The sequence below is a fragment of the Streptomyces sp. NPDC007872 genome (assembly GCF_042868165.1).
Classification (GTDB): Bacteria; Actinomycetota; Actinomycetes; order Streptomycetales; family Streptomycetaceae; genus Streptomyces.
The window spans coordinates 1-54,860 of sequence record NZ_JBIAEA010000014.1; the positions used below are offsets into that span (position 1 = coordinate 1).

Below are 54,860 nucleotides of genomic sequence, written 5' to 3' on the forward strand. Positions count from 1 at the left end.
GACCGGCAGAACCGGCACCATCGGAAGCATCCACCTTCGGACCCACCGGCCCCGAAGACGACGCCTCCCCCACCACACCATCGACAACAGACATGCTTTCCTCTTTCAGTTCTTCGTGGCGGCCGTGGCGTCGTGGCCGGGCCGGTTGCTTTCGACTTCCGCCGCCATCTCGTGCCAGATCTGGCGGCAGCGGGCGGCGGCGACGGCGACCGTCGCGATCTGGTGCGCGGGGACGGCGGCGGTGATCCGGGCGGCGCTCTGCTGCGCCACCAGGTGGAGATCGAGGAGCCGCAGAAGGAGCCGCCCGTCGGCGGAGTTCCGCAGTGACGGCTCGTGGCAGAGCCGCTTCACCAGGGCCGGGAAATCCGAGAGGTCCGTCCCCCTCGCGCTTTCCCTTCCTTTCGAAGGCTTCTCTTCCTCCTCTTTCCTCCGCGCCGCTCCCCTGCTTTCCCCGTCCCTTTCGGGAACGGGTTCCTGTCCGTTCTCGATGCGGCGCTTCACGTCCCGCACCGTGCTGGGCGAGATGCCGGCCCGGCGCCCGACCTCGCGGAGCGAGGAATCGGGTGCGCTGCGCAGGATCTCGGCCGCGCGCCGGCGCCGTTGATCGGCGTCGACCGGCCGCAGCCGTCCGTCCCGGCCGAGGCGGTGCATCGGGTCCGTCGCCTGCCGCGCGCCTTTGCGCAGCTCGGCGACGGACTTCGGAGACAGTCCGGCGGCCCGTGCGACGGAGCGGTCCGACCAGTGCGGATGCGTCCGCAGGATGCGGGCGGCGGCCGCCGTGCGGTCGGGGTGCGTCAGCGGGAGGCCGTGCCGGACGTTCTCCCGTACGGTGCGGACGAAGGCCTGCTCCAGCGGTTCGTCGCAGAACCGGACGGCGATGTCGGTGTCACCCCGCAGGTGCGCGGCGTGGAACCGGTGGACGCCGTCGAGAATCGCCATGGTGGGGCGATGGACCAGGATCGGCGGGAATTCGCCGGATGCGGCGAGTGCCCGCGTGTGCCTTTCGTCGGGACCGTCCTGCCTGACCCGGATGACGTTCTTCAATGCGGTCAGGGGGACGCGGTGGGGGGATTCGCTGTTTCCTTCCTGCGGTCGCGTCGGGCTCTGTATTCGCTCGTGGACCATACGGAGGTCTCCTGTCGTTATCCATCCGGTGGGGCCGGACCACGACGACCTCGCCAACTCGTGGAAGGTGTCGGCGGGGACGTCGGTGTCCAACCGGCGCTCCGGAGGCAGTTGGACGCGTCAGGCGGTGAGCGCCGCCGGCCGGAGCTCCACCGGCCGCTCGTCCACCGACCGGTGCTCCACCGGCTGGTGGTCCAGGAGGAACTCCCGCAGCCACTCGACGAAGTCGGGGCCGAGGTCGCTGCGGTCGGCGGCGATCCGGACGACGGCGCGCAGGTAGTCGCCGCGGTCGCCGGTGTCGTAACGCCGCCCGGAGAACACCACGCCGTGGACCGTGTGCCCGGTGGCCGCGAGCGTCCGGATGGCGTCGGTGAGCTGTATCTCGCCGCCGCGGCCGGGCGGGGTGCGGCGCAGGACGTCGAAGACGGCGGGTTCGAGGATGTAGCGCCCGATGACGGCCAGGTTGCTCGGGGCGGTGCCGGGCGCCGGCTTCTCGACGAGGTCGGTGACGCGGACGACGGGACTCGTACCGTCCCTCTCCGCGGCGGCGCAGCCGTAGAGGTGGCTGCGCTCGGGCTCGACCTCCATGAGCGCGATCACCGATCCGCCGTGCTCCCGGTGCACCTGCCGCATCTGGGCGAGGAGCGGGTCGCGGGGGTCGATGAGGTCGTCGCCGAGGAGGACGGCGAACGGCTCGTCGCCCACGTGCGGCGCGGCGCACAGGACGGCGTGCCCCAGGCCGCGCGGGTCGCCCTGCCGGGTGTAGTGGATGTCGGCCAGTTCGGTGGAGAGGTTGACGGAGGCGAGCCGTTCGGCGTCGCCCTTCTTCTCCAGGGCCAGTTCGAGCTCGCAGTTGCGGTCGAAGTGGTCCTCCAGGGCCCGTTTGTTGCGCCCCGTCACCATGAGGACATCGCGCATGCCGACGCTGACCGCTTCCTCGACGACGTACTGGATGGCCGGCTTGTCCACCACCGGCAACATCTCCTTAGGGGTCGCCTTGGTGGCGGGCAGGAAGCGGGTGCCCAGGCCGGCGACGGGGATGACGGCTTTCGTTATCTCGTTCATGTGGGATGTCCAAAGCATGGGGAGACGGGGAGGGACGCCGTTTCCCGGCCCGCGGGGAGCCGGGCGGCGGGGTGCGTGCGGTACGCGGGCCGCGGACGGTACGTGCGGTACGTGCGGTACGTGCGGTGCGACGCGGTACCTGCGGTGTGCCGCAGTGCGTGCGAGGTGCCGTAGTGCGTGTGCGGTGAGACGCGGTACGTGCGGTGCGACGCGGTGCCTGTGGTGCGGCGGCTGTGGTGCGGGGTCCGTGACGCGGGGTCCGTGACGCGGTGCCGCCTCGTCGCCGGTCGTCAGTGTGCGCAGGAACGGACCCGCCGTCGCGAGCCGCCGGAGGGGACCTGGCACTACTTCAGCTAGTCGGCGAAAAGCGGCCGGGAGCCGCCGAAGCCCTTCCTCACCCCTGCCGAGCGAGGCGCCTTGCCCCGTTTCAAGCCGTTCGCCCCCCAGGACTTGCCAAAGTCGCGCGCAATCCCGCGACGACCTGAGCAACATAAAGAACGCTATTTATGCTTGGGGGGTCAGCGAAACCGTACGGGAGGGGACCGACCGATGAGCGTGCTGTACGAGCGGAGCCCGAGGGCGCTGGCCGACCCCGGCGCGTACCGGAGGCCGGCCGAGGACGCGTACCGGCGGACGGACGACTCGTTCGCCGAGGCCGTGTTCGGGCGACTGCCGCGCGCCGACCAGCGCAGGTGGGCCGAGCTCTACGTCAAGGCCCTGCTCCAGACCCCCGGCAAGAAGTCCGTGCGCAGGCTCGCGGACTCCGTCAGCCACTCCCCCACGGCGTCGCAGTCGATGCACCAGTTCGTCAACGCCAGCCCCTGGGACTGGCACGCGGTCCGCCAGGACCTGCTGCGCCGGGTGGAGCGGACGACCGCCGCCACGGCGTGGACGCTGGCGCCCGCCTTCATCCCCAAGCGCGGCGAGCACTCGGTCGGCGTGCACCGGCGCTTCGACCCGTTCCTGGGCAAGGTCGTCACCTGCCAGTTGGGCATCGGCCTGTTCCTCTCGGGCGACGCGGGCCTCCTGCCCGTCGACTGGGCCCTGTACGTCCCCGAGGACTGGGGAGCGGACTCCGCCCGGCGCGCCCGGGCCCGGGTGCCCGACGACGTGGGCGGGGCCATGTGGTCACAGGCCGCGGAACTCGTGGACCGGGCCGCGTCGTGGACCACGGGCCCGCGCGTCCCCCTGACCGCGGACCTGTCGTGGATGCCGGACCACCACGCCCTGCTCGCGCACGCGGTGCGCGACGAGCAGCAGCCCTTCGTCGTGGAGGTCCCCGAGACGCTGAGCGTGCGCCCCGTCTCGGCGTCACCCGCCGAGTCCGGGTTCCTCACCGTCCGCCGGCTGCTCGCGGCCCGGGGCGGTGCCCCGTCCGGCGGCGAGCAGCACCACGGGCTCGACATCCTCTCCCTGCCGGTCGCCCTGCCCGGCCGGACGGCGCGGCAGCCGAGGCTCCGCATGCTGGTCCAGCGGCAGGCGGGCGGCGGCGCCCGGGTCTGGCTGACGAACCTGACCGACCGTCCGCTCCCGCAGTTGCTGCCGCTGATGCGCCAACCCCGCCTGGCCGCCGCCGTCGTGAACTCCCTGAGCGGCGACTTCGGTCTCCAGGACTTCGAGGGACGCTCGTTCCCCGGCTGGCACCACCACGCGACGCTGGTGTCCGCCGCCTTCGTCCAGTACCGGTTGCGCGACCGGGCCCCGGTGGCGGGGCACGTCTGACACTGCTGGCGTCACTGGCGCGCGCGGCGGCTCCGGCGCACTCGGCCCAGCGCTCCCGGCGTACTCGGCGCCGACGACCTCCTTCAGCGCCGGTGACCGGCGAGGCCGGTCAGGACCGCCTCCCAGATGTCGGTGAAGTCCGACGACGAGTCGGAGGAGGCGGAGGAGGAGGCGGCGGCGGAGAAGCCGGAGGAGGTGGAGGAGGCCGACGACGGCGAGGTCTCCGAGGGCAACGAGGTCTCCGAGGGCAACGGCGCCCCCGCACCCCGCCCACCCCCCACACCCGCACCCCGCCCCGCCCCGGCCCCCCGTCCCGCCCTGGCGAGCCGCGCCTCGGTCGCCACGCCCTCCACCAGGTGCAGGACGAGCTGGGTCGCGGCGCCCGGCCGCACCCCCTCGACGAGCTCCCCGGAGCGGTGGGCGCGTTCGAGCAGCTCGTGGACCCCGTCGCGCCACTCGGCCGGCCAGTCCGAGGCGACGTGGCCCTCCGTGATCAGCCGTACCGCGGAGCGGGCGTGGACGCCGTGGCGGAGCGTCGCCACCACGTCGAGCACCAGCGAGGAGAGGTCCTGCAACGCGCGCGCCCCGGCGGGACGGCCGGCGCGGACCCGGCGCAGCTCGCCGACCCCCTCGCCCGCCACCGCCTCCGCCAGGGCGGCCTTGCTGCGGAAGTGGAAGGTCAGTGCCCCCATGGTGGTGCCCGCCTCGGCGCAGACCGCGGCCAGGGACGTCCCGTCGTAACCGTGCCGGTCGAAGTTGTTCGCTGCGGCCAGGACCAGGACGGCGCGCGTCCGGGCAGCCTGTTCTTTCTTCTTCATGCGCGGGGCCTCTGTGATCGCGGGTGAGGGTCCCGGTGCCGGCGGGCACGCCGTGACCGGACGCGGGCGCGGGCACGGGCGTGCGCACGGCGGTCATACGCCTTGACGAGTCGGCTCGGCTCGGTTCGGTCATGTATGTCCCAGGTGTCGCTGCCGGTGGCCGCGGACTGCGAAGCGGACCCGTGAGCAGGGGCTCAACGGGTCCGTCCGACCATAGGGCGGCTTCCTGACGACCGGCCAGAAAACGGGAGGAGGCCGGGACGTTATCGCCAAGTCCGGTAAAAGTTCCCAGCTCAGGGACTACTTCGCGGTCCATCCCCCGTCGACGGGGACGGCGGCCCCGGTGGTGAACGACGAGCGGTCCGAGCACAGCCAGGCGGCCGTCTGGGCGACCTCCTCCGGTGCCGCGAGCCGCCGTTGGATGGCCCGCTGGGTGAACGGCTCGAAGAGGGAGGGGGTCTGGGCGAGCACCTCCCGCATGAGTTCGGTGCTGGTGCTGCCGACGACGAGCGCGTTCACCCTGATGCCCTGCTCGGCGTACTCGTCGGCGGCGGCCCTGCTGAGCCCGATGACGGCGTGCTTGGCGGCTATGTACGGGGCCGAGGCCCCGGTCGCGCGCATTCCGGCGACGCTGGAGGTGTTGACGATGGCGCCGCCGCCGTGCGCGAGCATCACGGTGATCTGGGCCCGCATGGCGTTCCACACGCCCCGGGCGTTGACGTCCATGATCCGGTCGTACTCGTCGTCGGCCATCAGGTGCATCGGGGTGCCGGTGGAGGTCCAGCCGGCGTTGTTGAAGGCGGCGTCGAGGCCGCCGTGGGCGTCGACGGCGGCCCGCGCGACGTCGCGCATCTCGTCGGCGCGGGTGACGTCGGCGACGACCGCCGTCGCCCGCCCGCCGGCCGCCTCGACCAGGTCGGCGACCTCCTGGAGGCGTTCCTTGCGCCGCGCGGCCAGGACCAGGCGGGCGCCCTCCCGGCCGAAGAGCCGCGCCGCGGCCGCACCGATTCCGCTGCTCGCCCCGGTGATGACCACGGACTTTCCGTGCAACAGACCTTGACCGGACATGGGTCTCCTTGAAAATGAGGGGGGTACGGGTCGGTTCTCCGCCGTCCGCACGGCGGGAGTCCCGGGGCTCCCGGGGCTCAGGTCCTTCGTACGGACGCGGGGACACGGCCCGGACCGGCGTCTCCGTACGCGCGCGCGTGCGTCGCCGCCTCCGTCCGGGCGGGGGCGAACCGGTGGAGGTGGGCGGCGGCCCACTGGGCGAACGTGGTGGGCGCCCGCCCCGTCAGGCGCTCGACCGTGTCGGTGGTGCCGCTCTTGGCACCGGCCGCCTGCCGGTCGGCGCTGGCCAGGAGGGCGTCGGCCATGGCCCGCGGGTACGTGAGCAGGTGGAGGGCGCGCGCCTCGTCCGGGGTCAGGGGCAGGCAGGTCAGCGGCCGCCCCAGGAGGGCCGCCAGGACCTCGGTCTGCTCGTGGGCGGAGAGCGCCCGCGGCCCCGTGAGCCGGTACGACCGGTGGTGGTGGTCGTCGTCGCCGAGGACCAGGGCCGCCACCTCGGCGATGTCCTCGGGCGCGATGCACGCGTTGCGGCTGTGCGGGTGGAGCGCCCGCGTGGTCGCGGCGTCCCGGACGCCCGGCGCCCAGGCCAGGGCGTGCGTCATGAAGGACCGCGGCTGGAGGAGGGTCCAGGGGATGCCGCTGTCCCGGACGAGCCGCTCGTTCTCCCGCTGCCAGGTGGTGACGAGGTCGTCGGCCGCCGGGTCGTGGACGGCGGCGGCGGACAGCTTCACGAGGTGCCCGGCCGACGCCTCGACGGCCGCCCGGACGATGTTCCGGTCGTGTGCGGGGCGCGTGGGGTCGTTGGTGACGACGAGGACGGCGTCGGCCCCGCGGAACGTCTCGGCGAGGAGCGCGGGGTTGTCGTAGTCGCAGGCCACGTGGCGGGCGCCGGGAGGGAGCCCGGTGGTCCGGGCGGTACGGCTGACGAGGGTGAGCCGGTGGCCGGCCGCCGCCAGGTGACGGGCCGTCAGCGAGGCGACCCTGCCGGTGGCGCCGGTCAGGACGATGTGCCGGGACGTACGCGCCCGCGGCGTCACGCGACCACACCCCGCCGCGGGTCGACGCTGATGTTGGCGACGACGGCGTCGTCGGCGAGGCTGGGGAGCAGCAGCGTCCACATGTCGCAGACGCGCTCGATCAGGTCGTCCCGCCCGCTGGCGAGCTGGGAGTAGGTCTGCATGCCGGTGCAGGCGGCGACCACGAACCGGGCGAGGCGGTCGGTGTCGACCGCCTCGCGGAGTTCGCCGTCGGCCCGCGCCGTCTCCAGGTGGTCGCGCATGAGCGAGCGCCAGTCCTCGAACGACGTCGCGTCGTTCATCCCGTGGCTCCCCTGCTCCACCGCGAGGCGCACGCCGGCCCGCAGGATCGGGTCGTGCTGCATGCGGTGGGCCCACACCAGGGTGATGTCGACGAGGCGTTGGAGACCGGTGGACTCCAAGTGCGGCTCGATGGTGGTGGCCTGGGCGTTCATCAGCGCTTCCGCGACGCCCTGCTTCGAGTTGAAGTGGAAGTACAGCGCTCCGAGGGTGAGCCCCGCGCGCTCGACGATCCGGGTGACGGCCGCCCCTTCGTACCCCGATTCGTCGAAGACCTCGGCGGCGGCCAGCAGCAGTTGCTGGCGGGTGCGCGCGGCTCGTTCCGCTTTGGCGGTCGTCATTGGCCCATCCCATCCTCGACAAACATAGAGAACGTATTTTATGTTACCGCAGTCACCGTAGCCAGGCAGTCACCCACGGGGAGAGGGCAAGACATGTCCCAAGCGCACGGCAGCGAACTCCACGGCACGCAGCTCACCACCGCGGTACCGCGTGAACTCGTCCACAAGCGGGCGCACACGGAGGTGCTGCTCACCGGCTGGACCACCCACGCGGAGAACCGGCACACGGTCCGCGCCCAGTGGCCCCGGTTCCACAGCTTCTACTGGCCCCGCGACCAGCGCTTCGACCCGATGCTGTTCGTGGAGACCTTCCGCCAGTCCCTTCCGCTCCTGTCGCACACCGCGTACGGGGTGCCCTTCGGCAACCACCTGATCTGGGACGACTTCGGCTACCGGGTCGACCCGCTCGCCATGGACGTCCCGCGGTCGCCCGGCGAGGTCGTGCTGGACGTCGTGTGCGAGGACGTACGGTCCAGGAACGGCCGCCTGGCGTCGATGCGCCTGCGGGCCACGGCGTACCTCGACGGCCGGCGGATGGGCACGGCCGCCGCCCGGTTCACCAACCACGCGCCTTCCGTCTACCGGCGCATACGCGGGGAGAAGCACGACCTGGAGGCCGTGCGCCGCACCGCGCTCCCGCTCCCGCCGTCCCTGCCGCCCGCGGCGGTGGGACACTGCCTGCCGCAGCACGTGGTCCTGTCGGACCCGGACCGCCACGACCGCTGGCAGTTGCGCGCGGACCTGGACCACCCGGTGCTCTTCGACCACCCGGTCGACCACGCCCCGGGCATGCTCCTCCTGGAGGCCGTCCGCCAGGCGGCCCACGCCACCGGAGCCGACGCGGCCGCCATGGTCACGAGCATGTCGGTCCGCTTCGAACGCTGGGTGGAACTGGACGCCCCCGGCTGGGTCACCGCGACCCCCCTGCCGGACGGCCGCCTCCGCGTCACGATCGACCAGTCGGGCGAAACCTGCCTGACGGCCGAAGCCACCACGTCCCACCCGACCCTGCTCCCGGCCATCCCCACCCCGAGGGTCCCGGCCCTGGCCTGACGCCCCACGACACCCCCTCCGACACCCCACCCGGGCACCGATCCGGTACCCTGTGCTTCGAACCCCGCCTTCGTAGCTCAGGGGATAGAGCACCGCTCTCCTAAAGCGGGTGTCGCAGGTTCGAATCCTGCCGGGGGCACCAGTCCAGAAGGGGCCCACCTCCGAAATTTCCGGAGGTGGGCCTCTCTGACGTCCACGTCCGCCACCAACAACGGTCAGATACGACCGGACCGCCTCTTGAGCAGCCGGTCCGTACGCCCGGTGGGCTCGCGCCCCGTGTCCTGAACGACGTGCGCGTACACGTCCATGGTGACATCGCTGCCACGACGGCTTTCAAGACCGTGTACGGATCGACGCTCCCGAAGCGTCGAGTGCGCCCACGGCCGCGTGGATGTGAGCCGGGCCGCGACGCGACCGTTCTCCCGCGCACCACCAGGACAGGCGCCCTTCCGCGTCCTCCCTTGGATGCATGCCCAGGCCGTGGTCGGGGCACAGGGGCCAGGCCTGCCACAGGAGCTCCGTGACGGTCTCCTGCGCGGCATCGGCGACGCTCGCCAGTGCGGAGGCAGGGCTGTCCTGTGAGTTCGGGTCCAAGTCGTTGCCGTGCCACTCGCCGTTGGCCATGGCGACGTGGACGTTCTCCGGCTCGTCCGCGTCGTAGGACGGAAGGGCCAGCAGCCGCAGGGGTTCCAGCCGGGGAAGCGTCACCGCCATGTCCCGGTTCAGAAGGGCGAGAGCCCGGTCCCACACCGGGTACTCGCCCGGTGAGACGCGGCGAGGCTCAGAGGGGTCGAAAAGAGCGCACATGAGCACCATCCTCCGCCACGCCAGGGACAGCCTCCGTCGCCCAACAGCGTCGCCCCCCGCCCCGCAAAGACCGCGTCCTGCCGGGGACGCCCCGTCCGGGCCTCGGGCCCGTTCGTCGAAGGCCCCCCGTCCACGAGGAACGAGGGGCCTTTCCGCGTACCGGGAGCCGGCGGCGTCAGGCCGACCCCGGCCCCGTCAACTGCTCCGCCAGTTCCCGCTCGCTCTCCTCCGGGAGGGAGGTCTTGAGGACGGTGCCGCCGAAGGGCTCCATGGCCGTCGCGAAGCGGTCCTCGGTGATCTTGGAGGCCATGACGACGACCGCCGCCGAGCCGGGGGCGAGGAGGTCGCTGACCTTCTGGCGGAAGCCGCGGTCGACGCCCATCTGGTTCAGCTTGCCGATGAGGCCGCCGAGGGCCGCGCCCACGACCCCGATGCCGGGGGTCAGGACGATCATGCCGAAGACCAGGCCCCAGAGCGCCCCGGCCGTGGCCGAGAGGGCGATCTGCTCCGTCTTCGCGGGGGTGTCCACATGGGTCTCGCCGTCCTCGTCGATCCGGACGACGGCCAGGCCGTTCAGCTCGACGACGTGGTCGTCGCGGAGCTTCTGGACCTCCTCGAAGGCCTTGCGGGCGACGGCGTGGTCGTCGTAGCCGATGACGATGAGTTCGGACATGGGGCTGGCTCTCCTCTGTACGGGGGTGCGGCTCAGTACCTCTGCGCCTTGGTGAGCCTCGGCGTCAGCACCGGCTCGGCCGGCTGCCGGCTGACGACCAGGGGCTGTTTCCGCTCGCCCGGCGCGAGGTCCTCGGCGCCGGCGAACTGCGTCTCGACGACCTTCCCCGACGGGTCGAGGAAGTCGACCTGGGCCGCGTACGAGGCCTTCTCGTCCGTCTTGTTGGTGATGCTGACGACCACGGCGAGCAGGCCGTTCGCCTCGGCCCTCGGCTTGCCCGTCACCGCGACCTCGCCCAGCGCGTTCCCCCGGCCCTCCACGCCCTTCAGGGCGTCCTCGGCCTGCTTGCGGGAACGTTCCGCCTCGGCGCCGATCGACGCCGCGCGCTCCGACTCCCGCGCGGAGGCCGAGGCCGCCGCGGACGACGCCGACTCGCGCGCGGCGGAGGCCGCCGAGGACGCCGCCGAGGCGAGGCCGGAGGGGGCCCCGCCGGAGAACGAGGCCGTGTCGGGCGCTGTCGGGGCGCCGCTGAACGTCGGGGCGCCGCCGTCGTCGCCCCCCGTGTCGCAGGACACGAGGCCGACCGCGCCGAGCGCGGTGACGACGACGGCGGCGGCGGCGCCCGCCGCCCGGGAGCGGAGCCGCTTCCCGGGGGTGGTGCGGGGCGGTGGTGTGGTGTTCATGAGGTCTCCGGTCTCCGGGAGTCAGTAGCGCAGTACGGCGGCGATGCGGGCGACGTCGGCCAGGGAGTCGTCCCGTACAAAACGGACCTCGGCCCCGGTCTCCAGGGCCTGTTCGACGATCTCGTCCACGATGTCGTCGCGGGCGTCCAGGTCGGAGGCCTCCGCCGGCTCCAGGTGGTCGCCGTAGTCCCGTACGACCGCCCGGTAGTGCTCCTCGACGGCGAGCAGGTGGATCCGGCCCTCCCGCGCCGCCTGCCACACCTCGTCCAGGCCGCCGGCGTACTCCCGCCGGCCCCGGGCCGCGTCCAGCTCGGCCAGGACCGTGGTCGTCAGGGCCGCCTCGTGGGCGGCGGTCAGCGGCTCCACCGCCTTCCGCACGGCCTCGGCGGGCCCGTGCCCCAGGCCACCCCGCTGGACCGGGGTCGTCCCCTGCGGCAGGGACCCGATCTCCTCCAGGAGGGAGACGGCGGGCGCCTCGCCGAGCACGTACAGCGGACGCGGCTCGGAGGCGAGGACGGTCCGCAGCGCCTGGTGCGCGTCCCGGAAGAAGGTGCGGGTGTCCTCGTCCCGGAACGTGCTCGGCACGTCCCCGACGCGCTCCTCGCGCTCCACGTCCTGGGGCTCCAGGCTCCGCGCGAACGGGAAGCCGTCTCCCGTGTGCTCGACGGTCCGCTCCGGGCCGCCGCTCCACAGCGAGACCCGGTCGGCGGCCACGGTCAGCGCCCAGTAGGGGCGTTCGGCGGCCTGCGCGGCGACGAGGTTGCGGGTGAGGAAGGTGTCCGCGAGGACCACCCGCTCCGGCACCTCCCGGGCCACCGTCCACACCTGGTGCTCGCCGGGCGCCACGAAGACCACCAGGCCGTCCTCCGCGTGCACGAGGTCGATCTCGGCGGCGGCCCGCTCCAGTTGGTCCAGGACGTCCGCGCGCCGCTCCCGCGTCACGCCCGGGTCCTCGTCCAGGGCCTTCCCGGCCCGCGCGAGGAGGTTGCGCAGCCGTACGGGGTCCTGGGCGCTGTCGGGCTCGCGGCGGTGGGTCGGCATCACGAGCGACACGGCGGGGTACGGGCGGGGCTGTCGCAGCTTGGCGAGCGCGTCGGCGCTGAGCGCGGGGTGCATGGGAGGCCTTTCGGGTCGTGGGGGAGGGGGAGGGGCGGGGGCCGTCGGCTGTACGGGGCGGGTCCCCGCGCGCGTACGGGAGGGGCACCCGTACGGGTCGGGCCCGGGTCCGCGGAGTCGTGGCGGCGGCGGGGCAGGAGCCGGCCCCGGTCTCGGAGGGGCAGGAGCCGGCCCCGGTCTAGGGGGTCGTGGCCGGGGCGTGGACCGGGCCCGGGGCGTCCGGCCGGCCCGTGAGCCGCTCGGACAGTTCCCGATCGTCCTCGTCGCTGAGCGAGGTCTTCAGGACCGTGCCGCCGTGCGGCCGCATCGCCGCCGTGAACTTGTCGTCCGTGATCTTCGACGCCATGATCACGACCGCCGCCGAACCCGGCTTCAGCAGGTCGCCCACCTGCTCGCGGAAGCGGTCGTCGACGCCCGACTTGGCGAGCCTGCCGACCAGGCCGCCCAGGGCCGCGCCCGTCACGAGGCCGACGCCGGGCAGCAGGAAGAGGATCCCGAAGATCGCTCCCCACAGGGCGCCCGTGGCGGCGGTCGAGGCGACGACGCGGCCGGAGGTGTCGACGTGGGTGCGCCCGTCGGCGTCGACCGAGACCGTCGCGAGCCCGTTCAGGCGCACGACGTGGTCCCGTTGCAGGTCCTGCACCGTGCCGAGGGCCCGCTCGGCCTCGGCGGGGTCGTCATAGCCGATGACGATGAGCTCGGACATCCCTGTCCACCTCCAGAAGGCGCCGTACGGGGCGCCACGGTCCACGCACCGACATCCTTGTCCGAGATGTCCGTTTCCGCGACTCGGTGGAGGCGCCCGGGGGCCCTGCGAAGGTACCTGCAGAGCTACGGGCGGCGGCTCAGCGCAGCTCCTCCGGGCAGGCCGTGCCCCGGGAGAGCTTGTACGGGGACCCCAGGCGGTAGACGCCCGCCTTCGGCGCGACGAGCTCCGTCCACTCGTCGCCGTCCGCGTCCGCCTCCGTCCGGAACAGACAGCCCTCCTTGTTGGCGAAGACCTTCGGGAGCTCGGTCTCCGACTCCTCGCGGGCCAGCTTGGACTCCTCGGTCTCCTGCGGCGGCTCGATCTTGCCGCCGTGCTCGTCCATGAGGGCGAGCCAGGGCGAGTACGGCACGCGGATGAGGACCCGGCCGGGGCTGTCGACCCGGATGACGACCTCGTTCGCCGCCACGCTCTCGACCCGGGCGGGCGGCTCCGCCAGCGGGGTCGGGTTCGCGACCTCGTACAGGCGCCAGTTCGCGTCCGACCAGACCTGCTTCAGGTACGGCAGGCCCTTGTCGACCAGCTCCGCCTCCCGCTCGGCGCCGGAGTCGGGGGCGCCGGTCGGCAGGACCACGAAGTGGACGGCCCAGCGGTCGAGCCAGACCTGGTAGTTCACGGCGTCGAGGGTGTCGTCGTAGAAGAGCGGGTTGCGCTCCATGTCGGCCTGCCGGTTCCAGCCCCGCGCCAGGTTGATGTACGGGCTGAGCGCGGAGGACTCGCGGTGGCTGGAGGCCGGCACGACCTCGACGCGCGCCTTGCCCGCGCCCCGCACCTGGAGCTGGTTGACCAGCGGCGCCAGCTCGCGCGCCCAGGAGGCGTCCGGGGCGGTGCGGATGACGTCGTCGACGCCCTTGAAACCGATCCAGAAGTTCAGGCCCGCGAAGGCGAGCAGCAGCGCGTACCAGCGGCGCGAGCGCGGCGCGGTGTACGGCAGGGCGGCGAGCAGCACGACCCCGGCGAAGAGCATCGGGAGCCGCGAGATGTTCGAGCCGATCTGGGAGTCGATCGCCCAGGTCAGGAAGGTGCCCACGGTGTACACGGCGGCGGCGGTGCGGACCGTCCGCCAGTCCTTCGGCACGAGGAGGAAGAGCAGGACCCCGAAGACCATCGGGAGCGCGGCCGAGCCGAAGGCCATCGGCTGCGTGCCCGAGAAGGGGAAGAGCCAGGAGGAGAGGGCGACCACGGCCACGGGGGCGAGCCCGAGGGCGTACGCGCCGGGACGCCGCTTGTTGAGGAAGAGCGCCGCGGCCGCCACGCCGAGGAAGAGGCCGGCGACCGGGCTGCACGCGGTCGCGAGCCCGGCGAGCGGGGCGGCGACGACCGCCTTGGCCCAGCGCTTGCGGCGCCAGCGGTGCGGCCAGCAGAAGACGGCGGCGACCGCGCCGAGCGCGAACAGCATGCCGAGGCCGAAGGTCACCCGGCCCGACAGGGCGTTGCAGAGGAACGCGAAGACGCCCGCGACCGCGCAGGCCATCGGATTGCGGACCGCCCGCACCCGCACCAGGATCAGCGCGGTCAGCGCGGCCGACAGGGTCCCGGTGATCATCATCGTGGTGCGGACGCCGAGCACCGACATCAGGTACGGCGAGACGACGCTGTACGAGACCGGGTGCATCCCGCCGTACCAGGCGAGGTTGTACGCGGAGTCCGGGTGCCGTCCGACGAACTCGGCCCACGCGTCCTGCGCGGCCAGGTCCCCGCCGCTGTTGGCGAAGAGGAAGAACCAGAGGACGTGGGTGAGGGCGGCGAGCCCCGTGGCCACCATGACGGTGTGACGGCGCTTGCGCCGCCGCACCGGGGCGATCTGCTCCGGGGCGGGCCGCTGCGCCGGAAGCGGTATTCGCGAGAGCGAAGGGACGGCGGGCGCGGGGACGGCTGCGACTCCGGCTCCGACTACGGGTGCGACTCCGGGTCCGGCCGCGGCTCCGGATCCGGCCGCGGCTCCGAGGACGGTGGTTCCCCCGGACGCGGCGACCGGATCGAGGGGGGTGTCGTCGGACGGACCGGCCGTGTCCGACGGACCGGAGAAGTCCGAGGGGCCGGAGAGGCCCAAGGTGCCCGAGGGGCCCGAGGGATCCGGGGGAAGGTCCGCGCGGTCGGCGCGTGTCGGCTCGGCGGTGGTCACTGCGGCCCTTTCCCGTACGTCCCGTCTCGCTCCGCGCGGAGGGTCCACGCGCGCTTCTCGTCCCCCGGAAACGCTAACAGCAGGACGCCCCGGAGAACCGGGGCGTCCTGCCGAGCGGGTGGCTCTTCGGCCACGCGGCCGTCCACGCGGTCGTCCACGTGCTCGTTCTACGCGGTCGTTCCGCACGGCCCCGCGGGCGACCCTCGCGCGGTCAGCCCACGCGGGTGAGCTTCTTGTCGAAGCCCGGCTCCGCCAGATCGCTCTGGAGGGCCACCGGAGAGCTGACCTTGCCCGCGCCCGTACCGATCGAGACCTGGCCGACGACGTCGCCCGCCCTGCCGGTGTGCGGGACGGCCTTGCCGCCGTCGGCGAGCTCCAGCTTCACCCGGAGGCCCGGCCAGCCGACCGCCTTGAGCTCCTTGGTGGCGACGACCGGGGTCTTGCCGCCGAGGCCGTCGTCGACGTACCCGACGACCTGGCCCTTGCGGACGACGGCGGCCGAGGTGACGTCCTTCTGCGCCCGCTTGATCAGCTCGTAGCTGTAGTCGATGGAGAGCTGGAGCTTGTCGTCGAGGATCTTGGCGTTCTTGGCCCCCATCACGATGCCGAGGATCCGGCGGTTCTGGCCGTCGACGATCGTGTTCGCCGACCAGAGCAGGTTGCCGCCGGCCGGGGTGGAGGAGCCGGTCTTGATGCCGCCCACGCCCGGCTTCAGGAGGATGTTGTTGTTGTTGTAGATCGTGCCGGGGATGCCGTCGACGGTGACCTCGGGCAGGTTCACGATCTCGCGGAACACGTCGTACTGCATGACCGCCTTGGCCAGCTTGAGCTGGTCCTTCGGGGTCGAGACCGTGCTGTCGAGCAGGCCGGACGGGTCCGTGTACGTGGACTGGGTCATGCCCAGCTCGTCGGCGGCGGCGTTCATCTTCTCGACGAACGCGGCCTCCGAGCCGGCGTCCCAGCGGGCGAGCAGCCGGGCGACGTTGTTGGCGGAGGGGATCATCAGGAGCTGGAGCAGCTCCTTCTGCGAGAAGGTCTGGCCCTCCTGGACGGGCGCCTTCGACTCGTGCGCCGCCTTCCCCTGGTCGGCGGCCTTCTTGTCGATCTTGATCTCGGGGCCGGTCTGCTTCCCCTTGAGGGGGTGGTCCCGGAGGATCACGTACGCCGTCATCGTCTTGGTGACGGACGCGATCGGGGCCGGCTTCTGGGGCCCGTACGCGCCCATGGAACCGACGCCCTCGACCTCGACGGCGCCCTGTCCCTCGCCGGGCCACGGCATCTTCAGCTCGCCGCCCTCGAAGGTGAAGGTCGGCGCGGCGGAGAGCTTCAGGGCGGGCGCGGGCAGCGGGCGGACCATCTGCGCGATCGCGAAGACGATCAGGAGGAGCAGGACCAGGGGGGTCCAGATCCGGATGCGGCGGAGGGTCGTCCGCAGCGGGGTCGGCGGCGGGGGCGGGGTGTTCGTCAGCTCCGCGAGCAGGTCGAGCGGGGGCAGCGGCGGCAGCGGCTGCTGCCGGGTCCGCTCCGGCTCGGCGAGGGCGGCGGGCACGGGGGCGGCGGGGGCCGCCGGGGCCGCCGTGTCGGGGGCTTTGGAGACCTTGGAGGTCTCGGGAGCCTTGGCGGCCTTGGGGGCGGCCTCGGCCGCCGGTGCCTTCCGCTCGGCCGGGATGTCGGGCCGCAGCGGCAGGAAGGTGCTGGTGCGCTCGCTGTCGGCGTCCGTACCGGCGCCCGCGCCCACGGAACCGGCCGGGAGCTTCAGGGCGGTCGTCGGCTGGTCCACGGCCGGACGGATCATCTTGAACATGGCCGTCGGCTGGTCGACGGGCTTCTCGTCGTCGGAGCCGGAGGAACCGTCGGGGTCCGCGACGTCATCGACGTCCTCGGAGCCTCCGGCGGCGTCTTCGTCCTCCCCGGCGGGCTCCGGGCCCTTCACGGCCCCGGACTCCGCGCCGGCGGCCGACTTCCGGGCGGCGAACCAGGAGTCGGCGGACGCCTTGCCCTCGGCGGGGGCCTCGTCCTCGGAGTCCTCGGAGCCGTCGGAGCCCTCGACGTCGTCGGCAGCGTCGACGGACCCGGCGGCCGCCTCGTCGTCGTCCTCGTGCACAGCTTCGGCTGCGGCTTCGGCTTCGGCTGCGGGCTCCGCGTCCGCGTCAGCCCCGTCCCGGGCCCCGGCAGGCTCCGGGGCCTCCTCCTCGGCCTCGACGGGCTCCGGGGCCTTCTCGGCGCCCTTCACCGGCTCCTCGGGTTCGTCCGACGCCGTGGCGACCCACGCCGCCACGGCGGCCTTGAGCCGCTCGCTCTCGGGCTCGGGCGCGGACGGCGAAGCCTCCGCCTCCGAATCCGACAGTTCCTCCTCCGGCCCGGCGTCCCCCGTCGGGTCGTCGTCCCCGGACGTACGCGGCGTCAGGGTCTTGAACACGGCGGTCGGCTGGTCGACCCGCACCGGCGCGTCCGAAGCCTCCACGGCCTCCTCGGAAGCCGACGGGTCCGACGAATCCGACGAAGGCTCCGACTCCCGGAGCGCGGAAAGCCGGGGATCCCGGCCGCCGCCGCCCGAGGCCGCCGCCGTCGTCTCCCGCGACGACCCCTGCTGCTCCGCCCTGTCGGGGGACTCGCCCGCCACCGTGCCTCCTCCATGCGTCATACGTACGTCCGAACCGTCTACCAGTGTCCTGTGTGAACCCCTTGGCCCCCGTGCTAGACGAGAACGACATACCTACCGGTTCCCGGATGAACCACCCGGGTGCTCTCGACAGATGAATGTGAGAGGGGTCACCCTGTCATTCATCCACGCGGGGAGGCATGGATGGGCAGGAGCCGCAGAACCATTCCGGAGGAGCTTCTGCTGCTCGCTCTGGACCCGACCACGGGTACCACAGCGCAGCCGCAGTCGCTCGACCTCGGCCTGGCCGGAGCACAGCTAGTGGAGCTGGCGCTGGCAGGCCGGATAGCCCCTGACGGGGATCGTATCGCCGTGGTGATGCCACGGCCGACCGGAGATCCGACACTGGACTCCGCACTGGAACTGCTGCGCAGGCGCGGCAGCCCGGTCCGGGCCGTCCACTGGATAGGCGGGCCCCGACTGGGGCTCCGTCAGACGTATCTCTCGCATCTGGAGCGATGCGGCATGGTGCATGCCGTGGAGGGCCAGATGTGCGGGGTGTTGCCGACGACTCGCTACCAGGCGACGGACACGGCGATCAGTCGGGAGATCCGTGCCCGGCTGGACAGTGCGATCCGCACCGGCGTACCGCCGGACCCGCGGACCGCGGCGCTTGCCGCGCTGGCCCATGCGGTCGGTCTCGGGAAGCACCTCTACCCCGGCAACGAAGGACGGTCGTCGCGGTCCCGGCTGCGCGACCTGATCCGGCACGACCCGATGGGCGGCCTCGTGGCACACGCCGTGATGGACGTCCAGAACGGCGCGGGGGCGCAACAGCGCCGAAGCGCCCCGGGCGTTCCGGCGCAGCCGCGCGACGGCATGGCCCGCGCGGCGGCGCACTGAGCACCACGGCGCACCGCAGCACCACCACGCACCACCGCACGTCGCGCACCACTACGCACCACCACGCACCACATACCCACCCGGGAGCCGCACAGCAGTGCGGGGCGGTCTGGACGACCGCCCCGCACTTGTGCGTTGTCCCCGTTTCCCAGCGCACGCACGACCTTTGGTGGCAGTCTGCCAAGCGGTAGATACTCACAGCTACGCAGCAGACAGCCGGAGGTGCAGTTTCCGTGGCGTCCAACGTCAACCCCACCGTCAGGCGACGCCGATTGGGCCAGGAGCTGCGCAAGCTCCGGGAGGCGAAGAACATGACGGCCGAGCAGGTCGCCGAGCGCCTGCTCGTCTCCCAGTCCAAGATCAGCCGTCTTGAGAACGGCCGTCGCTCCATCAGCCAGCGCGACGTCCGCGACCTGTGCGGCGTGTACGAGGTCGAGGACGAGCGCATGGTCGACTCCCTCATGCAGATGGCCAAGGACTCGCGCCAGCAGGGCTGGTGGCACGCCTTCGGCGACATCCCGTACAGCGTCTACATCGGTCTGGAGACGGACGCGGAGAGCCTGCGGATGTACGAGCCGCAGATCATCCCCGGACTGCTCCAGACCCACGAGTACGCCGAGGCCGTGATCGCCGGCGCGCTGCCGGAGTCGACGCCCGCGGACATCGAGAAGCGGGTCCAGGTCCGCACCCGCCGCCAGGAGCGGATCCGGGACGAGGAGCGCCCGCTGCGCCTCTGGGCCGTCATCGACGAGGGCGCGCTGCACCGGATCGTCGGCAGCAGGCAGTTGATGGTGCAGCAACTGGAGCACCTGCTCGAACAGTCGCAGCTCCCGCACGTCACCGTGCAGGTGATGCCGTTCGACATGGGCGCGCACCCGGGGATCAGCGGGCAGTACTCGATCCTGGAGTTCCCGGACACCTCGGACTCCAGCGTCGTCTACATCGAGGGCGTGACGAGCGACCTGTACCTGGAGAAGACCCAGGACGTCGGCAAGTACAGCGTCATGTACGAGCACCTCAGGGCGCAGGCGCTGAACGTCGACCAGACCAGGGAGTTCATCTCGAAGATGGCCAAGAAGCACGCCCAGGGCTGAGGCCCGGACCGGGCGGGGCAGGCACCGTACACCCGGTCATCGCTCCCACGGAAGCCCAGTTGGAATATGCCACTCGGACGTGTGAACGCCGGTCCCGTCGCCCGGGACCGGCGAGTAGCGTCGATCACGTCGTCGAGAACGTCGGCGCGACACACCCCACTGGCAAGAAACTGGCAGAACCGGAGCTGAGCAGCATGGCGATTATTCAGGGTGGTACGGACACCTGGACGAAGTCCTCCTACTCGGGTGGGAACGGGGCCTGCGTCGAGGTGAAGTCCCCCGTCGTGGCCGCGATCGCGGTGCGGGACTCGAAGGCCCCCGAGGGCCCGTCCCTCTCGTTCGGACCGGGTTCCTGGAACGCCTTCGTCGGCGAGGTGACCGCCGGGGCCCTCTAGCCCCCTCCCGGTGACCGCACGCGGTCACCGGCAGCACGCAGTACGCAGTACGCAAGAGCCCTCTCGTCCGGTCCGCCGTCCTGGCCGAGGGGGCTCGGCCCTTTTCCGGTCCCGGACGGCGCCCCGCGCCCCCTCAGCCCCTCGGATAGCGCGCCAGCCACCCCGGCGCGGACTCCGCGGGGGTGTGCAGGGCGGTGCCCTGGGTCATCTCCATCGAGAAGTCGTCCGCCAGTTCCAGGACCGTCCCGCGGCCCTCCAGGTCGGCCAGCCAGGCCGGGGGGAGGGCCGTCTCGCCGTGCAGGGCGCCGAGCAGGGCGCCGGTGAGGGCGCCGGTCACCGACGAGGGGCCGTCGTGGTTCACGGCGAGCCGCAGCCCGTGCCGCACGTCCTCGCCGACCAGGGCGCAGTAGACGGCTGCCGCGAGCTGCCCCTCGGCCCGGTCCCCGTCCGCCCCGAGGGCGGCCACCCGCTCCGCGTCCGGTACCCCTTCCCGTACGGCTCCGAGGGCGCGGCCGAGCGCCTCGGTGACCGGCTCGTGGCCGGGGCGCACCGCGAGCTGCTCCAGGGCCCCGGCCACCGCCGCCTCCAGGGGGCCGCCGCGGGCCAGGCCGTGGACGGTGACGGCGAGGGCGCCCGCCGCGAGCCGGGCGGCCGGGGCGCCGTGCGTCTGGGCGGCGCACTCCACGGCGAGCTGGCAGACGAGCTGCGGCTCCCAGCCGACGAGGAGTCCGAAGGGGGCCGAGCGGACGAGGGCGCCGGAGTCGCCGGCCTCCGGGTTCTTGGGCTTGTCGAGGGTGCCGAGGTGCTCGTCGCCGAGGCCGGTGAGGCAGGCGCGGGGCGGGTTGCGGCGGGCGTAGAGCCACTCCTCGTTGGCGAGCCAGCCGTTGTCCTTGCGGCGCTCGTCGGGGCCCCAGTCGCGCTGGGTGGCGGCCCAGCGCAGATGGGCCCGGTGGACGTCGGTGGGCGGGTGCCAGGCGCCGGTGTCGCGGCGGACCTGGGCGCGGATCAGGCCGTCGACGGTGAAGAGGGTCATCTGGGTGGCGGCGGTGACGGCGCCCCGGCGGCCGAAGGCGGGGACGGGGTCGGTGAGTCCGTCAGGTCCGTGGGCCTCGCGCAGCTCCTCGAGGGAGGAGCCGTCGGCGCCCGCCCCCAGCGCGTCGCCGAGCGCCCCGCCGAGCAGACAGCCCCGTACCCGGGCCCGGAAGTCCTGCTGCTCGGCACGGCCCCACACGGCTGCGGCTGTCGTGGCCACGACGTGCCCTCCCCCGGTCGGCGGTTCGCTGTCGGTTCCCTCGCCGCACTGTAATGGACCGGATACGGGCCTCCGGGGGGCCGGAACGTTATGTGTTCCGACGTCCTTCGGGCCCGTTCCGACCACAGTCCGGGGGATGCGTCCTCACTCCGCCGGGAGGACGGGGAGGAGTTCCGGAAGGTGCCCGTCGGAGGCTTCGGCCGTGCGCCGCCGCTCCTCCGGGACCTCGCCGTAGAGGGTCGTGCGGGGCTTCGCCGGGCGGCCGGCCGCCTTCGCGATGGCCTCCAGGTCCTTGATCGAGCGGTACGAGCCGTAGCTGGAGCCCGCCATGCGGGAGATGGTCTCCTCCATCAGGGTGCCGCCCAGGTCGTCGGCGCCCGAGCGGAGCATCTCGGCGGCGCCCTCCGCGCCCAGCTTCACCCAGCTCGTCTGGATGTGGGGGATGTGGGGGTGGAGGAGGAGCCGGGCCATGGCGGTGACCGCGCGGTTGTCGCGGACGGTGGGGCCGGGGCGGGCGATGCCGGCGAGGTAGACGGGGGCGTTGGTGTGGATGAAGGGGAGGGTGACGAACTCGGTGAAGCCGCCCGTCTCCTGCTGGATGCGAGCCAGGGTGCGCAGGTGGCCGAGCCAGTGCCGGGGCTGGTCCACGTGTCCGTACATCATCGTGGAGGAGGAGCGCAGGCCCAGTTCGTGGGCGGTGGTGATCACCTCGATCCAGGTGGCGGTGGGCAGCTTGCCCTTGGTGAGGATCCAGCGGACCTCGTCGTCGAGGATCTCGGCGGCCGTGCCGGGGATCGAGTCGAGTCCGGCCTCCTTCGCGGCCGTCAGCCACTCGCGGATCGACAGGCCGGTGCGGGAGGCGCCGTTGACGACCTCCATCGGGGAGAAGGCGTGCACGTGCATGCCGGGGACGCGCTCCTTCACCGCGCGGGCGATGTCGAAGTAGGCGGTGCCGGGCAGGTCGGGGTGGATGCCGCCCTGCATGCAGACCTCCACCGCGCCCACGTCCCACGCCTGCTGGGCGCGGTCGGCGACCTGGTCCAGGGAGAGGGTGTACGCGTCGGCGTCGGTGCGGCGCTGGGCGAAGGCGCAGAAGCGGCAGCCGGTGTAGCAGACGTTGGTGAAGTTGATGTTCCGCGTGACGACGTACGTGACGTCGTCGCCGGACACCGACTTCCGGAGGTCGTCGGCGATGCGGGTCAGGGCGTCCAGGGCGGGGCCGTCGGCGTGGAGGAGGGCCAGGGCCTGCGGGTCGGTGAGCCGGGTGGGGTCGTCGGCGGCGACGGCCAGCGCCTCGCGCACGTCGGTGTCGATGCGCTGCGGGACCATCCCGGGGACGGCGGCCTCGCGCAGCGCCTCCCAGTCCCCGTACACCTCGTCGAAGTCCTCGCGCCGGTCGCCGGTGCGGCCCTCGGTGTCGACGGTGCGGTGCAGGTCGGTGCGGCCGGTGGCGGTGAAGGCCTCGTCGGGCTCCTGCCAGGGCAGGCCGCGCACGGGCGCGTCGGGGTTCGCCAGGCCCGTCTCGGGGTCGGCGAGGGCGCGGACGTGCGGGAGGAGCCGGGGGTCGAGCCAGGGTTCTCCCCGGGTGACGAACTCGGGGTAGATGCAGAGGCGTTCGCGCAGCTCGAAACCGGCGGCGGCGGACCGCTCGGCCAGCTCCTCGATCCGGGGCCAGGGCCGCTCGGGGTTGACGTGGTCGATGGTGAGCGGCGAGACCCCGCCCCAGTCGTCGATGCCGGCCGCGATGAGCCGCTCGTACTCGGCGTCGACCAGGTTCGGCGGGGCCTGGAGGCAGGCGGAGGGGCCCATGATCAGGCGGGCGACGGCCACGGTGGCGACGAGGTCGTCCAGTTCGGCGTCCGGCATTCCGCGCATCGCCGTGTCCGGCTTGGCGCGGAAGTTCTGGATGATCAGCTCCTGGACCGAGTGGTACGCGCGGGCGACGCGGCGCAGCGCGAACAGCGACTCGGCCCGCTCCTCCAGGGTCTCCCCGATGCCGAGGAGCAGCCCGGAGGTGAAGGGCACGGAGGAGCGGCCGGCGTCCTCCAGGACCCTGAGCCGCACGGCCGGTTCCTTGTCGGGGGACCCGTAGTGGGGGCCGCCGGGCTCGGACCACAGGCGGGTCGCGGTCGTCTCCAGCATCATCCCCATGGAGGGCGCGACGGGCTTGAGGCGCTGGAAGTCGGTCCAGGACAGGACCCCGGGGTTGAGGTGCGGGAGGAGGCCGGTCTCCTCCAGGATCCGGATCGCCATGGCCCGCACGTACGCGATCGTGTCGTCGTAGCCGTGCGCGTCGAGCCACTCGCGCGCCTCCGGCCAGCGGTCCTCGGGCTTGTCCCCGAGCGTGATCAGGGCTTCCTTGCAGCCGAGTGCGGCGCCGCGCCGGGCGATGTCGAGGACCTCGTCGGGCGACATGAACATCCCGTGCCCGGCCCGGCGCAGCTTGCCGGGGACGGTGACGAAGGTGCAGTAGTGGCACTTGTCGCGGCAGAGGCGGGTGAGCGGGACGAACACGCTCTTGGAGTACGTGATGACCCCCGGCCGCCCGGCCGCCTCCAGGCCCGCGTCCCGCACGCGCCCGGCGGACGCCACCAGGTCCGCCAGGTCGTCCCCGCGCGCCCGCAGCAGCACGGCGGCCTCCGTGACGTCGAGCGCGACCCCGTCCCTGGCCCGCCTCAGGGCCCGGCGCATGGCGTTCTCGGTCGGACGTGCTGCCTGGTGATCCGTCATGCCCCGAGCATACGAGCGGGCCCGGGGAGGGAGCTTCGGGTCCCCGCACCCGGCCCCCCCGTCAGGCCGCGCTCAGGCCGCGCTCAGGCCGCGCTCATAGATACCGCCCGTACCCATCGAGCACCCCGAGCACCTCCCCCTCCTCCCCCGGCGGCAGTTGGAGGACCACCTCCTCGCAGCCGAGGTCCGCGTAGTACGCGAGCTTGTCCGGGTTCGGCAGGACCGCGTACGGGACGACCTGGAGCGCCTTCGGGTCGCGGCCCGCCTCCTCCCAGGCCGTCCGCAGGACCGGGAGGGCGTCCGCGAGGCCCCGGCCGCCGATCGGCAGCCAGCCGTCGGCCTGCGCGGCGATCTGCGCGAAGAGCCTCGGGCCCGCGGCCCCGCCGACGAGGACGCGGGGCGCGCCGCCGGCCGGCTTGGGCCAGGCCTCGGAGGCGCGCACGGACTCCCCCGACTCCCCGGCGTACGCGGTGGGTCCGGGGGCCCACAGGGCCTTCATCAGGTCGAGCCGGTCGCGGCCGAGCCCGCGGCGGGACGCCCAGTCGACGCCATGGTCGTCGGCCTCCTCCCGGTTCCAGCCGAAGCCGATCCCGAGGGTGAAGCGGCCGCCGGAGAGGTGGTCGAGGGTGGCGATCCGTTTGGCGAGCGAGATCGGGTCGTGCTGGGCGATCAGGGTGACGCCGGTGCCGAGCCCGAGGCGTTCGGTGACGGCGGCGGCCTGCCCGAGGGCGACGAAGGGGTCGAGGGTCCTGCCGTACTCGCGGGGCAGCTCGCCGCCCGCCGGGTAGGGCGTGGTCCGCTCGACGGGGATGTGGGTGTGCTCGGGCAGGTAGAGCCCGGCGAACCCGCGCTCCTCCAGCTCGCGCGCCAGGCGCACCGGGGCGATGGTCTCGTCGGTCAGGAAGATCGTGGTCGAGATCCGCATACCGGCACGGTAGGGGGTGCGGCAGGGCTTTTCCGAGGGGTACGACGGGGGTGGCGGGATCGCGGCGGCGCACGGGCGGCGGTCGGGGCCCACCGTACGGGCGGCGGGCCCCGGTCCCGTACGGATGGCGGGTCCCGGTCCCGTACGGGCGACCCGGTCCCGGGCTGCTCCCGGCGGGTCCCCGTCGCCGGAAATGCGCCTGCGCCCCGCCCGCCCCTCCCCCTACCGTGGCCCGGTGCTGAAGCGAATCGAGACGTACTGCGACACCGTTCCCCGGTCCTCCGCCCGCGCCGAGGAGTTCGGGCCGCTGACCCTGTTCGTACGGGAGGGGGAGGGCTGGCCCTTCTACGCGCGGCCCGCGGCCGGGCACGAGGGGGAGGTCCCGGTCGCGGCCGTGGAGCGGGTGCGGGCCCGGCAGCGGGAGCTGGGGGTGCCCGAGGCCTTCGAGTGGGTCGCGGAGACGACGCCGGGGCTGCGGGCGGCCGTGGAGGCGAGCGGGCTCACCGTGCACGAGCACCCGCTGATGGTCCTGGAGGGCCCGGGGCTCGCCGTGCCGGAGCCCGAGGGAGTCACCGTACGGATGGTGGACGCGGGCGACCCCGGTCTGGAGAGCGCCGTCGCCGCCCCGTACGCCGCCTTCGGCTTCCCGCCCGAGCCGGGCACCGCCGAGCGGACCGCCGGGCGGATCACGGCCGGCCTGACCCGGCTCGCGGCGGCCTTCGACGAGGAGGCGGACGGCGTCGCCCTCGCGGCCGGCCAGTACCAGCCCGTGGGGGACGTCTCCGAGGTCGTCGGCGTCGGCACCGTCCCGGCGGCCCGGCGCCGGGGACTCGGCCTCGCGGTCACGGCCGCCCTGGTCGCGGACGCCCGGGCCCGGGGCGCGGAGCTGGTGTTCCTGTCGGCCTCGGACGCGGACGTGGCCCGGCTCTACGGCCGGCTCGGCTTCCGCACGGTCGCGACCGCCCTCATCGCGGAGGCGTAGGGGGCGAGGCGGGGAGCGGGTGCCGAGGAAGGATCCCGGGAACGGGTTGCGGGGCGGGGCCGGGAAGACTTTCGGGGAAAGTCGCGCCGTCGTGTCACATCCCCGGCCCCCGCTCCGTCGTTGCGGTGAAGGCACACCCCGAACGAGACGCCGAGGAGCGACGATCACCATGACGCACACCCCCGAGGCCCGCATGACCAACCCCGCCTACGTCCTGCCCGACGCGGGCCCCGCGATCCAGGGCCTGGTGAAGGCCACCCGCCAGGGCGGGGTCTCCGAGGAGATCCTGGAGCTCGTGCACCTGCGGGCCAGCCAGATCAACGGCTGCGGCTTCTGCGTGGACTACGGCGTGAAGAACGCCCGGAAGGCGGGCGTGAGCGACGACAAGCTGTTCGCGGTCTCCGCGTGGCGCGAGTCCCCGCACTTCTCGGACGAGGAGCGGGCGGCCCTCGCGCTCGCCGAGCACGCGACCCGCATCGCCGACAGCACGGACGCCGTGCCGGACCCGGTGTGGGACGCGGCGGCCGACCACTTCGACGAGAAGCAGCTCGCCTCGATCGTGCTGATGGTCAGCCTGACGAACTTCTTCAACCGGCTGAACGTCACCGTCCGGCAGCCGGCGGGCGTGGCGCTCTGACCGCACGGGGCCCGGCCTCGCGGGGCCCGGACGCACGGGCTTCGCGCACCATCAGGACGTCGACCGGGTCCTCGGACTCGGCCGTGAACCCCTCCCGCTCGTAGAGGCGGCGGGCGGCGCTCCCCTGGAGGACCACGAGCCGGACGGGCACGCCCGCCGCGTCGGCCCGGTCGAGCAGGCCGCGCAGCACCGCCGTCCCGAGCCCCCGCCCCTGCGTCCCGGGGGCGAGGTAGAAGTGCTCCAGCCAGAGGCCCTCGCCGTCCTCGTACGGGCGCAGGGTGACGCTTCCCGCGAAGGCGCCGTCCACCTCGACGACGGAGGTGTGCGCGGGCGAGAAGCCGTCGCGCAGCCGCTGCCGCACCCGGTGCTCGTCGTAGCGGCCGAGCCGCTCCAGGTCGTCCCGCATCACCTCGGCCCGCAGTTCGGCGACGGACTCGACGTCCGCCGTCCGGCCGGGGCGCAGCGCCCAGTTCGTCGTCTCCCCCGCGGTTCGCATGGACCGCATCCTAGGCAGAGTCGGGACCGGTGCCCCGGGCGGACGGACGGAGGCGGCGGGACCCCCCACGGGCCCGCCGCCTCCGCGTCTCTCGCGACTCAGGAGCGTCCGGTCAGTCCGCCACCACCAGGGACGGGGTCTCCTTGGTGAGGACCTCGCCGCGGAAGAAGGCGGGGCTGCGGCGCTGCATGACCAGCATGATCACCACGCCGAGGAGCAGCAGGCCGACGCCGATCACGAAGACCGAGCCCATGCCGAGGACGGCGGAGCCGGAGCCGTACGCCGGGTTCCACATGTCATACAGGGTCTTGCCGAAGACGGCGGTGAGCATGAGGCCGCCGAGCAGCGGCATCAGGCCCTTGAAGGCGAAGTCGCGGAAGGAGCGGAACAGCTCCTTGCGGAAGTACCGGACGCAGGCGAAGGCCGTGAGCGCGTAGTAGAAGCAGATCATCAGGCCGAGGGCGTAGATGGTGTCGACCAGGACGTGCTCGCTGACCAGGGTCATCACGGTGTAGAAGGCCCCGGTGGCGACGCCCGCCACGACCGTGGCGCGGCCGGGGGTCTTGAAGACCGGGTGGACCTCGGTGAAGGACTTCGGCAGCGCCTCGTACGTGGCCATCGCGAGGACCGTGCGGGCGACCGGGATGAAGGTGGTCTGGAGGCTCGCGGCGGCGGAGGCCAGGACCGCGACGAAGAGCAGGATGCCGAGCGTGGGGCCCATGACGGGGCCGGCGAGGGCGGCGAAGACGTTGTCGGAGGTCTCCGGGTTGGCGAGGCCGAGGCCCTTCTCGCCGGAGCCGACGACCATCTGGGCGGCGATGCCGGTGGCCAGGTAGGAGCCGACCAGGACGACCATCGCGATGAGGGCGGCGCGGCCGGGGGTCTTCTCGCTGCCGGTGGTCTCCTCGTTGGTCGCCATGCAGGCGTCCCAGCCCCAGTACATGAAGATCGAGAGCGAGAGTCCGGCCGTGAAGGCGGCGAAGGACTGCACCGCGAAGGGGTTCATCCAGGACCAGGAGAAGTCGACCGAGGTCTCGAAGGAGCCGGCCTTGGTGAGGGCCATGCCGACGAAGACGGCGAGGACGACGAGCTGGAGGCCGACGAGGGTGTACTGGACGCCCTTGGTGGCGGTCATGCCGCGGTAGCTGATCGCGGTGGCGGCGGCGATGAGGGTGAGGCAGGTGAGGATGTGGACGGCCTTGTTGCCGTCGAGGGCGGCGACGGACTCGCTGCCGCTGATCTCGCCCGCGAGGAGCCAGAAGTAGGAGGTGGCGACGCCGGCCAGGTTGGAGAGCACGATGATCGTCGCGATGACGAGGCCCCAGCCGCACATCCAGCCGATCTTGGGCCCGAAGGCCTTCACGGTCCAGGTGAAGGAGGTGCCGCAGTCCGGCATGGCCTTGTTGAGCTCGCGGTACGCGAAGGCGACGAGGAGCATCGGGAGGAAGCCCGCGAGGAAGACGGCGGGCATCTGGAGCCCGACCTCGCCGGCGGTGGAGCCGAGCGTGGAGGTCAGGCAGTAGACGGGGGCGACGGTGGAGACGCCGATGACGGCGCTGCCGAGGAGGCCGACGGAGTTCCCGCCGAGTCCTTTGGTGCGCACGCCGTGGTTGTCGCCCGGGGCGTCGACGCCCCTTACCGTGTCTCCGGCCAGCGGCCGCGCTTCCACCTGAGTCATGAACAGGACGTTAAATGCTGCGGTTTCCATATCCGGAGGATCGGAATCCGCTCGCGCGATCGATCACCGCCTTGCATTGAGGGGGTCGAATCGGACGCTCGCCAATGATTGAAAGATCGACCAACCGGACCACCCGACCAACCGGTAGGTCCGTCGACCGGCGTCCGATATGCGGGAACCGCAGCCCGGCCCGAAATGTCCGTTTCGAAATTTTCCCGAGGAATTTTCCGGGCGGTCCCCGGGTGGTCCCCGGGCGCTCTCCGGGTGCTCCCCCAGCGGCTCCCCCGGTGATTCCCCGGGGCCACGGTCGGGAGCTCGGTCGAGACCTCGGCCGGGACCTCGGTCGGAGCCTTGGCCAGGCCCTCCGCCCCGGCCCCGTGCAACGGTCCGGCAACGGCTCCGCTCCGGTCGGCCCGATGCTGACGGACCCCCTCCGGACAAGGCAGACTGTCATGGGCGGAACCAGCGGTACGGCAGGGGGAGCTATGGACCGTGAGGACGGGCCGCGAGTCCCGGCGCAGCGGACTGCGGAAACGGGCGGGAACGCCCCGGAGGATCCGGCCGGACAGGAGGGCCTGGTGGCCCCGGCCGGACAGGAGGCCGCGGTCGCCGGTGCGAAGACGGGCGGGACGGCCGGCGCGGCGCTCCGCTTCGGGGTGCTCGGGCCCGTGCGGGCCTGGCGGGGCGACGAGGCCGTGCCCACCGGGTCGCCGCAGCAGCGGGCCCTGCTCGCCGCCCTCCTCCTGCGCGGCGGCCGCACCGCCACCGCCGCCGAGCTGATCGACGCGCTCTGGGGCGAGGATCCGCCCTCCCAGGCCCTCGCGGCGGTCCGCACCTACGCCTCCCGGCTCCGCAAGGCCCTCGGCCCCGAGGTCCTGGTCAGCGAGTCCGGCGGCTACGCCCTGCGCGCCTCCGCCGCCGTACTCGACCTCACCGCCGCCCAGGAGCTGGCCGCAGGGGCCGAGAAGCTGCGGGCCGGCGGGGACCGCGCGGCCGCCCGGGCGCGGCTCGCCGAGGCCCTGGACCTGTGGGACGGCGAGGTGCTCGCCTCCGTGCCGGGGCCGTACGCCGAGGCCCAGCGCACCCGCCTGGAGGAGTGGCGGCTCACCCTCCTGGAGACCCGGCTCGACATCGACCTGGAGGTCGGCGCGCACGCCGAGGCCGTCTCCGAGCTGACCGCGCTCACCGCCGCGCACCCGCTGCGCGAGCGCCTGCGCGAACTGCTCATGCTGGCGCTCTACCGCGGCGGACGGCAGGCCGAGGCGCTCGCCGTGTACGCCGACACGCGCCGGCTCCTCGCCGACGAGCTGGGCGTCGACCCGAACCCCGAGCTCTCCCGGCTCCAGCAGCGCATCCTGCGGGCCGACGCCGAGCTGGCCCGGCCCGTCGAGGAGCCCGCCCCGGCCGCCGCGCCCGCCGCGCGCCCGGCGCAGTTGCCGGCGACCGTGCCGGACTTCACGGGCCGCGACTCCTTCGTACGGGAGCTGGGCGCCCTGCTCGCCGGCGCCGAGGGGCACGTCATGGCGGTCTCGGCGCTCGCGGGCATCGGGGGCGTCGGCAAGACGACCCTCGCCGTGCACGTGGCCCACGAGGCCCGGCCGCACTTCCCGGACGGGCAGCTCTACGTCGACCTCCAGGGCGCGGGGTCCCGCGCCGCCGCGCCCGAGACCGTCCTCGGCTCCTTCCTGCGCGCGCTCGGCGTCCCGGACTCGGCCGTCCCCGACTCGCTCGACGACCGGGCCGCGCTCTACCGCTCCACGCTCGACGGACGCCGGGTCCTGGTCCTCCTGGACAACGCCCGCGACGCGGCCCAGATCCGCCCGCTGCTCCCCGGTACGGCGGGCTGCGCGGCGCTGGTCACCAGCCGGATCCGGATGGTCGACCTGGCGGGGGCGCACCTGGTCGACCTGGACGTGATGTCGCCGGAGGAGGCGCTGCGGCTCTTCACCCGGATCGTGGGCGAGGAGCGGGTGCGGGCCGAGCGGGAGGCCGCGCTGGACGTGGTCGCGGCCTGCGGCTTCCTGCCGCTGGCCATCCGCATCGCCGCCTCCCGGCTAGCGGCCCGCCGCACCTGGACGGTGTCGGTCCTGGCGGCCAAGCTGGCGGACGAGCGGCGGCGGCTCGACGAGCTCCAGGCGGGCGACCTGGCGGTCAAGGCGACGTTCGAGCTGGGCTACGGGCAGTTGGAGCCGGCCCAGGCGCGCGCCTTCCGCCTGCTCGGCCTGGCCGACGGCCCGGACGTCTCGCTCGCGGCGGCGGCGGCCGTCCTCGACCTGCCCCTCCGGGACACGGAGGACCTCCTGGAGGCCCTGGTCGACACGTCCCTGCTCGAATCGGCGGCCCCGGGCCGCTACCGGTACCACGACCTGGTCCGGCTCTACGCGCGTGCGTGCGCGGAGAGGGACGAGCAGCCCCCGTCGGAACGGGAGTCGGCGCTCTCCCGGCTCCTCGACTTCTACCTGTCGACCGCCGCGCGCGTGTACGCGATCGAACGCCCCGGCGACCGGCTGGTCGACCACCTGGAGCCCACCGACTACGACGGCCTGTCCTTCACCGACCGCCACGAGGCCCAGGACTGGCTCTACGCCGAGGCCAACTGCCTCCTGGCCACGGTCCGCCGGTCCGCCGCCTCGCCGGGGACGCTGCGGCGGGGGGTGGACCTGCTGTGGGCGTCGCTGGACCTCGGCGAGTCGGGGGCGAACTCCAAGGAGTTCGAGGCGACGGGCGTCGTCGTGCGCGACGCCGCCCGCGCGCACGCGGACGCCAGGGCCGAGGGCCGCGCCCTCATGGTCCTCGCGGGCGTCCACCACACGGCGGGCCGCTTCGAGGAGGCGGACCGCGACGCCGAACTCGCCCTGCCGCACGCGGAGCAGGCCGACGACCCGGTGCCGGCCTGCTGGTCCGCCAACGCGCGGGGGATCATCGCGCTCTACCAGAACCGCTTCGCGGAGGGCGAGCAGTACCTCACCCAGGCGATCGAGCGCTTCCGCGGCATCGGGGACGAACCGGGGGAGGCGAGCGCCCTCTGCAACCTGTCGCGCATCCACCTGGCCATGGGCCGTACGTCGAGCGCCATAGACCTCGCCGGGCAGGGCACCCGGATCTACGACGCGATGGGGCACGCCCTGCGGGGCGCCAACGGGCGGTACGCCCTCGGTCTCGCCCTCACCCAGGACAACCAGCTCGCCTCGGCGGCCGAGCACCTCCGCGAGGCGCTGGCGGTCTTCGCCGACAGCAGGCAGCGACTGTGGGAGGGCATGACCCTCTTCCGGCTGTCCGAGGTGGACCTCGCCGCGCGGCGGCACGCCCAGGCGGCGTCGAACGCCGAGATGGCCCTGACGGTGCTGCGGGGCATCGGGGGCGAGTGGCGCCGGGGCAACGTCCTCACCGTCCTGGGCCGGGCCCTCTTCGGCATCGGGCAGAGCGGCCGGGCGGTGGTCTGCTGGCAGGAGGCGCTCGGCATCTTCGAGTGCCTCGGCGCCCCGGAGGCCGACGGGGTCCGCGCGCTGCTCGCCCCCGCGAAGGCCGCGTGACCCCCCGCCGCCAGGGCGTTCATCGTTCGTTTATCGCCGCACGACATGCTCTTCCCATGACGGTCCGTCGCGTCGGGGGGCAGACGGACCGCCGGTGAGGGCCACCACCCCGCGGCACTAGGGTGATCGGCCCCGGGGATTCGCCCGGCTGTCCACGGGGGAACGGCCGGGCGAATCCCCCCACGACACGGACACCACACGCAGGAGTTGACGAGCATGACCGATCCGATCAAGCAGGACCCGATCATCACCACCAAGGACATGCACGCCACTTCGGAGCCGGCGGTCGGCGCGATCACCGCGAAGATCACCGGGCCGGCCGACGAGACCGTCACCACCAAGGACATGCACGCCACCTCGGAGCCGGCGATCGGCGCGATCACCGAGAAGGTCACGGGCGACGAGGAGCACGTGGCGAAGCCGGCCGTCTAGTCCACTCCCGACGGGGAGGGGCCGCGGCGGCGACTTCGGGGGAGCCGCCGGGGCCCGTACGGGTCCGGCCGACGGGGGAGCACACGGACTCGGGGGACGTCCGGCGGAACCAGGGGGGATCCGCCGGAACGGGCCCGTGCGCAACGCGGTCGGACCGCCGCACAGGAAGGGGCCGGGCACCTGCCCGGCCCCTTCGGCGCGTCCGGCTACCGGCGCGCGTCGAGGCGGTGCCGGAGCGAGCCGTCCGGGCCGAAGACGTCCATCAGGTAGCCCCGTTCGAGGGAGAGGCCCTCCTCGCGCTCCAGGTAGCCGGTGACCGACGCCCTGAGCGCGTCGAACCGTTCGGCGTCCGAGTCCGGGTCGCGCGTCCACACCGTCAGGGCGGGAACGCCCTCGGGGCCGGAGCTCCGCAGGATCCCGTACACGTCCTCCGTCCCGCCGGACCGGTGGTAGCGCCCGGCCGTCCGGGCCGCCTCGTCGGGCGCGGCGGTGGCGGTCGCCGTGGGGCCGGGGGTGGTGGGCGGGACACGGCGGTCCGGCTCCGGTGCGGTGGCCGGGGAGCAGCCGGACAGCAGGAGGACGCTCGCGACGACGGCGAGGACCGCCGATCGGGTGAGGGGGCGCATCGGGCCATCCTCGTCGGCGGGCGCGCGGACGCACAGCCTCCGCCGCCGGAACGGCTGGATGTCGAAGGGCCGGCGGGCCACCGGGCCGCCAGGCCGCGTCTACCGCTCGCGGACGTCGTACACCCAGCAGTCCCGCACCCGGTCGACCGTCTTCGGGTGCTCCATCGCAACCTCGAAGGTCTTCTCCTCGTGGGCGCCGACGGTGACGAGGGTCTCGGCCGAGTCGACCGCGTTGCCTCCCGCGCCCTTGAACTCCAGGGTGACCCGGTACGTCTTCTCGACCCCGGTGTGCGAGGTGATCTCCAGGGTCGCCGTGGTGTCCGCCCCGCGGGCCGGGCGGCCCTTGCCCTTCTTGCGGGCCGGCTTCACGCAGTCGACCACGACGACCCCGACCGCGGACCCGGTCGCCGTGGGGAGGGGGGACGGGGTCGCTGCGGCGTCGTTCGACCCGTAGTCGTCGTTGTCCTTCTCGGAGCTGGAGCAGCCGCCGCCGGAATCGTCGTCGTCGGAGGAAGAGGAGTGGCTCCGGCTCTTGCCGCTCTTGCTCTTCCCGCTGCCGCCGCCGCTGCTGCTGCCGTGGCCGCCCTTCCCGGTGTGGAACCCGGTCAGCGCGAGCACCACCACCGCGAGCGTCGCCGCGAGCTTCACCCGTGTCCGTACCATCGCCGTCCCCCTCCTGGCTGTCGTGTCCGCGCCACCCTAACGGCCGTCCCGCGCCGCGTGGCGGGCCCCTCCGACCCGGCGTAGCGTCGGGAGCGAGAGCCGGACCACCCAGGAGGCCGCTTCGATGATCCGCAACGTCGCCGGCGCCGTCCTGGCTCTCGCCGGAGCGACGGCCGCCGTCTGGAGCCCCTTCCGTGCCTGGTACGACGGCCGTCACGGGCGCGACTACGCCCTCGACGAGCTGTTCACCGGCATCACCGACGCGAAGGCCGACCTCTGGTGGTCGCTCCTGCTGCCCTTCGCCTTCGCCGCCCTGCTCACCCTGATCGGCGTACTCCTCCGCTCCCGCCTCCTCGTCGCCCTCGCCGGGCTCGTCGTCCTCGGCTTCACCGTCTTCTGGATGGTGCGGGTCGGGCAGTACCGGGGCGGCCTCACGGTCGACGGCGACGGCACCGGCCTCGGCGACGGAGTGGCGAACGCCCTCGGCGGCGGCGTCCTGCTGCTGCTCGGCGCGCTCGTGATGTCGGGGCGGAGGGGGCGGACCCGCAGGCGCCCGGTGGGCGGGGAGGGGCGGAGGGGCGCGGAGGAGCCCCGGTCGTACGCGCCCCCGCCCGGGCCCGGCGGCCCCGATCCCCGTGCGGCAGGACCCGATCCCCGCGCGACTCCCGTCGCCGACCCCTACGGGGCCCCCGCGGGCGATCCCCGGGAGTCCTCCGTCCCCGGGACGTACGACCCCTACGACCCCTACGGCTCCGAGCCGACCCGGACCTTCGATGTGCCCGGCCAGGACCAGGACCTGGGCCGGGACCGGGATCAGGGCCGGGACCGGGATCAGGGCCGGGATCAGGGCCGGAATCAGGACTGGGATCAGGGCCGGGGCCCGGACGGGTCCGGGCCCGAGCCCCGCTGAGGCGCCGGTCCCGTCAGCGGGCCGCCGCCGGGCCCCGGCCCGTCGCCGTGCCCTTCACCGCGTCCAGCGCGTACACGCAGCGGTCCTTGCTGCACGCGTACACGACCCCGCCCTTCGCCACCGGCGAGCCGGTGATCTCGCCGCCGGTCGCGAGCTTCCAGCGCAACTGCCCGCCGGTCGCGTCCAGGGTGTAGAGGACGTGGTCGGCCGAGCCGAAGTGGATCCGGCCGTCCGCGACCACCGGGGCGCCGACCAGCTCGCCGCCCGCCGCGAACCGCCACCGGGGCGTGCCGGTGACCGCGTCGAGCGTGTAGAGCGCGCTGCCGCTGCCCACGTGCACGTTGCCGTCCGCGACGAGCACCGGCTCGGTGGACTGGCGCTGCTCGGTCGCGATCCGCCAGCGGTCCTGCCCGGTGGTGGCGTCGAGCGCGTACACCGTGCCGAGGTGGTCGGCGAGGTACACCCCGCCGCCGGTGACGGCCGGTCCCGGCGCGAAGGCCGGTGGGGAGAGGAAGACGGCGGGCGCCTCGAAGTGCCAGCGGACGTGCCCGGCCGCGATGTCGATCGACAGGACCCGGGTCCCGGCCGACACGTACACGTAGCCGTCCTCGGCCGGGGCCACCCGTACGGGTACTCCCCCGCAGGAGGCGGCGTCCCCGATCGGGTACGACCAGCGCTCCGCCCCGGTCCGGGCGTCGAGGGCCTGGAGCCGGGCGTCCCGCCACACGTACACGGTGTCGCCGTGCACGGCGGGCCCCGCCTCCGGGGTCTCGAAGTCGGTCTGGGCGCCGGTGACCTCCCACAGCTTGGCGCCGTTGGAGGCCTCCCAGCCCTGCACCCCGCCGCCGCGCGTCCCGGTGACGACCGTGCCCCGGTCGACCTTGAGCGCGTACACCCAGGCGTCGGTGTGCAGCCGCCAGCGCTCGCCGCCGTCGCCGGCGTCGAGGGCGTACAGGGTCGGACCGTCGGAGGCGTGGATGCGGCCCCCGGCGACGGCCATGGACCAGGCCACGTCCCGGGTCTTGAACTGGCGCCGGCCGCTGCCCGTGTCCAGGGCGTGCACCTCGAAGGAGGTGACGTACAGCAGGTCGCCGTCGACGACCGGGGTGCCCCAGACGTCGTTGGACATGCGGAAGCGCCAGGGCCGCCAGGGGCCGGGCTCCGGCGGGGGCTGGGCCGGGTCGGCGCCGCCCTGCGCGGGCACGTTCAGCGGGCGGGAGCCGGGCGCCGGGCCGGGCTCGGCGCCGTGCGGGCCGCCGCCGGGCGGCCGGATCCAGCCGGTCGCGGGGCCCGCGTCGGCGCCCCGGCCGACGGCGAGCGCCGCCCGGGTGTCGGCGACCCGGGGGCCGGGGCCGATGGGCACGGTCCCGCCGCCGAGGCGCACGGGGCCGCCCGCGCTCTCGGCGGGACCCGCGTGCCGGCCGCCGACGGGGGCGGGCGCGGACCTGCCGCCGTTCCCGGGCCCGCGATCCGGCCCGTACGGGTCGGGGAACGGACCCGGCGGGTCCGACGGCGGCGGGGGCGGGGGCACGGCCGGGACGGGCGGGGCGGCGGGGGCGCGGCCGCCGCCGCGGCGCCGCTCGATCATGGCGGTGGCGCTCAGCGGCAGCCAGGCCGAGGCGGTGCCGCTGTCGTCGCTGCCGGGACCGAAGAGGTGCGGGGCGAGCTGGGCCTGGAGGTCGGCCGGGCTGGGCCGCCGGGTGACGTCCATCTGCATGCAGGAGTCGATGAGGGGCCGCAGCTCGTCGGGCAGGCCCTCCAGGTCGGGGCCCTCGCGGAGCAGCATGAAGACGGTCTCGACCGGGTTGGCGCCGTGGTAGGGCGCGTGGCCGGTGGCGGCGAAGACCAGCATCGAGCCCAGCGAGAAGATGTCGCTGGCGCCGGTGACGCTGCGCGAGTCGCGGGCCTGCTCGGGCGACATGTAGGCGGGGGTGCCGACGGCGACGTTGGTCATGGTCAGGCGCGTGTTGGAGACGCCGGACGCGATGCCGAAGTCGATCACCCGGGGGCCGTCCTCGACGACGAGGACGTTGGAGGGCTTGAGGTCGCGGTGGACCAGGCCCGCCCCGTGGATGGACTGGAGGGCCTCGGCGACGCCGGCCGCCAGCCAGCGCACGGCCTGTGCCGGGAGCGGCCCGCACTCGTTCACTATCTCCTCGAGGGAGGGCGCCGGTACGTAGGCGGTGGCCAGCCAGGGCACGGCGGCGCGCGGGTCGGCGTCGACGACGGCGGCCGTGTAGAAGCCCGAGACGGCCCGGGCGGCCTCCACCTCCCGGGTGAAGCGGACCCGGAACAACTGGTCCTCCGCGAGCTCCGTGCGCACGGTCTTGATCGCCACGCGCCGGCCCGAGGCCGAGCGCGCGAGATAGACCAGGCCCATTCCGCCCGCGCCGAGCCGGCCCAGCACCTCGAAGGGCCCGATGCGTCTCGGGTCGTGCTGCGTCAGCCGTTCCACTTGCCTGCCACCTCCCCGTACGGGCCATGAGGGTACGGCCCCGTGGCCCTGATTCTTCCTGTCCGGAGGCCCGGTGGCGAACCCGGGGGCGGATCGGGGTGTCGCCTGCTACGGGGGGCGGGCCGGTGCGGGGCGGACCGGGCGGGACGGCTCCGGGCTTATCAGTACGTATCGCCCGATTCAGGTGCGGCGCGAGGGCCGCTCTCCGGCTCCGCGAGCACCGCGAAGAGGGCGCCCTGGTTGTCGCGGAGGACGGCTACGCGGCCGTGCGGGGTGTCGCGGGCCGGGGTGACGACCCGGCCGCCGAGCCGGACGGTGGTGTCGCAGGCCCCGTCGCAGTCGTCCACGCGGAAGTGGACGAGGATGTGGCCGGGCATCTCGGCGGGGAAGTCGTCGGTGATGACGGCCCGGCCGCCGAAGGCGCTGTCGTCGCCGGGCCGGGAGCCGGGGGGCGACCAGACGCGGTAGTCGGGGCCGGGGCCCGCGCCCTCCTCCTCGGGGTCGGCCTGGCGGCCGAGGTAGCCGAAGACGGTGGCGTAGAAGGTGTCGACGGCGTCGGGGCGGCGCGTGTACACCTCCATCCAGCAGAAGGCGCCCGGCTCGTTCACCGCCGCGAAGCCGTCGTCGTCGCCCGCCTGGCGGAGGCCGAAGACGGCGCCGCCGGGATCGGCGGCGAGCGCCAGGACGCCGAAGGGGCCGACGGGGTACGGGTCCATGACCATCCGGCCGTCGGCGGCCCTGATGCGGGCGGCGAGGGTGCCCGCGTTCTCGGTGGCGAGGTAGACGGTCCAGGTGGTGGGCATGCGGCCGTCCCGCTTGGGGACGAGCCCGGCGACCCGGCGGCCGCGCAGGAGGGCCTCGTCGCGGTCGGGGTCGAAGGTCCAGCCGAAGAGCTCGCCGTAGAAGCGCTTGCCCGCCTCCAGGTCGGGGAGCTGCGCGTCCACCCAGCACGGGGTGCCCTCAGTACGTACGGCCATGGCTCCACGCTAGGGCGGCGCCACCGGCCCCGCACGGTCCGGCGGGCGGGGGGAGGGGCGGTCCGGCGGGGCGGAACCCTTGGGAGGCCCGGGATGCTCGGGTTGTCCACCGAAGTTGTCCACAGACTGTTCATAACTCTATTCGGGTGGGGGATCGCCCGTTCGGCCCCGCCCGGCCCCGGCCGCGCCTCACGCTCCCCCGGCACCACCGGTACCGGAACCACCGCCGACATTGACTCAATATCGACCCTCCCCCGATCCCGCCCTCCGGCCCGCACCCGCGTCCACCTCGAAGAACACGGACGCACGAGGACGCACCCCATTTGCAGTCGGCCGAATCGCGCCCCGAGGCCCCGTCGGTAAGCTGACGGCATGACAGGACAAGTACGCACCGTCGACGGCCGCGTGGCCGGTCGACGCGGTCAGGCGACGCGGCAGAAGCTGCTCGACTGCCTCGGTGAGATGCTCAGCTCCTCGCCCTACCGGGACGTCAAGGTCATCGACGTGGCCCGGAAGGCGGGTACTTCACCCGCGACGTTCTATCAGTACTTCCCGGACGTCGAGGGGGCGGTTCTGGAGATCGCGGAGGAGATGGCGAAGGAGGGCGCCGGGTTGGCCGACCTGGCCTCCGGCCGCTCCTGGGTCGGCAAGGCCGGCTGGCAGTCCTCCGAGGAACTCGTCGAAGGCTTCCTGGACTTCTGGCGCAAGCACGACGCGATCCTCCGGGTCGTGGACCTCGGCGCCGCCGAGGGCGACAAGCGGTTCTACAAGATCCGCATGAAGACCCTGAACTCGGTCACCAACTCCCTGACGGACGCGGTGAAGGAGCTCCAGGCCAAGGGCAAGGTCGACAAGGACGTCAGCCCCGCCGCGATGGCCGGCTCCCTGGTGACGATGCTGGCCGCGGTCGCGGGCCACCAGAAGGGCTTCCAGACCTGGGGCGTGAAGCAGGCCGAACTGAAGCCGAACCTGGCCCTGTTGGTCCATCTGGGCATCACCGGCAAGAAGCCGATCAGATAGCCGCACCCCCTCCTTCCCCCGTCCTGTCGCCGACGCCGGCGGCGGCCCGCACCCGCGGACCGCCGCCGGCGTCGCCGTCTTCCGGGGTCCCGCGCGAAGCCGCGCAAGGCCCCCGCAGAGAATCTATACAACCGTCATATACAAGCGTGTAGTACATCCGTATAGTCATGTCCGCGGGCCGGAGAGCGCCCGCGCCACCCGACGAGGAGTCCTGCCATGAGCAGCACCGCCCGTTCCGCCCGCCCCGCCCGTACCGTCCTGGTCTCCGGCGCCTCGATCGCCGGCCCGGCCCTCGCCTTCTGGCTGCACCGCCACGGCTTCGTCCCCACCGTCGTCGAGCGCGCACCCGAACTCCGCACCGGCGGCTACAAGGTGGACGTCCGCGGCACCGCGATCGAGGTCTGCCGCCGGATGGGCGTTCTCGACGAGGTGCGGGCCAACTCCACGGACATGCGGGGCGGTTCGTACGTCGACGACGCCGGCCGCACCATCGGCGAGCTGCCCGCCGACATCTTCGGAGGCCGCGTCGGGGAGGACGACGAGATCATGCGCGGCGACCTCGCCCGCATCCTGTACGAGCGGACCCGCGACGACGTCGAGTACGTCTTCGGCGACTCGATCGCCGCCCTGGCAGAGGACACGGAGGACGGCGGGGACGGGGACGGGGTCACGGTCACCTTCGAGAGCGGGGCCGTACGCCGCTTCGACCTGGTCGTCGGCGCCGACGGGCTGCACTCGCACACCCGGCGCCTGGTCTTCGGCGAGGAGGACCGCTTCAAGCGCCACCTCGGCGCGTACATCTCCCTCTTCACCGCCCCCGACCACCTCGGGCTCGACCGCTGGGAGACGTACCACGCCCTGCCCGGGAAGCTGGTCTGCGTCTACAGCTCGGCGGGCGAGGAGGACGCGAAGAACCTCTTCGTCTTCTCGTCGCCCGACGAACTCCCCCACCACCACCGGGACACCGCCGCGCAGAAGCGCCTGCTCGCCGACGCCTTCGCCGGCGACGGCTGGGAGATCCCCCGGCTCCTCGGCCACGCGGCCGGCGCCGACGACTTCTTCTTCGACTCGATCGCCCTGGTCGAGATGGACCGCTGGTCGAAGGGGCGCGTCGTCCTCCTCGGCGACGCCGCCCACTGCGCGTCGCCCGCCTCCGGGCAGGGCACCGGCCTCGCCCTGATCGGCGCGTACGTCCTGGCGGCCGAGCTGGCCCGGTCCGGCGGCGACCACACCACGGCCTTCGCCCGCTACGAGGCGCACATGCGGCCCGGCGTGGAGCGGAACCAGCGGATGGCGGAGGGCTTCGTCAGGGAGATGGTCGTCGGCTCGTGGTGGAGGATCTCGCTGCGCATGCTCATGGTGCGGCTGCTGCCGAAGACCCCCTGGAAGAACCTCGTGGCGAAGAGGATCCGCGACGAGATCCAGTCGGCGGCCCACGCGATCCCGCTGCCGGACGAGCCGCTCCCCGCCACGGACCGGCCGGCTCCCGCCGCCGACCGGCCGGCCCCCCTCCCGGACCGGCCGACCCCCCCTCCCGGACCAGCCGTTCCCCGCCACGGCGGCGTGACTACCGTGGCCCCATGACGACCGACTTCGACCGCGCCCTGCGCTCCCTGCGGGTCTGGGACACCGCGCTGCCCGCCTTCGACCCGGCGGACGCCCCGCCCGGGCCGCTCGCCCTCTTCCACGACTGGTTCACGGCGGCGGTCGCGGCCGGCCAGAGCGAGCCGCACACGCCCACCCTGGCCACCGTGGACGAGGACGGCCGCCCCGACGCGCGGGTGGTGATGCTGCACGGCGCCGACGCGCGCGGCTGGCACTTCGCCTCGCACTCCACCAGCGCCAAGGGCCGCCAGCTCGCCGCCCGCCCGGAGGCCGCGCTCACCTTCTACTGGCCGGTCCAGGGCCGCCAGGTCCGGGTCAGGGGCCACGTCGCCACCGGCACCCCCGAGGAGGCGTACGCGGACCTCCACGCCCGCACCACCGGCGCCCTCGCGGCGGCCCTGGTCGGCCGGCAGAGCGAGGTCCTGGACTCCCCCGACACCCTCGCGGAGGCGAGCGCGGCGGCCTGGCGCCGGGCGGAGGCGGAGCCGGACGCCCCGGCCCCCACCTGGACCCCGTACACGGTCGAACCGGCCGAGGTCGAGTTCTTCCAGGGCGACGCACGCCGCCGCCACGTCCGCCTGCGCTACCGCCGCGACCCGGCGGCGCCCACCGTCTGGACCCGCGAACTCCTCTGGCCTTAGACCCCGTTGACCGCCCCCTACTCGCTCCCCGCCGGATACATCTCCTCGATCTCCCGCGCGAAGTCCCGCAGCACCGCGCCCCGCCGGAGCTTCAGGGACGGGGTCAGATGGCCCGAGGTCTCCGAGAAGTCGGTGGTCAGGACGCGGAAGGCGCGGATGGACTCGGCGCGGGAGACGAGCCGGTTGGCGTCGTCCACGCCCCGCCGGAGGGCGGCGAGCAGCTCCTCGTCGCGGGTCAGCTCCCAGAGCGCCAGGTGCTCCTTGCCCCGCATCCGCCGCCAGTGCGACAGGCCCTCGTGGTCCAGGGTGATCAGGGCCGTGACGTACGGGCGGTCGTCGCCGAGCACCATGCACTGGGCGACCAGGGGGTGGGCCCGCAGCCAGTCCTCCAGCGGGGCCGGGGCCACGTTCTTGCCGGCCGAGGTGACGATGAGGTCCTTCTTGCGGCCGGTGATCCGCAGGTAGCCGTCCTCGTCGAGGGAGCCCAGGTCGCCGGTGGGGAACCAGCCGTCGTCGGTGTACGGCACGGCCGCCCCGCGCTGCGCGTCCCAGTACCCGGCGAAGACGTGGCCGCCCCTGAGCCAGACCTCGCCGTCGTCGGCGATCCGGACGGCGGTGCCCGGCAGCGGCCAGCCGACGGTCCCGGTGCGCGGCCGGCGCGGCGGGGTGACCGTGGAGGCGGCCGTGGTCTCCGTCAGGCCGTACCCCTCGAAGACCTCGACGCCCGCGCCCGCGAAGAACTCCGCGAACCGGGCGCCGAGCGGGGAGCCCCCGCAGATCACGTACTTCACGCGCCCGCCGAGCGCGTTCCGTATCCGCCGGTAGACCAGCGGGTCGTACAGCGCGCGGGCGGCGCGCAGCGGCAGCGAGGGCGAGGCCTCCTGGCCGTAGCGGCGGGCGACCCGGGCGGCCCGGTCGAACGAGGCGGCCCTCCCGCCGCGTTCGGCGGTGGCGCGGGCGGCGTTGAAGACCTTCTCCAGGACGTGCGGGACGGCGAGGAGGAAGGTGGGCCGGAAGGCGGCCAGGTCGGTGAGGAGCTCCTCGCCCTCGACGGAGGGCGCGTGCCCGACCCGGACCCGGGCGCGCACGCAGCCGACGGAGACCATCCGTCCGAAGACGTGGGAGAGCGGCAGGAAGAGCAGGGTGGCGGCGGGCTCCTTGCTCTCCGAGAGGAAGACGGGGTGGAGGAGCCGGACGGCGTTGTCGACCTCGGCGAAGAAGTTGGCGTGGGTGAGGGCGCAGCCCTTGGGGCGGCCGGTGGTGCCGGAGGTGTAGACGAGGGTGGCGAGGGCCTCCGGGGTGAGCAGCCCCCGGCGGGCGGTGACGGCCTCGTCGGAGATCCGCTCCCCCGCCCGGCGGAGCAGGTCGACGGCCCCGGCGTCGAGGGTCCAGAGGTGGGCGAGGCCGGGCAGTTGGGGCCGTTCGGCGGCGACGAGCCGGGCCTGGGCGGGGTCCTCGACGACGCAGGCGGCGGCGCCGGAGTCCTGGAGGATCCAGCGGGTCTGGAAGGCGGAGGAGGTGGGGTGGACGGGGACGGTGACGAGTCCGGCGGCCCAGGCGGCGAAGTCGAGCAGGGTCCACTCGTAGGTGGTGCGGGCCATCAGGGCGAGCCGGTCGCCGGGCCGGAGGCCGTGGGCGACGAGGCCCTTGGCGACGGCGTGCACCTCGGCGGCGAAGACGCCGGCCGGGACGTCGTACCACGTGCCGTCCGGTCCCTTGCGGGAGAAGAGGAGGGCGTCGGGGTCCTGGCGGGCGTTGTCGTACGGCAGGTCGGCGAGGGAGCCGCGGGCGATCCGGGGGGCGAGGGCGGGGACGGATGCCTCCCGCACCCGCCCGTCCACCAGGACCTTGTGCGGTTCGACCGGCTCGGCCCCGGCGGTGGCGGTGGCGACGGACACGTGCGGCTCCTCGGTCTTCGCGACGAACTGAGACGTGCGGGGACGTGCGGGACGTACGAGGCGTGCGGGGCGTACGAACGAACGGGGCGTGCGGACGAACAGGGCGTACAGGTGCACGGGCGTGCGGACGTACAGGTGCACGGACGTGCGGACGTACAGGTGCACGGGCATGCGGGGACACGGGGCCCAACTCGTGCGGCACGCAGGCACGTTGAGGCCGACCCCGCATTAACCAGTCAGTAACCTTACTGTGCGGTAAGGCTCAACGGGGAGACCAGCGCTCGCTTTTCATGAGGTTCCCGAGCCCGGCCCAGGCGAAGTTCATCAGCGTCGCGGCCGCCTCCTTCGCCGTCACCCCGGGCGTCTCGTTCGCCCAGGTCGCCAGGGACTCGGCCGAGCCGACCAGGGCCTGCGCGAGCGCGGTCACGTCCCGCTCGGTGATCCCGGCGGCCCCGTGCGCCTCGCGCGCCGCCTCGCCGATGAGCTCCGCCACGTAGGCCGCGATCTCCTCCCGCATCCGGGACGCCTCGGTCGCGAACGGCTCCCCCTGCGTCCGGGCCTGCCGGCTCAGCACCACCCAGGAGTCGGGGTGCTCGGCGGCGTACGTGAAGAAGGCGAGCAGCCCCGCCCACAGCCGCTCGTCGGGCGACAGCTCCCGGTCCTCGACCCCGGCGGCCACCGCGGCGAGCAGCGCCCCGGCCTCCCGCCGGATGCAGGCGGTGAAGAGCTCCTCCTTGGAGTTCAGGTACAGGTACACCAGCGGCTTGGAGACCCCCGCGAGCTCGGCGATCTCGTCCATGGAGGCCGTCTGGTACCCGTGCCGCGCGAAGCTCCGCACGGCCGCGTCGAGCATCTGCCGCTCCCGCACGGCACGCGGCAGCCGCCGCGCCTTCGCACCGTCCGCCATGGCGCCCACCCCTGCTTCCCGCTGCTCACAAGATCGCCCGACTGCCCCCGGAGAAGCGTAGTGCCCCCGCCCGGGAGGGGCGGGGGCACCAGGGACGGACGTCACGCGTCGGTCAGGCCGCGACCAGGACCTTCTCGTCCTCCGTGCGCTCCTCGGCGGTCGGGTCGTCGATCGGGGACGCCGAGGCGTTCTCGTACGCGGTGTGGTCGAGGATCTTCTCGCGGGCGGCGACGATCACCGGGATCAGCGCCTGGCCCGCGACGTTCGTGGCCGTCCTCATCATGTCGATGATCGGGTCGATCGCCATGAGGAGGCCGACGCCCTCCAGGGGCAGGCCCAGGGTGGAGAGGGTCAGGGTCAGCATGACGGTCGCGCCGGTCAGGCCGGCCGTGGCCGCCGAGCCGACCACCGAGACGAAGGCGATCAGCAGGTAGTCCTGGATGCCGAGCTGCACGTCGAAGATCTGCGCGATGAAGATCGCGGCGAGCGCCGGGTAGATCGCGGCGCAGCCGTCCATCTTCGTGGTGGCGCCGAACGGGACGGCGAAGGAGGCGTACTCCTTCGGGACGCCGAGGCGCTCGGTGACCTTCTGGGTGACCGGCATGGTGCCGACCGAGGAGCGGGAGACGAAGGCGAGCTGGATGGCCGGCCAGGCGCCCTTGAAGAACTGGAGCGGGCTGACCTTGGCGACCGTGGCGAGCAGCAGCGGGTAGACGCCGAAGAGGACGATCGCGCAGCCGACGTAGACGTCGGCGGTGAAGGTGGCGTACTTGCCGATCAGGTCCCAGCCGTAGTCCGCGATGGCGAAGCCGATGAGGCCGACGGTGCCGATCGGGGCGAGGCGGATGACCCACCACAGGGCCTTCTGGAGCAGTTCGAGGACCGACTCGGAGAGGGCGAGGATCGGCTTGGCGCGGTCGCCGAGCTTCAGGGCGGCGATGCCGGCGACGGCGGCCATGAAGACGATCTGGAGGACGTTCAGCTCGGTGAAGGGCGTGATGACGTCCGTCGGGACGATGCCGGTGAGGAAGTCGATCCAGGAGCCCTCGCGCTTCGGCAGCTTGCCGTCCTGCGGGGTGAGGCCGGTACCGGAGCCCGGGTTGGTGATCAGGCCGATCGCGAGGCCGATGGCGACCGCGATCAGGGAGGTGATCATGAACCAGAGCAGGGTGCGGGAGGCGAGCCGGGCGGCGTTGTTCACCTTCCGCAGGTTGGTGATCGACACCAGGATCGCGAAGAAGACGAGCGGGGCGACGGCCAGCTTGAGGAGCTGGACGAAGATGTCGCCGACCTGGCCGAGGGTCTCCTTCAGCCAGGAGACGTCCTGGCTGCGGGCGATCCAGCCGAGCAGGGCGCCGAGGACCAGACCGACGATGATCTGGGCCCAGAAGGGGACCTTGGGTATCCGGGACGAGGACTTGGCCTCGGGGGCCTCGGGGGCCTCGGGAACGGACGCGGACACAGAGACACACTCCACAGGGCGTATCGGGGGAATACGGGACGGGGGTGCGGCGCACACGCGCGCTCGTGCGCGGGGCCGCTGCATGCTGCCGGGGAGGTCAGAGCTCGCGGCGACAACAGGCCGCGGACATGCAGCGGCAGAGATCGACGTGCAGGCGCGCCACGAGCGGGTTGCTCGCGGCGTCGGTGAGGCGCGCTGCGGTCTTCATGTCGAACACGTTAACACTTGAACTTTGAGAACCTCAAAGCTCTTCTTTGGGGTAAGGGAATGCCTCTTCGCCTCCGAAACACAGAGAACCCCTGGCCGGAGCCTTGGAAGCTCTCGCCAGGGGTGAGATGTGTGATGAAACTTACGGAATCCTTACGCCGCCTCCACGGCCAGGGACGGGCGGGAGACGAGGCGGAAGGGGACTCCCTACAGCGCGTCCTCCTGGGACCGGTTCGCCTCCAGGCGCCCCTTCGCGCGGTCGACCTTCTCCACGATCTCGGCGCTCATCTCGTCGCGCTGTCCGCGCAGGAGGACGAAGCTGAGCGGGGCGGAGACGACGATGGCGAGGACGAGGACCCAGAGCAGGTTGGAGCCGCCGAGGCCGCGCGGCAGCACGCCCGCGTAGACGAGGCCCCACAGGGCGAGGAAGCACCCGGCGAAGATGCCGAGCCGCAGCACCGTGTAACGGAGCATGTCAGTCCACTCTCCCGTTCCGATTCCGTTCCGAAAAGATCCCCTACGGGACGAACGTCCTCCCCAGTGAAACACGGGGCCGCACCCCCTCCGGTACCGGCCCTCTTGAGCACCCGGCAAGTAATAGATAACCTCGGCCCATGACCCTTACGTTCGAGGTGGACCCGGCCGTCGACCCCGCCCTGCGCGACGGCGTCCTCGCCCTCTGGGCCGACGTGTCCAACGCCGGTGGCGCCGTCGGCTTCGTCCCGCCCGTGACCCCCGACGAGATCCGCCCCGCCCTGCTCGGGCACCTCGTCGCCATGGAGCGCGGCACCACCCGCCTGCTCGTCGGCCGCGACGACGACGGCGAGATCGCCGCCACCGCCTTCTTCACCTTCAACACCCACCCCCTGATGACGCACTGGGTGTGGCTCTACACCGTGATGGTCCACCCCCGGCACCAGGGCAGGGGGTACGGCCGCGACCTCATGGCGGCGGTCGAGCACACCGCCCGCACCGCCCCGGGCTTCGAGGCGGTCGAGGCGGTCCGGCTGAACTGCCGGGGCGGCACCGGCGTCGACGGCTTCTACGCCAAGTCCGGCTACAAGGAGGTCGGCCGCGTCCCCGACGCGATCCGGGTCGCCCCCGGGGACGACCGCGACGACATCATCATGCTGCTCCCGCTCGCCTGACGGGCCGCACCCGACCGGACCGGGCACGGGATGTCGGGTCCGGCACCCGGCCCCCTTCCTACGGTGAGGACACGGAAAAGGAAGGACGGACCACGTGCTGGAGCGGCTGAACCGGGCACTCGACCACATCGAGGAGCACCTCCGCGGCGACCTCGACCCGGCCGAGCTGGCCCGGATCGCGACGACCTCGGAGTACCACTTCCGGCGCCTGTTCTCGGCGCTCGCGGGGATGCCGCTGTCGGAGTACGTGCGGCGCAGGCGGCTCACCGTCGCGGGCGCCGAGGTGCTCGCCGGCGGGCGGACGCTCCTGGAGGTCGCCGTGCGGTACGGCTACGGCTCCGGGGAGGCCTTCGCCCGCGCGTTCCGCGCGGTGCACGGCGTCGGCCCCGGCGAGGCCCGCCGCACCGGGGCCGCCCTGCGCTCCCAGCCGCGCATGTCCTTCCGCCTCGTCGTCGAAGGGAACAGCAGCATGCGGTACAGGATCGTGGAGAAGGACGCCTTCCGGATCGTCGGGCGCGGGGCCCGGGTCCCCCTGGTCCACGAGGGGGAGAACCCGGCGATCGCCGCCCACATCCGGTCCATCGGCCGGGAGGCCCTGGACCGGCTCGCCCGCCTGTCGGACGGGGAGCCCGCGGGCGTCCTGTCGGCGGTCACCCACCTCTCGGACGGCCGCGAGGAGGGCGCCGAGCTGGACTACTGGCACGGGGCGGTGAGCGGCGCCGACGTGCCGGAGGAGTTCGACGCGCTCGACGTGGCCGCCGGGACCTGGGCCGTCTTCGAGAACGAGGGCCCGTACCCGAAGGCCCTCCAGTACCTCTGGCGGGACGTCTTCACCCAGTGGTTCCCGTCCAACCCGTACGCGAGCAGGCCGGGCCCCGAGCTGCTCTCCGTACGGCCCTCGGAGGACTGGACGACGGCGCGGGCGGAGCTGTGGATCCCGGTGGAGCGCACGGGGGTGTGAAGAAGGGCCGGTGGGGGAAATCCCCACCGGCCCTTCTCACGGAAGTGCTCAGACCCGCATCGGCTGCGGCGACTCGCGCCGCTCCGCGTCCGGGCCCGGGTACTCGCGGATGATCTCGTACCGCGTGTTCCGCTCGACCGGCCGGAAGCCGGCGTCCCGGATCAGTTCGAGCAGGTCCTCGCGGCCCAGCTTGTTCGGCGTGCCGTAGTTGTCGGCGTCGTGCGTGATCTTGTACTCGACGACCGAGCCGTCCATGTCGTCGGCGCCGTGCTGGAGCGCGAGCTGCGCGGTCTGGACGCCGTGCATGACCCAGAAGACCTTGACGTGCGGCACGTTGTCGAAGAGCAGCCGGGAGACCGCGAAGGTCTTCAGGGCCTCGGCGCCGGTCGCCATCGTGGTGCGCGCCTGGAGCCTGTTGCGGACCTTGCCGTCCTTCATGTCCACGAAGTCGTGCTGGTAGCGCAGCGGGATGAAGACCTGGAAGCCGTTCGTCTCGTCCTGGAGCTCGCGCAGCCGCAGCACGTGGTCGACGCGGTGCCGGGGCTCCTCGATGTGCCCGTACAGCATGGTCGCCGGGGTCTTGAGCCCCTTCTCGTGGGCGAGCCGGTGGATCCGGGACCAGTCCTCCCAGTGGGTGCGGTGGTCCACGATGTGCTGCCGGACCTCCCAGTCGAAGATCTCGGCGCCGCCGCCGGTCAGCGACTCCAGACCGGCCTCGATCAGCTCGTCGAGGATGTCGGAGGCGGAGAGCCCGGAGATCGTCTCGAAGTGGTGGATCTCGGTGGCCGTGAACGCCTTGAGGGAGACGCTCGGCAGGGCCTTCTTCAGCTCGGAGAGGGAGCGCGGGTAGTACCGCCAGGGCAGGTTGGGGTGCAGCCCGTTGACGATGTGGAGCTCGGTGAGGTTCTCGTTCTCCATCGCCTTCGCGAGGCGCACGGCCTCCTCGATGCGCATGGTGTACGCGTCCTTCTCGCCCGGCTTGCGCTGGAAGGAGCAGTAGGCGCAGGAGGCGGTGCAGACGTTGGTCATGTTCAGGTGACGGTTGACGTTGAAGTGGACCACGTCGCCGTTCTTGCGGGTCCGGACCTCGTGGGCCAGACCGCCGAGCCAGGCCAGGTCGTCGGACTCGTACAGGGCGATGCCGTCCTCACGGCTCAGCCGCTCACCGTCCCGGACCTTCTGCTCCAGCTCACGCTTGAGCCCCGCGTCCATGCGGCCGCCTCCCTTTTTCTCCGATATCCGATATCCGTGCTTCGCCGTTCACCGTACTCTCAGGCCCGCGCTCAGCCCTCCTCGGGCAGCTCTCCGACGCGGTTCTCCCACTTGGTGGAGAGCACGATCGTGGTGCGGGTGCGGGAGACGCCCCGGGTGCCGCTGAGGCGGCGGATCGTCTTCTCCAGGCCGTCGACGTCGTTCGCGCGGACCTTGAGCATGAAGGAGTCGTCGCCGGCGATGAACCAGCAGTCCTCGATCTCGGCGAGGTCCTTGAGGCGGCGGGCCACGTCCTCGTGGTCGGCGGCGTCGGAGAGCGAGATGCCGATGAGGGCGGTGACGCCGAGGCCGAGCGAGGCGGCGTCGACGGTGGCGCGGTAGCCGGTGATGACCCCGGCCGCCTCCAGGCGGTTGATGCGGTCGGTCACGGAGGGGCCGGAGAGCCCGACGAGCCGGCCGAGTTCGGCGTACGAGGCGCGTCCGTTCTCGCGCAGGGCCTGGATGAGCTGCCTGTCCACGGCGTCCATAGGTATGAGGCCTTCCATTGTCCAGCGATACCGCGAGTTTAGGTATAGAATCTAAGGTACACAGGGGCGACACCCTGTGAATCTTTCAGCAGATCAAAGACGATCCTTCAGGAGTGGTGTTCAGCGTGTACACGATCGAGATGGCCTACGCCCGCATGCGCGAGCTGCAGGACCTGGCCAACCGCTCGCGTGCCCACCAGCCCGTCCCCGCCTCGAAGCGCGCCCCGCAGAAGCGCGCCGAGAAGCGCTAATCAGACCGGAGAGCCGCACCCAGCTCTCCCTCCCAGCGGCGGTACAACCGGTGCGGCACCTTCGCCGCGTCCAGTACCCGCCCGGCGACGAAGTCCACCAGATCCTGGATGTGCGTCGCCCCCGCGTAGAACGCCGGAGAGGCGGGCAGCACCACGGCGCCCGCCTCGTCCAGCGCCACCATGTGCTTGAGCGTCTGCCCGTTGAGCGGGGTCTCCCGCACGGCGACCACCAGCGGCCGCCGCTCCTTCAGCGTCACGCTCGCGACCCGCTGCAGCAGGTCCTTCGAGAGCCCCAGGGCCACTCCCGCCACCGCGGCGGTCGAGGCCGGCACCACCAGCATCCCCTTCGCCGGGTACGACCCCGAGGACGGGCCCGCGCCCAGGTCCCCGGCCGGCCAGTACCGCACGTCCGCCAGGTCCACCTCGAAGGTGTCCGGCTTCCCGTCGGCGCCCCGCGCCAGCCAGGCCGCCAGGTCCTCGCGCCAGTGCGCGTCCCGGAAGGAGATCCCGGTCTCGTCGAGCAGCGTGAGCCGCGAGGCCCGGGACACGACCAGGTCGACGCTCTCCCCGGCGGCGAGCAGCCCCCTCAGGACGGCGGCGGCGTACGGCGTGCCCGACGCCCCGGAAACCCCCACGATCCAGGGGGTGCGCTTGCCGTCGTTCATGCCGTCGAGCCTATCCGTGAGGGGTCCGGGACGATCCGGGGTGGTCCGGGACGGGGCCGGGACGTCGGGGCCACGGAGCTACGGGGTGAGCCCGCGGACCAGCAGGTCGAGGAGCGCGCAGACGAACAGGCTGATCCCGATGAAGCCGTTCGTCGTGAAGAACGCGCGGTTCAGCCGGGACAGGTCGTGCGGCTTCACGATCGTGTGCTCGTAGCAGAACGCCACCACGACGACCGCCAGGCCGACCCAGAAGAAGAGCCCGGCGCCGGTGGCGAGCGCGTACCAGACGAGCAGTCCGGTCGTCACGACCGCCGAGCCCCGCGCGCCCCACAGGGCGGCCGGGATCCCGAAGCGGGCCGGGACCGACCTCACGCCGTGCGCCCGGTCCGCCTGCACGTCCTGGCAGGCGAAGATCAGGTCGAAGCCGCCGATCCACACGCCCACCGCGAGCCCCAGGATCACCGCGTCCCAGGACCACTCCCCGGTCACCGCCAGCCAGGCGCCGACAGGGCCCATGGCCTGGGCGAGTCCCAGGATCGCGTGCGGGAAGTTCGTGAACCTCTTCCCGTACGGATAGACCACCATCGGCACGACGGCGAGCGGCGCGAGCGCCAGGCAGAGCGGGTTGAGCAGGGCGGCGGCCCCCAGGAACACCACGAGGGCGACCCCGGCCCCGGTCCACGCCGAGCGCACGGAGACCGCGCCGGTGACCAGCTCGCGGTTGGCGGTGCGGGGATTGCGCGCGTCGATCTCGCGGTCGATGATCCGGTTGCAGGCCATGGCGAAGGTCCGCAGCCCCACCATGCAGACGGTGACGAGCAGCAGCGTCCACCAGTGGACGTGCCGGTCGACCTGGAACATCGCGGTGAGCGCGGCGATGTACGCGAAGGGCAGCGCGAAGACCGAGTGCTCGATCATCACGAGCCGCAGGAAGGCCTTGGTGCGTCCGGGCTGAGCGCCCGGTACGGCGGCGGTGGTCACAGCCCGTACTCCTTCCAGCGCCGGTCCACGAGGGCGGCCGTCGCCGGGTCCGACTCGACCATGTCCGGCCAGCCGCCGTCCCGGGTGTAGCCCTCCTCGGGGAGTTTCTTCGTGGCGTCGATGCCCGCCTTGCCGCCCCAGAACTGCTGGTAGGAGGCGTGGTCGAGGTGGTCGACCGGCCCCTCGACGACGGTGAGGTCACGGGCGTAGTCGGTGTTGCCGAGGGCCCGCCAGGCGACCTCGTGCAGGTCGTGCACGTCGCAGTCCTTGTCGACCACGACGATCAGCTTGGTCAGCGACATCATGTGCGCGCCCCAGATGGCGTGCATGACCTTCTGCGCGTGCTTCGGGTACTTCTTGTCGATCGAGACGATCGCGCAGTTGTGGAAGCCGCCGGACTCCGGCAGGTGGTAGTCCACGATGTCCGGCACGATGATCTTGAGCAGGGGCAGGAAGAAGCGCTCCGTGGCCCGCCCGAGCGGCCCGTCCTCGGTCGGCGGCCGGCCGACCACGATCGACTGGAGCAGCGGGCGCTTCCGCATGGTGACGCAGTCGATCGTCAGGGCGGGGAAGGGCTCCTGCGGGGTGTAGAAGCCGGTGTGGTCGCCGAAGGGGCCCTCGGGGAGCATCTCGCCCGGCTCCAGCCAGCCCTCGACGACGACCTCGGCCTGCGCCGGGACCTGGAGCGGGACGGTCTTGCAGTCGACCATCTCGATCCGCTTGCCCTGCACGAAGCCGGCGAAGAGGTACTCGTCGATGTCGCCCGGCAGCGGGGCCGTCGAGGCGTACGTCACGGCGGGCGGGCAGCCGAAGGCGATGGCGACCGGCAGCCGCTCGCCGCGCTCGGCCGCGACCGCGTAGTGGTTCCGGCTGTCCTTGTGGATCTGCCAGTGCATGCCGATGGTGCGCTTGTCGTGCCGCTGGAGCCGGTAGAGGCCGAGGTTCCGCACGCCGGTCTCGGGGTGCTTGGTGTGGGTGAGCCCCAGGTTGAAGAAGGAGCCGCCGTCCTGGGGCCAGGTGAAGAGCGCGGGCAGCTTCTCCAGGTCGACGTCGTCGCCGGTGAGGACGACCTCCTGCACGGGGGCGTCGCCGGACTTCACCTTCTTGGGCGGCACGTGGACCATCGAGCCGAGCTTGCCGAAGGCCTCGCGGACCCCGACGAAGCCCTGCGGCAGCTCCGGCTTGAGGAGGCCGCCGATCTTCTCGCTGATCTCGCCGTACGACTTCAGGCCGAGCGCCTTGAGCAGCCGGCGGTCCGTCCCGAAGACGTTCATCGCGAGCGGCATGGAGGAGCCCTTGACGTTCTCGAAGAGGAGCGCCGGGCCTCCCGCCTTGTTCACGCGGTCGACGATCTCCCCGACCTCCAGGTACGGGTCGACTTCGGCCTTGATGCGCTTGAGGTCGCCTTCGCGCTCGAGGGCCCTGAGCAGCGAGCGGAGATCGTCGTGAGCCATAGGGGCAAGTATCGGTCACCGGCTACCCTTGACCTGTCACCGGGGCCGCCGAAGCGCGCCCCCGCCACCGCTTCCAGGGGGCTGTCCCACATGCTCAGGGCGCTGCTGTTCATCCTGCCGCTGGCGCTGATGATCTACGCCTTCATCGACTGCCTGAACACCCCGGAGGAAGAGGTCAAGCACCTTCCGAAGCCGGTGTGGGCCATCGTGATCCTGCTGTTCTCGATCGTCGGCGCGATCGGCTGGATCGTCGCGGGCAAGGAGCGCGGGGCGGGAGGCCGGCGCGGCGCGTTCGGAGCGCGCGGCGCGGGCGGTGCGGGCGGCTGGGTGGCGCCGGACGACAACCCGGAGTTCCTGAAGTCGCTCGCGGACGACGGGTCGGGCGCGAAGGCCGACGACGACGCCCTCCTCAAGGACTGGGAGGCGGACCTGCGCCGCCGCGAGGAGGAGCTGAAGCGCCGCGAGCGCGGCGAGGAGAACGAGGGCTGACGGGCGGGGCCCCGAAAGGGCCCCGGCCGCGCCGCGGGGAGGTCAGTCGTCGGAGCCGACGGTGTTGTCGTGCCCGGCGTTGAAGACGTCGCCCTCCGCGAACTGGAACCAGTCGCCGAAGACGAGGGTGTACGAGGGCTCCGGCTCGTAGTCGACGTACACGTCGGCGCTGGCGGCACCGGCGGTGCCGAGGACGATGGCACCGACGGCGAGGGCGGTCAGCAGGGAACGCATGGAGGACCTCTCGGTAGAGCGACGGGGTGCGCCGCGGAAGGGCGGGCACTCCGCACGCTAGGGCCCCCGCCGCCGGTCGCCCGCGCACCGGGCCGGTGGGGAGGCCGGGACTCAGCCGATCGGCGGCAGGGACCGGGGGCGGGCGGGGGACGGAATACCTCCGCGGGGGCCGGAGTTGGCACCGGACACCTCACGAGACGGAGCAGCAGCCATGGCCCTGGACACCCCGCACGCCCCGGAATCCCCCACCTCCCCCTTCCCTTCCCCCTCCCCTGAGATCCGGGACTTCTCGAACCGCTCGTTCCTCTTCGTCCTGGGCAGCTCCCGCGCGGACGGCAACTCGGAGATCCTGGCCCGCGAGGCGGCGGCGCACCTGCCGGCCGGCGTCCCGCAGCGCTGGGTGGACCTGAACGGGCTGTCGCTGCCGGACTTCCAGGACGGGCGGCACGAGGTCACGGGCCCGCCGGTGAACGAGACGGAGAAGATGCTCCTGGAGGCGACGGTGGAGGCCACGGACGTGGTCGTCGTGTCGCCCCTGTACTGGTACAGCCTCTCGGCCCAGACCAAGCGCTACCTCGACTACTGGTCGGGCTGGCTGAACGTCCCCGGCTCGGACTTCAAGGAGCGCATGGCGGGCGGCACCCTGTGGGGCGTGACGGCCCTGGCCCACGACGAGCACGTCGTCGCCGGGGGGCTGGTCACCTCCCTGAACCACTCCGCCGCCTACCTCCGCATGCGCTTCGGCGGCGTCCTGACGGGCACGGGCTCCCGCCCGGGCCGCGTCCGCGCCGACACCCGGGCCCTGATCCGCGCGAAGACCTTCTTCCAGGAGGAGACGCCGCTCGCGCTGTTCCCGTACGAGGAGCGGACCGGGGCGGGGGTGTGATCGGGCCCGGAACCCCGGGGCCGGGGCGGGGCGGGGTTCCGGGACCCGCCGACGGTCAGAAGCCGTCGAATCCGAGCGCGTAGGCCGCCCCGAACACCGCGAGCGCAAGGCCGATGACGACGAAGGCCACCCGGTTCCACCGGCGCATGAACGTTCCGCCGGTGGTTCCGAAGACCTCCTTGGAACCGGCCGCCCCCGCACGGGCGAACCGGGGGGACAGAACCGCGAAGGTCAGCCCGAACACGACGAGGAAGAGTCCCACGAGGATCCGCACGGTGCTCCCCTCCCCCTACTTGCCCTTGTTGCGCACGCGGATGAGGATGACGATGCCCAGGACGACGACCAGG

Annotated in this window: 52 protein-coding genes and 1 tRNA gene (1 of these 53 running past the window's edge); 19 read left to right on the top strand and 34 right to left on the bottom strand. The window is 73.0% G+C overall.

The genetic code is table 11. The features are described from left to right. Positions 1-105: 105 nt before the first annotated feature. Positions 106-939 (bottom strand): hypothetical protein, encoded by an 834-nt coding sequence (locus ACFYNX_RS32445; protein ID WP_388666902.1) that lies wholly within the window; start codon positions 937-939, stop codon positions 106-108. Positions 940-1,245: 306 nt separating this feature from the next. Next, positions 1,246-2,190: a UTP--glucose-1-phosphate uridylyltransferase GalU gene (gene galU, locus ACFYNX_RS32450; RefSeq protein ID WP_388666905.1), complete on the bottom strand. Its 945-nt coding sequence runs from the start codon at positions 2,188-2,190 to the stop codon at positions 1,246-1,248. 549 nt (positions 2,191-2,739) lie between these two features. On the opposite strand from galU, the gene ACFYNX_RS32455 reads away from it, so the two are divergent. Next, positions 2,740-3,912: a transposase gene (locus ACFYNX_RS32455; protein ID WP_388666908.1), complete on the top strand. Its 1,173-nt coding sequence runs from the start codon at positions 2,740-2,742 to the stop codon at positions 3,910-3,912. A gap of 83 nt (positions 3,913-3,995) precedes the next feature. Here ACFYNX_RS32455 and ACFYNX_RS32460 read toward each other — a convergent pair whose 3' ends face one another. The 4 genes from ACFYNX_RS32460 to ACFYNX_RS32475 form a co-directional block, all read right to left on the bottom strand. Continuing rightward, positions 3,996-4,730, bottom strand: a complete 735-nt coding sequence (locus tag ACFYNX_RS32460) for a TetR family transcriptional regulator (protein WP_388666911.1) — start codon at positions 4,728-4,730, stop codon at positions 3,996-3,998. Between the two features lie 300 nt (positions 4,731-5,030). Continuing rightward, the gene (locus ACFYNX_RS32465; RefSeq protein ID WP_388666914.1) at positions 5,031-5,798 is read right to left on the bottom strand and encodes an SDR family NAD(P)-dependent oxidoreductase; all 768 of its coding nucleotides are present in this window, start codon (positions 5,796-5,798) and stop codon (positions 5,031-5,033) included. Positions 5,799-5,875: 77 nt separating this feature from the next. Further along, on the bottom strand, positions 5,876-6,832 hold the full coding sequence (locus tag ACFYNX_RS32470; RefSeq protein WP_388666917.1) for an NAD(P)H-binding protein: 957 nt from the start codon (positions 6,830-6,832) through the stop codon (positions 5,876-5,878). Further along, a complete protein-coding gene (locus ACFYNX_RS32475) occupies positions 6,829-7,452 on the bottom strand; it encodes a ScbR family autoregulator-binding transcription factor (protein WP_365548392.1) in 624 nt (207 codons plus the stop codon). Before ACFYNX_RS32475 ends, ACFYNX_RS32470 begins: the two co-directional genes overlap by 4 nt. A 93-nt stretch (positions 7,453-7,545) precedes the next feature. Between ACFYNX_RS32475 and ACFYNX_RS32480 the strand changes: the two genes are divergently transcribed. Both ACFYNX_RS32480 and ACFYNX_RS32485 read left to right on the top strand, forming a co-directional pair. Then, complete coding sequence (locus ACFYNX_RS32480; protein ID WP_365548395.1) at positions 7,546-8,505, top strand: ScbA/BarX family gamma-butyrolactone biosynthesis protein; 960 nt, start codon at positions 7,546-7,548, stop codon at positions 8,503-8,505. Positions 8,506-8,571: 66 nt separating this feature from the next. Continuing rightward, positions 8,572-8,647, top strand: a tRNA-Arg gene (locus ACFYNX_RS32485). Positions 8,648-8,838: 191 nt separating this feature from the next. Here the strand turns inward: ACFYNX_RS32485 and ACFYNX_RS32490 are convergent. The 7 genes from ACFYNX_RS32490 to ACFYNX_RS32520 all read right to left on the bottom strand — a co-directional run bounded on the left by ACFYNX_RS32490 (position 8,839) and on the right by ACFYNX_RS32520 (position 17,139). Beyond that, positions 8,839-9,219, bottom strand: coding sequence for a hypothetical protein (locus tag ACFYNX_RS32490; protein ID WP_388666921.1), 381 nt, complete (start codon positions 9,217-9,219; stop codon positions 8,839-8,841). 268 nt (positions 9,220-9,487) lie between these two features. After that, positions 9,488-9,985 carry a DUF1269 domain-containing protein gene (locus ACFYNX_RS32495; protein WP_388666924.1) on the bottom strand — a complete coding sequence of 166 codons (498 nt, stop codon included), beginning with the start codon at positions 9,983-9,985 and terminating at the stop codon, positions 9,488-9,490. Positions 9,986-10,017: 32 nt separating this feature from the next. After that, positions 10,018-10,668, bottom strand: coding sequence for a hypothetical protein (locus ACFYNX_RS32500; protein WP_388666927.1), 651 nt, complete (start codon positions 10,666-10,668; stop codon positions 10,018-10,020). Between the two features lie 21 nt (positions 10,669-10,689). Next, entirely contained in the window at positions 10,690-11,784 is a 1,095-nt protein-coding gene (locus ACFYNX_RS32505; RefSeq protein WP_388666930.1) for a chemotaxis protein, read from the bottom strand. A gap of 178 nt (positions 11,785-11,962) precedes the next feature. Next, complete coding sequence (locus ACFYNX_RS32510; RefSeq protein WP_365548413.1) at positions 11,963-12,490, bottom strand: DUF1269 domain-containing protein; 528 nt, start codon at positions 12,488-12,490, stop codon at positions 11,963-11,965. A gap of 139 nt (positions 12,491-12,629) precedes the next feature. Beyond that, positions 12,630-14,675, bottom strand: a complete 2,046-nt coding sequence (locus ACFYNX_RS32515; RefSeq protein WP_388666933.1) for an MFS transporter — start codon at positions 14,673-14,675, stop codon at positions 12,630-12,632. Positions 14,676-14,886: 211 nt separating this feature from the next. After that, the gene (locus tag ACFYNX_RS32520; RefSeq protein ID WP_388666936.1) at positions 14,887-17,139 is read right to left on the bottom strand and encodes a D-alanyl-D-alanine carboxypeptidase family protein; all 2,253 of its coding nucleotides are present in this window, start codon (positions 17,137-17,139) and stop codon (positions 14,887-14,889) included. A gap of 342 nt (positions 17,140-17,481) precedes the next feature. Here ACFYNX_RS32520 and ACFYNX_RS32525 point away from each other — a divergent pair, with 342 nt between their 5' ends. The 3 genes from ACFYNX_RS32525 to ACFYNX_RS32535 all read left to right on the top strand — a co-directional run bounded on the left by ACFYNX_RS32525 (position 17,482) and on the right by ACFYNX_RS32535 (position 19,669). Beyond that, on the top strand, positions 17,482-18,180 hold the full coding sequence (locus ACFYNX_RS32525) for a GPP34 family phosphoprotein (protein ID WP_365548419.1): 699 nt from the start codon (positions 17,482-17,484) through the stop codon (positions 18,178-18,180). A gap of 233 nt (positions 18,181-18,413) precedes the next feature. Further along, the gene (locus ACFYNX_RS32530) at positions 18,414-19,274 is read left to right on the top strand and encodes a helix-turn-helix transcriptional regulator (RefSeq protein ID WP_125665257.1); all 861 of its coding nucleotides are present in this window, start codon (positions 18,414-18,416) and stop codon (positions 19,272-19,274) included. Between the two features lie 194 nt (positions 19,275-19,468). Continuing rightward, complete coding sequence (locus ACFYNX_RS32535) at positions 19,469-19,669, top strand: DUF397 domain-containing protein (RefSeq protein ID WP_125665259.1); 201 nt, start codon at positions 19,469-19,471, stop codon at positions 19,667-19,669. A 133-nt stretch (positions 19,670-19,802) separates the two neighbouring features. On the opposite strand, the gene ACFYNX_RS32540 is transcribed toward ACFYNX_RS32535, so the two are convergent. The 3 genes from ACFYNX_RS32540 to ACFYNX_RS32550 form a co-directional block, all read right to left on the bottom strand. After that, on the bottom strand, positions 19,803-20,921 hold the full coding sequence (locus ACFYNX_RS32540) for an ADP-ribosylglycohydrolase family protein (protein ID WP_388666940.1): 1,119 nt from the start codon (positions 20,919-20,921) through the stop codon (positions 19,803-19,805). A gap of 144 nt (positions 20,922-21,065) precedes the next feature. Next, on the bottom strand, positions 21,066-23,651 hold the full coding sequence (locus tag ACFYNX_RS32545; RefSeq protein WP_388666943.1) for a bifunctional FO biosynthesis protein CofGH: 2,586 nt from the start codon (positions 23,649-23,651) through the stop codon (positions 21,066-21,068). 94 nt (positions 23,652-23,745) lie between these two features. Continuing rightward, on the bottom strand, positions 23,746-24,576 hold the full coding sequence (locus ACFYNX_RS32550) for an LLM class F420-dependent oxidoreductase (protein ID WP_365548429.1): 831 nt from the start codon (positions 24,574-24,576) through the stop codon (positions 23,746-23,748). 193 nt (positions 24,577-24,769) lie between these two features. Here ACFYNX_RS32550 and ACFYNX_RS32555 point away from each other — a divergent pair, with 193 nt between their 5' ends. Then, on the top strand, positions 24,770-25,558 hold the full coding sequence (locus ACFYNX_RS32555) for a GNAT family N-acetyltransferase (RefSeq protein WP_388666947.1): 789 nt from the start codon (positions 24,770-24,772) through the stop codon (positions 25,556-25,558). A gap of 169 nt (positions 25,559-25,727) precedes the next feature. After that, entirely contained in the window at positions 25,728-26,195 is a 468-nt protein-coding gene (locus ACFYNX_RS32560; protein WP_365548433.1) for a carboxymuconolactone decarboxylase family protein, read from the top strand. Here the strand turns inward: ACFYNX_RS32560 and ACFYNX_RS32565 are convergent. Then, complete coding sequence (locus ACFYNX_RS32565) at positions 26,161-26,691, bottom strand: GNAT family N-acetyltransferase (RefSeq protein ID WP_388666951.1); 531 nt, start codon at positions 26,689-26,691, stop codon at positions 26,161-26,163. The two genes, ACFYNX_RS32560 and ACFYNX_RS32565, sit on opposite strands and share 35 nt — an antisense overlap. 112 nt (positions 26,692-26,803) lie before the next feature. Continuing rightward, positions 26,804-28,369 (bottom strand): APC family permease, encoded by a 1,566-nt coding sequence (locus tag ACFYNX_RS32570; RefSeq protein ID WP_388666954.1) that lies wholly within the window; start codon positions 28,367-28,369, stop codon positions 26,804-26,806. A 485-nt stretch (positions 28,370-28,854) separates the two neighbouring features. Here ACFYNX_RS32570 and ACFYNX_RS32575 point away from each other — a divergent pair, with 485 nt between their 5' ends. Further along, entirely contained in the window at positions 28,855-31,902 is a 3,048-nt protein-coding gene (locus ACFYNX_RS32575) for a BTAD domain-containing putative transcriptional regulator (protein WP_388666958.1), read from the top strand. Between the two features lie 216 nt (positions 31,903-32,118). Beyond that, positions 32,119-32,334 carry a hypothetical protein gene (locus ACFYNX_RS32580; RefSeq protein ID WP_388666961.1) on the top strand — a complete coding sequence of 72 codons (216 nt, stop codon included), beginning with the start codon at positions 32,119-32,121 and terminating at the stop codon, positions 32,332-32,334. Between the two features lie 206 nt (positions 32,335-32,540). Here ACFYNX_RS32580 and ACFYNX_RS32585 read toward each other — a convergent pair whose 3' ends face one another. Further along, entirely contained in the window at positions 32,541-32,960 is a 420-nt protein-coding gene (locus tag ACFYNX_RS32585) for a hypothetical protein (RefSeq protein ID WP_388666964.1), read from the bottom strand. A gap of 99 nt (positions 32,961-33,059) precedes the next feature. After that, entirely contained in the window at positions 33,060-33,623 is a 564-nt protein-coding gene (locus ACFYNX_RS32590; protein ID WP_365548443.1) for a hypothetical protein, read from the bottom strand. Positions 33,624-33,747: 124 nt separating this feature from the next. Between ACFYNX_RS32590 and ACFYNX_RS32595 the strand changes: the two genes are divergently transcribed. Next, positions 33,748-34,533, top strand: a complete 786-nt coding sequence (locus tag ACFYNX_RS32595; protein WP_388666967.1) for a hypothetical protein — start codon at positions 33,748-33,750, stop codon at positions 34,531-34,533. A 13-nt stretch (positions 34,534-34,546) separates the two neighbouring features. Here the strand turns inward: ACFYNX_RS32595 and ACFYNX_RS32600 are convergent, their stop codons facing one another. Together ACFYNX_RS32600 and ACFYNX_RS32605 are read right to left on the bottom strand one after the other, a co-directional pair. Continuing rightward, the gene (locus tag ACFYNX_RS32600) at positions 34,547-36,988 is read right to left on the bottom strand and encodes a PQQ-binding-like beta-propeller repeat protein (RefSeq protein WP_388666970.1); all 2,442 of its coding nucleotides are present in this window, start codon (positions 36,986-36,988) and stop codon (positions 34,547-34,549) included. 161 nt (positions 36,989-37,149) lie between these two features. Further along, a complete protein-coding gene (locus tag ACFYNX_RS32605) occupies positions 37,150-37,965 on the bottom strand; it encodes a VOC family protein (protein WP_388666972.1) in 816 nt (271 codons plus the stop codon). Between the two features lie 372 nt (positions 37,966-38,337). Here ACFYNX_RS32605 and ACFYNX_RS32610 point away from each other — a divergent pair, with 372 nt between their 5' ends. The 3 genes from ACFYNX_RS32610 to ACFYNX_RS32620 all read left to right on the top strand — a co-directional run bounded on the left by ACFYNX_RS32610 (position 38,338) and on the right by ACFYNX_RS32620 (position 41,231). After that, positions 38,338-38,985 (top strand): TetR family transcriptional regulator, encoded by a 648-nt coding sequence (locus ACFYNX_RS32610; protein WP_388666975.1) that lies wholly within the window; start codon positions 38,338-38,340, stop codon positions 38,983-38,985. Between the two features lie 216 nt (positions 38,986-39,201). Then, complete coding sequence (locus ACFYNX_RS32615) at positions 39,202-40,569, top strand: FAD-dependent monooxygenase (protein ID WP_388666977.1); 1,368 nt, start codon at positions 39,202-39,204, stop codon at positions 40,567-40,569. Then, positions 40,566-41,231, top strand: coding sequence for a pyridoxal 5'-phosphate synthase (locus ACFYNX_RS32620; protein ID WP_388666980.1), 666 nt, complete (start codon positions 40,566-40,568; stop codon positions 41,229-41,231). The genes ACFYNX_RS32615 and ACFYNX_RS32620 overlap by 4 nt, the downstream gene beginning before the upstream one ends. Before the next feature lie 17 nt (positions 41,232-41,248). Here the strand turns inward: ACFYNX_RS32620 and ACFYNX_RS32625 are convergent, their stop codons facing one another. From ACFYNX_RS32625 to ACFYNX_RS32640, 4 genes are all read right to left on the bottom strand, one after another. Continuing rightward, entirely contained in the window at positions 41,249-43,129 is a 1,881-nt protein-coding gene (locus ACFYNX_RS32625) for an AMP-dependent synthetase/ligase (protein WP_388667118.1), read from the bottom strand. Positions 43,130-43,391: 262 nt separating this feature from the next. Further along, positions 43,392-44,036 (bottom strand): TetR/AcrR family transcriptional regulator, encoded by a 645-nt coding sequence (locus ACFYNX_RS32630; RefSeq protein ID WP_365548463.1) that lies wholly within the window; start codon positions 44,034-44,036, stop codon positions 43,392-43,394. Between the two features lie 112 nt (positions 44,037-44,148). Continuing rightward, positions 44,149-45,498, bottom strand: coding sequence for a dicarboxylate/amino acid:cation symporter (locus ACFYNX_RS32635; protein WP_388666983.1), 1,350 nt, complete (start codon positions 45,496-45,498; stop codon positions 44,149-44,151). A 414-nt stretch (positions 45,499-45,912) separates the two neighbouring features. Then, positions 45,913-46,179, bottom strand: a complete 267-nt coding sequence (locus ACFYNX_RS32640) for a DUF4229 domain-containing protein (RefSeq protein WP_365548469.1) — start codon at positions 46,177-46,179, stop codon at positions 45,913-45,915. 140 nt (positions 46,180-46,319) lie between these two features. On the opposite strand from ACFYNX_RS32640, the gene ACFYNX_RS32645 reads away from it, so the two are divergent. Both ACFYNX_RS32645 and ACFYNX_RS32650 read left to right on the top strand, forming a co-directional pair. Beyond that, positions 46,320-46,853, top strand: a complete 534-nt coding sequence (locus ACFYNX_RS32645; protein ID WP_388666988.1) for a GNAT family N-acetyltransferase — start codon at positions 46,320-46,322, stop codon at positions 46,851-46,853. A 94-nt stretch (positions 46,854-46,947) separates the two neighbouring features. Next, entirely contained in the window at positions 46,948-47,814 is an 867-nt protein-coding gene (locus ACFYNX_RS32650) for a helix-turn-helix domain-containing protein (RefSeq protein ID WP_388666991.1), read from the top strand. A gap of 48 nt (positions 47,815-47,862) precedes the next feature. Here ACFYNX_RS32650 and mqnE read toward each other — a convergent pair whose 3' ends face one another. Together mqnE and ACFYNX_RS32660 are read right to left on the bottom strand one after the other, a co-directional pair. Then, positions 47,863-49,026 carry an aminofutalosine synthase MqnE gene (gene mqnE / locus ACFYNX_RS32655; protein WP_365548478.1) on the bottom strand — a complete coding sequence of 388 codons (1,164 nt, stop codon included), beginning with the start codon at positions 49,024-49,026 and terminating at the stop codon, positions 47,863-47,865. 71 nt (positions 49,027-49,097) lie between these two features. Continuing rightward, on the bottom strand, positions 49,098-49,553 hold the full coding sequence (locus ACFYNX_RS32660; protein ID WP_125666109.1) for an Lrp/AsnC family transcriptional regulator: 456 nt from the start codon (positions 49,551-49,553) through the stop codon (positions 49,098-49,100). A 113-nt stretch (positions 49,554-49,666) separates the two neighbouring features. On the opposite strand from ACFYNX_RS32660, the gene ACFYNX_RS32665 reads away from it, so the two are divergent. Then, the gene (locus tag ACFYNX_RS32665; protein ID WP_365548481.1) at positions 49,667-49,804 is read left to right on the top strand and encodes a hypothetical protein; all 138 of its coding nucleotides are present in this window, start codon (positions 49,667-49,669) and stop codon (positions 49,802-49,804) included. Here ACFYNX_RS32665 and ACFYNX_RS32670 read toward each other — a convergent pair. The 3 genes from ACFYNX_RS32670 to ACFYNX_RS32680 form a co-directional block, all read right to left on the bottom strand. Continuing rightward, entirely contained in the window at positions 49,801-50,469 is a 669-nt protein-coding gene (locus ACFYNX_RS32670; protein ID WP_365548484.1) for a UbiX family flavin prenyltransferase, read from the bottom strand. The genes ACFYNX_RS32665 and ACFYNX_RS32670 overlap by 4 nt on opposite strands. A 78-nt stretch (positions 50,470-50,547) precedes the next feature. Next, positions 50,548-51,450, bottom strand: coding sequence for a menaquinone biosynthesis prenyltransferase MqnP (gene mqnP / locus ACFYNX_RS32675; RefSeq protein ID WP_388666997.1), 903 nt, complete (start codon positions 51,448-51,450; stop codon positions 50,548-50,550). After that, positions 51,447-52,904, bottom strand: a complete 1,458-nt coding sequence (locus tag ACFYNX_RS32680; RefSeq protein ID WP_388667000.1) for a menaquinone biosynthesis decarboxylase — start codon at positions 52,902-52,904, stop codon at positions 51,447-51,449. The genes mqnP and ACFYNX_RS32680 overlap by 4 nt, the downstream gene beginning before the upstream one ends. 90 nt (positions 52,905-52,994) lie before the next feature. On the opposite strand from ACFYNX_RS32680, the gene ACFYNX_RS32685 reads away from it, so the two are divergent. Further along, on the top strand, positions 52,995-53,393 hold the full coding sequence (locus tag ACFYNX_RS32685) for a PLD nuclease N-terminal domain-containing protein (protein WP_388667003.1): 399 nt from the start codon (positions 52,995-52,997) through the stop codon (positions 53,391-53,393). A 42-nt stretch (positions 53,394-53,435) separates the two neighbouring features. Here ACFYNX_RS32685 and ACFYNX_RS32690 read toward each other — a convergent pair whose 3' ends face one another. After that, on the bottom strand, positions 53,436-53,627 hold the full coding sequence (locus ACFYNX_RS32690) for a hypothetical protein (RefSeq protein ID WP_388667006.1): 192 nt from the start codon (positions 53,625-53,627) through the stop codon (positions 53,436-53,438). 211 nt (positions 53,628-53,838) lie between these two features. Between ACFYNX_RS32690 and ACFYNX_RS32695 the strand changes: the two genes are divergently transcribed. Further along, positions 53,839-54,513 carry a flavodoxin family protein gene (locus tag ACFYNX_RS32695; RefSeq protein WP_388667009.1) on the top strand — a complete coding sequence of 225 codons (675 nt, stop codon included), beginning with the start codon at positions 53,839-53,841 and terminating at the stop codon, positions 54,511-54,513. Positions 54,514-54,568: 55 nt separating this feature from the next. On the opposite strand, the gene ACFYNX_RS32700 is transcribed toward ACFYNX_RS32695, so the two are convergent. Both ACFYNX_RS32700 and ACFYNX_RS32705 read right to left on the bottom strand, forming a co-directional pair. After that, on the bottom strand, positions 54,569-54,787 hold the full coding sequence (locus tag ACFYNX_RS32700; RefSeq protein ID WP_388667012.1) for a hypothetical protein: 219 nt from the start codon (positions 54,785-54,787) through the stop codon (positions 54,569-54,571). 15 nt (positions 54,788-54,802) lie between these two features. After that, on the bottom strand, positions 54,803-54,860 hold the end of the coding sequence (locus ACFYNX_RS32705) for a hypothetical protein (protein WP_365548503.1). The gene runs 86 nt beyond the window's last position; only the last 58 of its 144 coding nucleotides appear in the window; its start codon lies beyond the right edge, outside the window; it ends in the stop codon at positions 54,803-54,805.

Excerpts from the sequence above, each read along its gene's own strand:
- ACFYNX_RS32445 (WP_388666902.1), bottom strand. The coding sequence starts at position 939 with ATGGCGATTCTCGACGGCGTCCACCGGTTCCACGCCGCGCACCTGCGG.
- galU (WP_388666905.1), bottom strand. The coding sequence starts at position 2,190 with ATGAACGAGATAACGAAAGCCGTCATCCCCGTCGCCGGCCTGGGCACC.
- ACFYNX_RS32455 (WP_388666908.1), top strand. The coding sequence starts at position 2,740 with ATGAGCGTGCTGTACGAGCGGAGCCCGAGGGCGCTGGCCGACCCCGGC.
- ACFYNX_RS32460 (WP_388666911.1), bottom strand. The coding sequence starts at position 4,730 with ATGAAGAAGAAAGAACAGGCTGCCCGGACGCGCGCCGTCCTGGTCCTG.
- ACFYNX_RS32465 (WP_388666914.1), bottom strand. The coding sequence starts at position 5,798 with ATGTCCGGTCAAGGTCTGTTGCACGGAAAGTCCGTGGTCATCACCGGG.
- ACFYNX_RS32475 (WP_365548392.1), bottom strand. The coding sequence starts at position 7,452 with ATGACGACCGCCAAAGCGGAACGAGCCGCGCGCACCCGCCAGCAACTG.
- ACFYNX_RS32480 (WP_365548395.1), top strand. The coding sequence starts at position 7,546 with ATGTCCCAAGCGCACGGCAGCGAACTCCACGGCACGCAGCTCACCACC.
- ACFYNX_RS32490 (WP_388666921.1), bottom strand. The coding sequence starts at position 9,219 with ATGGCGGTGACGCTTCCCCGGCTGGAACCCCTGCGGCTGCTGGCCCTT.
- ACFYNX_RS32495 (WP_388666924.1), bottom strand. The coding sequence starts at position 9,985 with ATGTCCGAACTCATCGTCATCGGCTACGACGACCACGCCGTCGCCCGC.
- ACFYNX_RS32500 (WP_388666927.1), bottom strand. The coding sequence starts at position 10,668 with ATGAACACCACACCACCGCCCCGCACCACCCCCGGGAAGCGGCTCCGC.
- ACFYNX_RS32505 (WP_388666930.1), bottom strand. The coding sequence starts at position 11,784 with ATGCACCCCGCGCTCAGCGCCGACGCGCTCGCCAAGCTGCGACAGCCC.
- ACFYNX_RS32510 (WP_365548413.1), bottom strand. The coding sequence starts at position 12,490 with ATGTCCGAGCTCATCGTCATCGGCTATGACGACCCCGCCGAGGCCGAG.
- ACFYNX_RS32525 (WP_365548419.1), top strand. The coding sequence starts at position 17,482 with ATGGGCAGGAGCCGCAGAACCATTCCGGAGGAGCTTCTGCTGCTCGCT.
- ACFYNX_RS32535 (WP_125665259.1), top strand. The coding sequence starts at position 19,469 with ATGGCGATTATTCAGGGTGGTACGGACACCTGGACGAAGTCCTCCTAC.
- ACFYNX_RS32545 (WP_388666943.1), bottom strand. The coding sequence starts at position 23,651 with ATGACGGATCACCAGGCAGCACGTCCGACCGAGAACGCCATGCGCCGG.
- ACFYNX_RS32550 (WP_365548429.1), bottom strand. The coding sequence starts at position 24,576 with ATGCGGATCTCGACCACGATCTTCCTGACCGACGAGACCATCGCCCCG.
- ACFYNX_RS32555 (WP_388666947.1), top strand. The coding sequence starts at position 24,770 with ATGCGCCTGCGCCCCGCCCGCCCCTCCCCCTACCGTGGCCCGGTGCTG.
- ACFYNX_RS32560 (WP_365548433.1), top strand. The coding sequence starts at position 25,728 with ATGACGCACACCCCCGAGGCCCGCATGACCAACCCCGCCTACGTCCTG.
- ACFYNX_RS32565 (WP_388666951.1), bottom strand. The coding sequence starts at position 26,691 with ATGCGAACCGCGGGGGAGACGACGAACTGGGCGCTGCGCCCCGGCCGG.
- ACFYNX_RS32570 (WP_388666954.1), bottom strand. The coding sequence starts at position 28,369 with ATGACTCAGGTGGAAGCGCGGCCGCTGGCCGGAGACACGGTAAGGGGC.
- ACFYNX_RS32575 (WP_388666958.1), top strand. The coding sequence starts at position 28,855 with ATGGACCGTGAGGACGGGCCGCGAGTCCCGGCGCAGCGGACTGCGGAA.
- ACFYNX_RS32580 (WP_388666961.1), top strand. The coding sequence starts at position 32,119 with ATGACCGATCCGATCAAGCAGGACCCGATCATCACCACCAAGGACATG.
- ACFYNX_RS32585 (WP_388666964.1), bottom strand. The coding sequence starts at position 32,960 with ATGCGCCCCCTCACCCGATCGGCGGTCCTCGCCGTCGTCGCGAGCGTC.
- ACFYNX_RS32590 (WP_365548443.1), bottom strand. The coding sequence starts at position 33,623 with ATGGTACGGACACGGGTGAAGCTCGCGGCGACGCTCGCGGTGGTGGTG.
- ACFYNX_RS32595 (WP_388666967.1), top strand. The coding sequence starts at position 33,748 with ATGATCCGCAACGTCGCCGGCGCCGTCCTGGCTCTCGCCGGAGCGACG.
- ACFYNX_RS32605 (WP_388666972.1), bottom strand. The coding sequence starts at position 37,965 with ATGGCCGTACGTACTGAGGGCACCCCGTGCTGGGTGGACGCGCAGCTC.
- ACFYNX_RS32610 (WP_388666975.1), top strand. The coding sequence starts at position 38,338 with ATGACAGGACAAGTACGCACCGTCGACGGCCGCGTGGCCGGTCGACGC.
- ACFYNX_RS32615 (WP_388666977.1), top strand. The coding sequence starts at position 39,202 with ATGAGCAGCACCGCCCGTTCCGCCCGCCCCGCCCGTACCGTCCTGGTC.
- ACFYNX_RS32620 (WP_388666980.1), top strand. The coding sequence starts at position 40,566 with ATGACGACCGACTTCGACCGCGCCCTGCGCTCCCTGCGGGTCTGGGAC.
- ACFYNX_RS32630 (WP_365548463.1), bottom strand. The coding sequence starts at position 44,036 with ATGGCGGACGGTGCGAAGGCGCGGCGGCTGCCGCGTGCCGTGCGGGAG.
- ACFYNX_RS32640 (WP_365548469.1), bottom strand. The coding sequence starts at position 46,179 with ATGCTCCGTTACACGGTGCTGCGGCTCGGCATCTTCGCCGGGTGCTTC.
- ACFYNX_RS32645 (WP_388666988.1), top strand. The coding sequence starts at position 46,320 with ATGACCCTTACGTTCGAGGTGGACCCGGCCGTCGACCCCGCCCTGCGC.
- mqnE (WP_365548478.1), bottom strand. The coding sequence starts at position 49,026 with ATGGACGCGGGGCTCAAGCGTGAGCTGGAGCAGAAGGTCCGGGACGGT.
- ACFYNX_RS32660 (WP_125666109.1), bottom strand. The coding sequence starts at position 49,553 with ATGGACGCCGTGGACAGGCAGCTCATCCAGGCCCTGCGCGAGAACGGA.
- ACFYNX_RS32670 (WP_365548484.1), bottom strand. The coding sequence starts at position 50,469 with ATGAACGACGGCAAGCGCACCCCCTGGATCGTGGGGGTTTCCGGGGCG.
- ACFYNX_RS32680 (WP_388667000.1), bottom strand. The coding sequence starts at position 52,904 with ATGGCTCACGACGATCTCCGCTCGCTGCTCAGGGCCCTCGAGCGCGAA.
- ACFYNX_RS32685 (WP_388667003.1), top strand. The coding sequence starts at position 52,995 with ATGCTCAGGGCGCTGCTGTTCATCCTGCCGCTGGCGCTGATGATCTAC.
- ACFYNX_RS32690 (WP_388667006.1), bottom strand. The coding sequence starts at position 53,627 with ATGCGTTCCCTGCTGACCGCCCTCGCCGTCGGTGCCATCGTCCTCGGC.
- ACFYNX_RS32695 (WP_388667009.1), top strand. The coding sequence starts at position 53,839 with ATGGCCCTGGACACCCCGCACGCCCCGGAATCCCCCACCTCCCCCTTC.